This window comes from Mesorhizobium sp. ISC15 (genome assembly GCF_037162615.1).
In the GTDB taxonomy this organism is placed as follows: domain Bacteria; phylum Pseudomonadota; class Alphaproteobacteria; order Rhizobiales; family Rhizobiaceae; genus Mesorhizobium; species Mesorhizobium mediterraneum.
Window position 1 is genome coordinate 638767 of record NZ_JAVSPX010000001.1, and the last position, 55161, is coordinate 693927.

Annotated in this window: 58 protein-coding genes and 1 pseudogene (1 of these 59 only partly in view); 31 read left to right on the forward strand and 28 right to left on the reverse strand. The window is 62.8% G+C overall.

All coding sequences use genetic code 11. From position 1 onward, the window contains the following. Positions 1 to 556, reverse strand: partial view of a glutathione S-transferase family protein gene (locus RPG13_RS03195; RefSeq protein WP_292221444.1) — the 5' portion only. The gene continues 101 nt to the left of window position 1, outside the view; the window shows 556 of its 657 coding nt (coding positions 1-556); it begins with the start codon at positions 554 to 556; its stop codon lies off the left edge, out of view. 63 nt (positions 557 to 619) lie between these two features. Then, positions 620 to 1471 carry an alpha/beta fold hydrolase gene (locus RPG13_RS03200; protein ID WP_337124374.1) on the reverse strand — a complete coding sequence of 284 codons (852 nt, stop codon included), beginning with the start codon at positions 1469 to 1471 and terminating at the stop codon, positions 620 to 622. 100 nt (positions 1472 to 1571) lie between these two features. Here RPG13_RS03200 and RPG13_RS03205 point away from each other — a divergent pair, with 100 nt between their 5' ends. The 3 genes and pseudogenes from RPG13_RS03205 to RPG13_RS03215 all read left to right on the forward strand — a co-directional run. After that, positions 1572 to 2099, forward strand: a complete 528-nt coding sequence (locus tag RPG13_RS03205) for a winged helix-turn-helix transcriptional regulator (protein ID WP_337124375.1) — start codon at positions 1572 to 1574, stop codon at positions 2097 to 2099. 80 nt (positions 2100 to 2179) lie between these two features. Next, a complete protein-coding gene (locus RPG13_RS03210; RefSeq protein ID WP_029348749.1) occupies positions 2180 to 2413 on the forward strand; it encodes a hypothetical protein in 234 nt (77 codons plus the stop codon). A 23-nt stretch (positions 2414 to 2436) separates the two neighbouring features. Beyond that, a pseudogene (locus RPG13_RS03215) lies at positions 2437 to 2529 on the forward strand (heme-binding protein); the annotation flags it as partial. A gap of 18 nt (positions 2530 to 2547) precedes the next feature. On the opposite strand, the gene RPG13_RS03220 reads toward RPG13_RS03215, so the two are convergent. From RPG13_RS03220 to RPG13_RS03230, 3 genes are all read right to left on the reverse strand, one after another. Further along, positions 2548 to 2949 (reverse strand): hypothetical protein, encoded by a 402-nt coding sequence (locus tag RPG13_RS03220; RefSeq protein ID WP_095487289.1) that lies wholly within the window; start codon positions 2947 to 2949, stop codon positions 2548 to 2550. Between the two features lie 243 nt (positions 2950 to 3192). Then, entirely contained in the window at positions 3193 to 3375 is a 183-nt protein-coding gene (gene rpmF / locus RPG13_RS03225; RefSeq protein ID WP_006203806.1) for a 50S ribosomal protein L32, read from the reverse strand. Between the two features lie 138 nt (positions 3376 to 3513). Beyond that, positions 3514 to 4284: a biosynthetic peptidoglycan transglycosylase gene (locus RPG13_RS03230; protein ID WP_337124376.1), complete on the reverse strand. Its 771-nt coding sequence runs from the start codon at positions 4282 to 4284 to the stop codon at positions 3514 to 3516. A 78-nt stretch (positions 4285 to 4362) separates the two neighbouring features. On the opposite strand from RPG13_RS03230, the gene RPG13_RS03235 reads away from it, so the two are divergent. After that, complete coding sequence (locus RPG13_RS03235) at positions 4363 to 5280, forward strand: polyprenyl synthetase family protein (protein ID WP_337124377.1); 918 nt, start codon at positions 4363 to 4365, stop codon at positions 5278 to 5280. A gap of 7 nt (positions 5281 to 5287) precedes the next feature. Here the strand turns inward: RPG13_RS03235 and RPG13_RS03240 are convergent, their stop codons facing one another. The 5 genes from RPG13_RS03240 to RPG13_RS03260 form a co-directional block, all read right to left on the reverse strand. Next, positions 5288 to 6217, reverse strand: coding sequence for a LysR family transcriptional regulator (locus RPG13_RS03240; RefSeq protein ID WP_292622579.1), 930 nt, complete (start codon positions 6215 to 6217; stop codon positions 5288 to 5290). Positions 6218 to 6493: 276 nt separating this feature from the next. Next, positions 6494 to 7231, reverse strand: coding sequence for a class I SAM-dependent methyltransferase (locus RPG13_RS03245; RefSeq protein ID WP_095487297.1), 738 nt, complete (start codon positions 7229 to 7231; stop codon positions 6494 to 6496). A 91-nt stretch (positions 7232 to 7322) separates the two neighbouring features. Further along, positions 7323 to 8192: a lytic transglycosylase domain-containing protein gene (locus RPG13_RS03250; protein WP_095487299.1), complete on the reverse strand. Its 870-nt coding sequence runs from the start codon at positions 8190 to 8192 to the stop codon at positions 7323 to 7325. A 4-nt stretch (positions 8193 to 8196) separates the two neighbouring features. Then, entirely contained in the window at positions 8197 to 9450 is a 1254-nt protein-coding gene (gene ispG, locus RPG13_RS03255; RefSeq protein ID WP_337124378.1) for a flavodoxin-dependent (E)-4-hydroxy-3-methylbut-2-enyl-diphosphate synthase, read from the reverse strand. A gap of 344 nt (positions 9451 to 9794) precedes the next feature. Continuing rightward, entirely contained in the window at positions 9795 to 9974 is a 180-nt protein-coding gene (locus tag RPG13_RS03260) for a YdcH family protein (protein ID WP_095487303.1), read from the reverse strand. A gap of 240 nt (positions 9975 to 10214) precedes the next feature. On the opposite strand from RPG13_RS03260, the gene RPG13_RS03265 reads away from it, so the two are divergent. After that, on the forward strand, positions 10215 to 10418 hold the full coding sequence (locus tag RPG13_RS03265) for a YdcH family protein (RefSeq protein ID WP_023797035.1): 204 nt from the start codon (positions 10215 to 10217) through the stop codon (positions 10416 to 10418). 33 nt (positions 10419 to 10451) lie between these two features. Here the strand turns inward: RPG13_RS03265 and RPG13_RS03270 are convergent, their stop codons facing one another. Then, positions 10452 to 11255 carry an IclR family transcriptional regulator gene (locus tag RPG13_RS03270; protein WP_095487304.1) on the reverse strand — a complete coding sequence of 268 codons (804 nt, stop codon included), beginning with the start codon at positions 11253 to 11255 and terminating at the stop codon, positions 10452 to 10454. A 126-nt stretch (positions 11256 to 11381) separates the two neighbouring features. Here RPG13_RS03270 and RPG13_RS03275 point away from each other — a divergent pair, with 126 nt between their 5' ends. The 11 genes from RPG13_RS03275 to RPG13_RS03325 all read left to right on the forward strand — a co-directional run bounded on the left by RPG13_RS03275 (position 11382) and on the right by RPG13_RS03325 (position 19200). Next, a complete protein-coding gene (locus tag RPG13_RS03275; RefSeq protein WP_126104582.1) occupies positions 11382 to 12257 on the forward strand; it encodes a transporter substrate-binding domain-containing protein in 876 nt (291 codons plus the stop codon). A 77-nt stretch (positions 12258 to 12334) separates the two neighbouring features. Next, positions 12335 to 13000, forward strand: a complete 666-nt coding sequence (locus tag RPG13_RS03280) for an amino acid ABC transporter permease (RefSeq protein WP_095487308.1) — start codon at positions 12335 to 12337, stop codon at positions 12998 to 13000. 1 nt (position 13001) lies between these two features. After that, complete coding sequence (locus RPG13_RS03285; protein WP_095487310.1) at positions 13002 to 13652, forward strand: amino acid ABC transporter permease; 651 nt, start codon at positions 13002 to 13004, stop codon at positions 13650 to 13652. Positions 13653 to 13656: 4 nt separating this feature from the next. Then, positions 13657 to 14451, forward strand: coding sequence for an amino acid ABC transporter ATP-binding protein (locus RPG13_RS03290; protein WP_127288411.1), 795 nt, complete (start codon positions 13657 to 13659; stop codon positions 14449 to 14451). A 36-nt stretch (positions 14452 to 14487) separates the two neighbouring features. Next, complete coding sequence (locus tag RPG13_RS03295; protein WP_127288410.1) at positions 14488 to 14949, forward strand: RidA family protein; 462 nt, start codon at positions 14488 to 14490, stop codon at positions 14947 to 14949. 24 nt (positions 14950 to 14973) lie between these two features. Continuing rightward, on the forward strand, positions 14974 to 16179 hold the full coding sequence (locus RPG13_RS03300) for an aminotransferase class V-fold PLP-dependent enzyme (RefSeq protein ID WP_126104579.1): 1206 nt from the start codon (positions 14974 to 14976) through the stop codon (positions 16177 to 16179). A 102-nt stretch (positions 16180 to 16281) separates the two neighbouring features. Then, complete coding sequence (purE, locus tag RPG13_RS03305; protein ID WP_126104578.1) at positions 16282 to 16779, forward strand: 5-(carboxyamino)imidazole ribonucleotide mutase; 498 nt, start codon at positions 16282 to 16284, stop codon at positions 16777 to 16779. Continuing rightward, positions 16776 to 17852, forward strand: coding sequence for a 5-(carboxyamino)imidazole ribonucleotide synthase (locus RPG13_RS03310; protein WP_337124380.1), 1077 nt, complete (start codon positions 16776 to 16778; stop codon positions 17850 to 17852). The genes purE and RPG13_RS03310 overlap by 4 nt, the downstream gene beginning before the upstream one ends. A gap of 189 nt (positions 17853 to 18041) precedes the next feature. After that, a complete protein-coding gene (gene ykgO / locus RPG13_RS03315) occupies positions 18042 to 18167 on the forward strand; it encodes a type B 50S ribosomal protein L36 (protein ID WP_006327841.1) in 126 nt (41 codons plus the stop codon). Between the two features lie 114 nt (positions 18168 to 18281). Further along, a complete protein-coding gene (locus tag RPG13_RS03320) occupies positions 18282 to 18866 on the forward strand; it encodes a tetratricopeptide repeat protein (RefSeq protein WP_095487320.1) in 585 nt (194 codons plus the stop codon). A 130-nt stretch (positions 18867 to 18996) separates the two neighbouring features. After that, positions 18997 to 19200 (forward strand): hypothetical protein, encoded by a 204-nt coding sequence (locus RPG13_RS03325; protein ID WP_292221478.1) that lies wholly within the window; start codon positions 18997 to 18999, stop codon positions 19198 to 19200. Between the two features lie 161 nt (positions 19201 to 19361). Here RPG13_RS03325 and pyk read toward each other — a convergent pair whose 3' ends face one another. Together pyk and RPG13_RS03335 are read right to left on the reverse strand one after the other, a co-directional pair. After that, a complete protein-coding gene (gene pyk, locus RPG13_RS03330; RefSeq protein ID WP_337124381.1) occupies positions 19362 to 20798 on the reverse strand; it encodes a pyruvate kinase in 1437 nt (478 codons plus the stop codon). Continuing rightward, positions 20795 to 21241: a DUF1036 domain-containing protein gene (locus tag RPG13_RS03335; RefSeq protein ID WP_240546960.1), complete on the reverse strand. Its 447-nt coding sequence runs from the start codon at positions 21239 to 21241 to the stop codon at positions 20795 to 20797. The genes pyk and RPG13_RS03335 overlap by 4 nt, the downstream gene beginning before the upstream one ends. A 287-nt stretch (positions 21242 to 21528) precedes the next feature. Between RPG13_RS03335 and RPG13_RS03340 the strand changes: the two genes are divergently transcribed. The 4 genes from RPG13_RS03340 to RPG13_RS03355 all read left to right on the forward strand — a co-directional run bounded on the left by RPG13_RS03340 (position 21529) and on the right by RPG13_RS03355 (position 24714). Continuing rightward, entirely contained in the window at positions 21529 to 22326 is a 798-nt protein-coding gene (locus RPG13_RS03340) for an N-formylglutamate amidohydrolase (RefSeq protein WP_127288408.1), read from the forward strand. A gap of 26 nt (positions 22327 to 22352) precedes the next feature. Further along, entirely contained in the window at positions 22353 to 22661 is a 309-nt protein-coding gene (locus RPG13_RS03345; RefSeq protein WP_095487328.1) for a DUF1244 domain-containing protein, read from the forward strand. Positions 22662 to 22737: 76 nt separating this feature from the next. Further along, positions 22738 to 23409 (forward strand): DNA alkylation repair protein, encoded by a 672-nt coding sequence (locus tag RPG13_RS03350; RefSeq protein ID WP_337124382.1) that lies wholly within the window; start codon positions 22738 to 22740, stop codon positions 23407 to 23409. 108 nt (positions 23410 to 23517) lie between these two features. Then, on the forward strand, positions 23518 to 24714 hold the full coding sequence (locus RPG13_RS03355; RefSeq protein ID WP_127288406.1) for an MFS transporter: 1197 nt from the start codon (positions 23518 to 23520) through the stop codon (positions 24712 to 24714). On the opposite strand, the gene RPG13_RS03360 is transcribed toward RPG13_RS03355, so the two are convergent. Next, positions 24672 to 25583, reverse strand: coding sequence for a LysR family transcriptional regulator (locus RPG13_RS03360; RefSeq protein ID WP_292622603.1), 912 nt, complete (start codon positions 25581 to 25583; stop codon positions 24672 to 24674). The two genes, RPG13_RS03355 and RPG13_RS03360, sit on opposite strands and share 43 nt — an antisense overlap. 94 nt (positions 25584 to 25677) lie before the next feature. Here RPG13_RS03360 and RPG13_RS03365 point away from each other — a divergent pair, with 94 nt between their 5' ends. Then, positions 25678 to 26643 (forward strand): NmrA family NAD(P)-binding protein, encoded by a 966-nt coding sequence (locus tag RPG13_RS03365; protein ID WP_127288404.1) that lies wholly within the window; start codon positions 25678 to 25680, stop codon positions 26641 to 26643. A gap of 70 nt (positions 26644 to 26713) precedes the next feature. Here RPG13_RS03365 and RPG13_RS03370 read toward each other — a convergent pair whose 3' ends face one another. The 5 genes from RPG13_RS03370 to RPG13_RS03390 all read right to left on the reverse strand — a co-directional run bounded on the left by RPG13_RS03370 (position 26714) and on the right by RPG13_RS03390 (position 34492). Continuing rightward, entirely contained in the window at positions 26714 to 26872 is a 159-nt protein-coding gene (locus RPG13_RS03370; protein ID WP_077375416.1) for a DUF3309 family protein, read from the reverse strand. Between the two features lie 121 nt (positions 26873 to 26993). Next, the gene (locus tag RPG13_RS03375; protein WP_127205828.1) at positions 26994 to 30170 is read right to left on the reverse strand and encodes an efflux RND transporter permease subunit; all 3177 of its coding nucleotides are present in this window, start codon (positions 30168 to 30170) and stop codon (positions 26994 to 26996) included. Between the two features lie 2 nt (positions 30171 to 30172). After that, on the reverse strand, positions 30173 to 31354 hold the full coding sequence (locus RPG13_RS03380; RefSeq protein ID WP_095487673.1) for an efflux RND transporter periplasmic adaptor subunit: 1182 nt from the start codon (positions 31352 to 31354) through the stop codon (positions 30173 to 30175). A 400-nt stretch (positions 31355 to 31754) separates the two neighbouring features. Continuing rightward, positions 31755 to 34028 carry a xanthine dehydrogenase family protein molybdopterin-binding subunit gene (locus tag RPG13_RS03385; RefSeq protein WP_337124385.1) on the reverse strand — a complete coding sequence of 758 codons (2274 nt, stop codon included), beginning with the start codon at positions 34026 to 34028 and terminating at the stop codon, positions 31755 to 31757. Between the two features lie 2 nt (positions 34029 to 34030). Continuing rightward, entirely contained in the window at positions 34031 to 34492 is a 462-nt protein-coding gene (locus RPG13_RS03390) for a (2Fe-2S)-binding protein (protein WP_337124387.1), read from the reverse strand. A 117-nt stretch (positions 34493 to 34609) separates the two neighbouring features. Between RPG13_RS03390 and RPG13_RS03395 the strand changes: the two genes are divergently transcribed. Further along, complete coding sequence (locus RPG13_RS03395; protein ID WP_126104568.1) at positions 34610 to 35209, forward strand: TetR/AcrR family transcriptional regulator; 600 nt, start codon at positions 34610 to 34612, stop codon at positions 35207 to 35209. A gap of 14 nt (positions 35210 to 35223) precedes the next feature. On the opposite strand, the gene RPG13_RS03400 is transcribed toward RPG13_RS03395, so the two are convergent. The 3 genes from RPG13_RS03400 to RPG13_RS03410 form a co-directional block, all read right to left on the reverse strand. Then, positions 35224 to 36354, reverse strand: a complete 1131-nt coding sequence (locus tag RPG13_RS03400; protein WP_127288401.1) for a patatin-like phospholipase family protein — start codon at positions 36352 to 36354, stop codon at positions 35224 to 35226. Positions 36355 to 36400: 46 nt separating this feature from the next. After that, the gene (locus RPG13_RS03405) at positions 36401 to 37183 is read right to left on the reverse strand and encodes a 3-hydroxybutyrate dehydrogenase (RefSeq protein ID WP_337124388.1); all 783 of its coding nucleotides are present in this window, start codon (positions 37181 to 37183) and stop codon (positions 36401 to 36403) included. Positions 37184 to 37386: 203 nt separating this feature from the next. After that, positions 37387 to 37971, reverse strand: a complete 585-nt coding sequence (locus tag RPG13_RS03410; protein ID WP_337124389.1) for a TetR/AcrR family transcriptional regulator — start codon at positions 37969 to 37971, stop codon at positions 37387 to 37389. A gap of 172 nt (positions 37972 to 38143) precedes the next feature. Between RPG13_RS03410 and RPG13_RS03415 the strand changes: the two genes are divergently transcribed. After that, positions 38144 to 38587 (forward strand): hypothetical protein, encoded by a 444-nt coding sequence (locus RPG13_RS03415; RefSeq protein WP_337124391.1) that lies wholly within the window; start codon positions 38144 to 38146, stop codon positions 38585 to 38587. A gap of 95 nt (positions 38588 to 38682) precedes the next feature. Here RPG13_RS03415 and phaR read toward each other — a convergent pair whose 3' ends face one another. Then, complete coding sequence (phaR, locus tag RPG13_RS03420) at positions 38683 to 39294, reverse strand: polyhydroxyalkanoate synthesis repressor PhaR (RefSeq protein WP_126104564.1); 612 nt, start codon at positions 39292 to 39294, stop codon at positions 38683 to 38685. Between the two features lie 298 nt (positions 39295 to 39592). Here phaR and RPG13_RS03425 point away from each other — a divergent pair, with 298 nt between their 5' ends. Both RPG13_RS03425 and phbB read left to right on the forward strand, forming a co-directional pair. Beyond that, a complete protein-coding gene (locus RPG13_RS03425; protein WP_337124393.1) occupies positions 39593 to 40777 on the forward strand; it encodes an acetyl-CoA C-acetyltransferase in 1185 nt (394 codons plus the stop codon). Positions 40778 to 40981: 204 nt separating this feature from the next. Next, positions 40982 to 41707 carry an acetoacetyl-CoA reductase gene (gene phbB / locus RPG13_RS03430; protein WP_337124394.1) on the forward strand — a complete coding sequence of 242 codons (726 nt, stop codon included), beginning with the start codon at positions 40982 to 40984 and terminating at the stop codon, positions 41705 to 41707. 62 nt (positions 41708 to 41769) lie between these two features. Here phbB and RPG13_RS03435 read toward each other — a convergent pair whose 3' ends face one another. Beyond that, positions 41770 to 42969, reverse strand: a complete 1200-nt coding sequence (locus tag RPG13_RS03435; RefSeq protein ID WP_337124395.1) for an FAD-dependent oxidoreductase — start codon at positions 42967 to 42969, stop codon at positions 41770 to 41772. On the opposite strand from RPG13_RS03435, the gene RPG13_RS03440 reads away from it, so the two are divergent. The 5 genes from RPG13_RS03440 to RPG13_RS03460 all read left to right on the forward strand — a co-directional run bounded on the left by RPG13_RS03440 (position 42928) and on the right by RPG13_RS03460 (position 49630). Further along, a complete protein-coding gene (locus RPG13_RS03440; RefSeq protein WP_337124397.1) occupies positions 42928 to 43686 on the forward strand; it encodes a TetR/AcrR family transcriptional regulator in 759 nt (252 codons plus the stop codon). The genes RPG13_RS03435 and RPG13_RS03440 overlap by 42 nt on opposite strands. 692 nt (positions 43687 to 44378) lie before the next feature. Next, complete coding sequence (locus tag RPG13_RS03445; protein ID WP_095487358.1) at positions 44379 to 47792, forward strand: helicase-related protein; 3414 nt, start codon at positions 44379 to 44381, stop codon at positions 47790 to 47792. A gap of 15 nt (positions 47793 to 47807) precedes the next feature. Next, positions 47808 to 48194: an RNA-binding S4 domain-containing protein gene (locus tag RPG13_RS03450; RefSeq protein WP_095487360.1), complete on the forward strand. Its 387-nt coding sequence runs from the start codon at positions 47808 to 47810 to the stop codon at positions 48192 to 48194. A 149-nt stretch (positions 48195 to 48343) separates the two neighbouring features. Next, a complete protein-coding gene (fdxA, locus tag RPG13_RS03455) occupies positions 48344 to 48682 on the forward strand; it encodes a ferredoxin FdxA (RefSeq protein ID WP_095487362.1) in 339 nt (112 codons plus the stop codon). 366 nt (positions 48683 to 49048) lie between these two features. After that, on the forward strand, positions 49049 to 49630 hold the full coding sequence (locus RPG13_RS03460) for a CarD family transcriptional regulator (RefSeq protein WP_027152934.1): 582 nt from the start codon (positions 49049 to 49051) through the stop codon (positions 49628 to 49630). Between the two features lie 105 nt (positions 49631 to 49735). Here RPG13_RS03460 and RPG13_RS03465 read toward each other — a convergent pair whose 3' ends face one another. The 3 genes from RPG13_RS03465 to RPG13_RS03475 form a co-directional block, all read right to left on the reverse strand. Further along, positions 49736 to 50509: an amino acid ABC transporter ATP-binding protein gene (locus tag RPG13_RS03465; protein ID WP_337124403.1), complete on the reverse strand. Its 774-nt coding sequence runs from the start codon at positions 50507 to 50509 to the stop codon at positions 49736 to 49738. After that, the gene (locus RPG13_RS03470; RefSeq protein WP_029348816.1) at positions 50506 to 51186 is read right to left on the reverse strand and encodes an amino acid ABC transporter permease; all 681 of its coding nucleotides are present in this window, start codon (positions 51184 to 51186) and stop codon (positions 50506 to 50508) included. The genes RPG13_RS03465 and RPG13_RS03470 overlap by 4 nt, the downstream gene beginning before the upstream one ends. Positions 51187 to 51352: 166 nt before the next feature. Continuing rightward, on the reverse strand, positions 51353 to 52126 hold the full coding sequence (locus RPG13_RS03475; protein WP_095487677.1) for an amino acid ABC transporter substrate-binding protein: 774 nt from the start codon (positions 52124 to 52126) through the stop codon (positions 51353 to 51355). 324 nt (positions 52127 to 52450) lie between these two features. On the opposite strand from RPG13_RS03475, the gene RPG13_RS03480 reads away from it, so the two are divergent. Continuing rightward, the gene (locus RPG13_RS03480; RefSeq protein WP_095487366.1) at positions 52451 to 53314 is read left to right on the forward strand and encodes an RNA polymerase factor sigma-32; all 864 of its coding nucleotides are present in this window, start codon (positions 52451 to 52453) and stop codon (positions 53312 to 53314) included. 139 nt (positions 53315 to 53453) lie between these two features. Here RPG13_RS03480 and RPG13_RS03485 read toward each other — a convergent pair whose 3' ends face one another. Further along, positions 53454 to 54881, reverse strand: coding sequence for a M48 family metalloprotease (locus RPG13_RS03485; protein ID WP_164547277.1), 1428 nt, complete (start codon positions 54879 to 54881; stop codon positions 53454 to 53456). Positions 54882 to 55161: the final 280 nt, after the last annotated feature.

Consider the following 55161-nt stretch of genomic DNA (forward strand, 5'->3'; position numbering starts at 1 on the left):
CCGCGGGATATCTGTCGCCGAACGGCTCGACCTTGTTGGCATAGAACAATGCCGGGGCGGCGGCGCAGTCGGCCAGGGTGAAGGCTTCGCCCATGCCCCATGTCCGCGACTGCATGTCCTGCTCGATGATGGCGTAGGCGCTGCGCAGCTGGGCGCGCGCCTCCTCGACGCCGAACGGATCGGTCATGCCTTCCGGCCGCAGGCGGTCGCCGACGATCTTCTGCATCGGGTGCTGCACGTAGAAGTCATAAAATCGGTCGGCGAGGCGGGTCTGGCGGGCGAGATCGATATCGGCAGGGATCAGCTCGACCGGTCCGGGATAATGCGCGTTGAGATATTCGATGACGATCGTCGATTCCGGCACAGTCTGGTCCAGCGCTTCATCGCGCAGCACCGGCATCTTGCCGGCCGGCGACAATTTCAGGAACGCCGCGCGCGACTGTTCATTGCCGAGATCGACGACGACCGACGTGAACGGCGTGCCGTTCTCATAGAGCGCGATCAGCGGCTTCCAGCAGAAGGACGCCAGCGGATGAAGATGCATCGTCAGGGACATTGTTTGTTCGTTCCTTTGGTGGTTCGCCTCCCGGACGGGCGGTATCGAGGTTCGGCCTGCTACCTACCTGGCTTGGGTATGGGTGACGATGGCATCGACGATCACGGCCCAATCGTCGGGATGCAGTTCGTGGCCACCGCCTTCGATACGGACAAGCTTCGCGCCGGCAACTGCTTCGGCAAGAGCGGCGCCATGCTCGATCGGAAAGATCGGATCATCGGTGCCGTGGATCACGAGGAGCGGAACCTTCAATTCGTGCAGGCGGCCCTTCCCGTCCTCGCCGCCCCGATCCTCGCTGCTCTTGAGCATGAAATGATTGGTCGCGCTCAAGAAGCCGCCGGATCGGTCGTAATCCTGTTCGACAAACGCCCTCATCCGCTTCTCGTCGAAGGGATGCGCGGTGCCGGCGATCGCGTGCGCGTCCTTGACGATGAAGTCGACCACCTGGTCACGGTCCGACCAATCGACATCAGCGCCTTCGGCCGAATGTTTCCTATAGACCTCGGTCATCCCAGGCAGATACGACGTGTCGGTTCCCACGGGAGAAGTGCTGATCGCCGCAAGCGAGATGACCCGCGATGGATGCTTCAGCGCCACAAGCTGCGCGATCATGCCGCCCATCGACATGCCGACCACATGCGCTTTCGCGATGCAGTAACCGTCGAGCACGCGGATAGCGTCGTCCGCCATGTCGTCGAATGTGTAAGGCGGTTCGCCCGGCGCATATTTGGTCGAACGGCCGGTATCGCGATTGTCATAGCGGATCACGAACAGACCCTTGCCGGCCAGTTTCCGGCAAAACGCCTCCGGCCACCAGAGCATCGAAGCCATGGCGCCCATGATCAGCAGAATCGGTGGATGCGCGGGATCGCCAAACGTCTGGGATGCGATTTCGGGTTCCGCAGCCTTCATCATGATCGCCGTCTCCTTTTTGCAAAACCGATTGCATTTTGCAATCAGTTGCACAATAATAAAACCGACATGATAATGCAACCGGTTTCTTTCGGAGAATCGCATGAGCATCGATCGCCGGTCTGGCTGCCCGATCAACCTGTCGCTTGAAGTGTTTGGCGACCGGTGGAGCCTGATCATCCTTCGCGATATGATTTTCGGCGGCAAACGCCACTTTCGCGAACTGCTCAACGGATCGCTGGAACGCATCGCTTCCAACATCCTCGCCGATCGGCTGAAGCGGCTGATGGAGCTTGGCATGCTGACGAGGGCCGACGATCCCACCCACAAGCAGAAGGCGATCTACAGCCTGACCGAAATGGCGATAACGCTGGTGCCGATCTTGGCGCATCTCGGCGCCTGGGGTCGCGTCTGGCTGCCGGTCAGCGAGGAACTCTCGATCCGCGCCGAGCTGCTGGAAAAGGGCGGCCCGCCTATGTGGGAGAAGTTCATGGACGAGCTGCGCCACGAACATCTGGGCACACCCTCCGACACGCCGCCGGACGCCACCGTGCGTGCGACCTTGCAGGCTGGATACGAGGCGGTTGTCGCCCGAAAGGCGTCGGGCACCGGGTGCGATCCCCGCGCCTGACCAACTTATTTTTCCCCATCGCAGGCCGGCTCTGCTATTAAAGGCATTGAAAACTATAATTTACGGGATTGGAAAAGCCCTTGGTTGAGAACTCTAAGGATACTGCCCGCGCGCGGGCCGATTTGCGTTTCAAAAAGCAGGAAGAGGCAGCCACTGTTCGTCAGAAGGCGATGGCGGAATATGTCGCCGAGAGCGACGCCCGCCAGATTAAGACCAACAAACTGCGGGCGCTGCGCCTCGCCAAGGAAGCCGAAGACCTCGCCAATGCGCCGGCTGCTCCGGTGAAGAAGCCGGCGCGCGCCAAGAAAAAATAGGGTGGTTCGTTGCGCATGGCGCCGTCATCGGCGCTGTCGGCATTTCCGGCGATGCGTCGGACAATGATGAAGCGGCGGCCATCGCCGGCATCGAGGCGGCTGGCTTCACCGCCGACCAGGCTGAGGCCCGGCGTCTAGTTCATGTTTATGTCACGGGTGGCCGCTCGCATCGACACCGAGAAGCCGGCCAGAACGTCGACCAGCGCGATGACCATCAGCGTGAAGAAAACCGAGTGCGCCGCGCCCTTCACCAGCAGGAACTCGACCAGGAACGCCACGAAGACGAAGGTCGACAGCAGGTGGTCCATGATCGAGGCGCTCGTCGTGCGCGTCGATTTCACGATTTCGACGAAGAAGAGGATTAGCCCGATCAGCACGATCAGATCGCCGAGCGTCAGCGAGAACACCCCGCCCGACATCATGCGGATCGAGACCAGTTCGCTTGCCCAGGGGTCGTCGCCACCGCCGAATATTCCCAGAAGCCCGAGATTATAGAGGACGAAGGGCACGATCAGCAGCGGGATGGCACCGAACATCAGGCGGCTCCGGTTGGACTGCCCTCTGTAGTATGCGCCCGGCGTTCGCCGTCAAGAATTTTCGTATGCGACCGCGAACACGGACAAAGACGGTGCGAAATAACAATGTCAGCCGGCCCGGCTGACATCCTAAACGGTTGCTGGATGGCTGAAATTGGTTCGGTGAGCGATCCTCAGCGCCAAAATGCAAAAGACCGGCGCAATGGCCGGTCCTTCGGTAGTCACAACCCGTCGAAAACTGTCTCAGCTTTCCTTCGGCTCCAGAACCTGGCGACCGCGATACATGCCGGTCTTCAGGTCGATATGGTGCGGGCGGCGCATCTCGCCGGAATTCTTGTCCTCGACATAGGTCGGGGCCTTCAATGCGTCGGCCGAACGGCGCATGCCGCGCTTCGACGGAGAGGTTTTTCGTTTCGGTACGGCCATGGATATGCTCCACTACATGGTCAAAACGCCCCGGCTGCCCTCGTGAAAGGGCCGCGTCAGGGCCGGAATCTGAGAAAGTCGGGTGGCCTATACACGCCCTGCGCCGTTTTGGCCAGCGCCGTCGCGAATTTTTTTAAGCTATCGCAGGCAGCCGACATAGGCGCCGGACCGGCCTGCGCGCCGCTCGATCAGCGCAGCCAGCCGCCTCAGCCCCGGTCCGGGCTTCGCCGGGTTGCGCGCGATCGGGTTCGGCAAGGTGACGGCAAGCAGTGCCGCCTGGCGACGCGACAATCGTTTTGCCGAAACCCCGAAATGGTGCTGGGCGGCGGCCTCGATGCCATAGATGCCCGGCCCCCATTCGGCGATATTGAGATAGATTTCCATGATGCGCCGTTTCGACATCACCATGTCAAAATAGACAGACAGCGGCAGCTCGACGACTTTCCGGACCGAGCCCAGCGGCCGCGACCACAGATAGAGATTCTTCACGGTCTGCATGGTGATGGTCGATGCGCCGCGCGTCATCTCGCCGGCCAGCGCGTCGTCGACGACGCCCCTCAACTCGCCAAGGTCGATGCCGCGATGGAAACAGAACTGCCCGTCCTCCGACATGATGACCGAATTCGCCAGCGCCGGCGCCACATCGTCGATCGAGACCCAGCGCCGGTTATAGCCGGAAAACGTCGCCTGATCCTTCAGCATCAGGGTCGACACCGGATGCACGAACGGCGGCAGATACAGAAACGTCAACACCACCGGCATCAGCGCCAGCACGACGGCGACGGTGATGCCGCGCCGGACCCAGAGCCGGGGCCAGCGTTTGAGACCGATGCGGTTGCCGCGTTTCGGCCTCACCATGTCCAACCCTTCGGTTTCGTGATCGACGATCGGTTCCGCCAAGCCGCCCAATCCATGCTGCTCCCTGCCCCGGCATAATGGCGCTTGGCTTCTTGCGCAACGTCTGAGTGTCGGCTACCGGTCCCGGCGATGACGAAAGACGATCAAATTCCGTTCGAGGCAGCGCTTCTCGCGCGCGCAGGTCCGATCGAGGCGCTGCTCAGGCGTCTCCTCGACGGCCGCCCGCTTTCAGACGAGATCGCGCGGCCGCAACGTCTGATGGCGGCGATGCGTCATGGCGTGCTGAACGGCGGCAAGCGCCTGCGTCCCTTCCTGGTGATGGAAAGCGCCGCGCTGTTTTCCGCCGACAGCGAGGCGGCGCTGCGCGTGGCGGCGGCGCTCGAATGCGTGCATTGCTATTCGCTGATCCATGACGATCTGCCGGCCATGGACGATGACGATTTGCGCCGTGGCCAGCCGACCGTGCACAAGGCCTTCGATGAGGCGACCGCCATCCTCGCCGGCGACGCCTTGCTGGCGCTCGCCTTCGACATCATTGCCGACGAAGCGACCATGCTGCCAGCCGAGCGAAGGGCGGCGCTGGTGCTGGCGCTGGCCCGCGCCGCGGGAGCCGGCGGCATGGTCGGTGGCCAAATGCTCGACCTGGAGGCCGAGCGCATCGGGCCGGACGAAGCCGGCATCATCCGGCTTCAGGCGATGAAGACCGGCGCGCTGATCCGCTTCGCCTGCGAGGCGGGCGCACTCATTGCCGGCGCGCCACCGGTCGACCGCGAAAGGCTGGCCGAGTTCGGCTCGGCGATCGGGCTTGCCTTTCAACTTGCCGACGATTTGCTCGACCTGACGGCGGACGCGCACCAGATGGGCAAGGCGACCGGCAAGGATGCAGCAGCCGGCAAGGCGACGCTGGTGGCGCTGCACGGCGCGAACTGGGCGCAGGACCAGCTTCAAGGCCTCGTCGACCAGGCCCACGCGCTGCTCGATCCCTATGGCGAAGCCGCCGCGCTTCTGAAGCAAGCGGCGACATTCGTGGCGACCCGCAACAGCTGACGCTGCTCTAAACTGTATTCCCGACGTCTTGTGGCGCGCTGCGTAGCCAAGGAGGGTTGGTGAACTGTTCGGCCAGGAAATCCACGAACACGCGGACACGCGGCGACAGTATCCGGCCAGGCGGATAAACAGCGCAGATTGGCGGTCCGTCGTGATGATTGTATCCGGTAAGCAGTGCGGTCAGCCTGCCTATCCTGATATCCGGTCCGACCAATATCTCCGACATGCGGATGATGCCGACACCGGCGAGCGCCAGCCGGCGCAGGGCTTCCGTGCTGTTGGCCTCTATCGGGCTGCGGATACGCATGCTTTGCGGACCGTCCGGGCCATCGAATTCCCAGATGTTAAGGCCGCCGCGTGATGTGATGCCGAGGCATGTATGATGTTGAAGGTCGCCCGGCGTCATCGGTATGCCGTGTTTTTCGAGATACTGGGCTGACGCGCAAATGACACGGTGATTGGGCGCCAGCCGCCGCATCACCAGCCTGGAATCGCTCTGGGCGGCAACCCGCACGGCGACATCCGTTTCCTCAGTCAACAGGTCGATAATCGCATCTGTGAACATCAGCTCGAGCTCAATGGCTGGATAGCGATCGATAAAAGTCGGTAGCATCGGCACGATCAAACGATGGCCGAAGGCGCTCGGAAGACTGACGCGCAGCCGGCCGCGAGGTTCTGCGCCGGGTTGAATCGCGATTTCAGCCTCTTTGATGTCGTTCAGGATCCGGCGAGCGCTATCGGCATAGCTGCTGCCTTCCGCTGTCAAGCTGATGCGCCGCGTCGAGCGTTGCAACAAGCGCACGCCAAGGCGGGACTCAAGGCGACCGATGATTTTGCTGACGGCCGATGGGGTCATCCGCAGCCGGCGTGCCGCTGCCGAGAAGTCGCCTTCCTCGACAACTGACAGGAACACACCCATCGTTTCCTGTCGGTCCATGATATCTATTCCAATTCGTCACAGATGAACGGAAATTATCACCAATTATCAGTATTTGCGATACATAATATGATTCCCTCCTCAGCATCCGAAATGCTGGTGAGGAGAGTGCGATGCGTTCAGAACAGCCAAACCTGCGCGATGGTCACGAGCTGCATCGGTGGGCACGTCGTCAGCGCAGCGCCGCAATCGGGCGGTGGTGTCTCCGGATTATCCGCGTGCTCAACCGGTCACCGCAAAAGATGGGAAAACGCCCAGAGCGAAGCAACGTCCGGGCTAGCGCAACCGGCCAATCGGGATGATTTCCGGCGAGGCCGGGCCATACGGCTCGCCCTGCCAGTTGCCGAGCCATTCTTCGACGACCAGCCCGCTCTGGTCCATCATCCCCGCAAGGCTTTCCTTTGTCGGGAAGGCTATTTTCGATTCGGCGCTGAGCACCCGCCCGCTGTCGGGGATTTCATAATGGGTCGAGTAGGTGACGACACCGGTAGCGGGATCGCGCCGGAAATCGTTCCACGCTCTTACGGTGCTCAATCCGGGATGACTCAGGTCCCGTTCGGACCTTTCCGGCGTCCACTCGAGCCATTCCTCGGTGGCTGGATTTCGCGTGTCGAAGATGAAGCGCCCATCGGGAGCCAGATGAGCAGCGATCGTGGCAAGCACCGCCTCTCGATCTTTCGGCGTCAGAAACACCTGGAAGGCGTGCCCGGTCAAAAGAACCAGATCGAAGCGTCGTCCGAGCCGGACGGTTCGCGCATCGGCCTCGACCCAGTCGACCCTCTGCCCGCCGGCTCGGCGGCGCGCGATGTCGAGCATCGCCGGCGCCGGATCGACACCGGTCACATTACGCCGATCGGCGAGCGCGGCGGCCAATTGCCCGGTGCCGCAGCCGAGGTCGAGAACCGATCCGGCACCCTTGGCAAAGCCGACGCAATAGTCGAAGTCGACGCCGCCTTCGTTCTCGATATCGTAGAACTGGGCGAGGTCGGGATCGCTGTAGAGACGGTCGGTCATGGAAGGCCTGGAGTTGGAACCGTGGAGCAGCAGAATTCGTGGAGTCAAAGCGCAGCTTCGATGGTTTGTCGGGCAAATCGGTCGGTACCCATCACCGGTTCCGCACCACAATGCATGCACCGCCGACGCTTTGCAGTTTCTGGCAAATGTTGTCGGCCTTGGCTTTGGAGTCGGCGCCGATCCGGACCGCATAGATGCCGCGCCTGCCGATTGGCGAGCGCACCCGGCTGACCACCGGATTTTGGCCCTTAAGCAAGGCCGGAAACCGGCGCTTCACACCATTCCATTGACTGAGCGCCGCAGCGCGGCGGAAATTGCCGGCCACCTGCACGCCCCACGGCTTGATGTTGATCGACGCCATGGCCACGGTTTGGGACTTGATGACCGGCAGCTTGCGGCAGGCGACCGCGAAGCTCGCTTTCTTGTCGAGCGGCCGGATGGTGCCGGCATAGGCGGTGTCGGTGAACCTGTCGGCTGGCTCGCCCATGATGTCCAGAACGTAGCTTTCGGTCTCCATCGGCAGGAAACCGCCAGAACTCAGCCAGCGCGACACCCGGCTTTCACCGGCATTGTAGGCGGCGGCGGCCAAGCCGAGATTGCCGAAGCCGGTTTTCATTTCGGCGAGATATTTTGCCGAGGCCGGGATGGCCTGCTCGATATCGAAGGAATTGGCGAGGCCGCGTATCTTGGCTGTACCCGGCATGAACTGGGCAATGCCTTCGGCGCCGACCGGGCTGACCGCACTGGGATCGAAGCGGCTTTCCTTCCAGATCAACCGGGCAAAGAAGTCCTTGGGCAGGCCGTTTTGGTCCGCATGAGCCTCGATCAGGTTGCAAACCCGGTCGAGCAGTCGTTGTTTGGCGGGGCGCGGCGGATCGGCCTGGACGGCTGTCACCCAGCCCAGCCCACAAAGCAAGACAAACCCACCAAGCAAGACCGGCGTCGCCCAAGGGAGCCGCATAGATCTACTCCGCCGCGGGCTTGCCAAGTTGCCCAAACCGCTGCTCGATATAGTCGGCGACCATTTTCTCGAAGTCCGCAGCAATCGACGGGCCGCGCAGCGTCGCCGCCTTCCTGCCGTCGACGAATACCGGCGCCGTCGGCGTCTCGCCGGTACCGGGCAGAGAAATGCCGATATCGGCATGCTTGGATTCACCTGGACCGTTGACGATGCAGCCCATCACCGCGACCTTGAGGTTCTCGACGCCGGGATATTTTTCACGCCACACCGGCATGTTCTTGCGCAGATCCGCCTGGATGTTCTGGGCGAGTTCCTGGAACACGGTAGAGGTCGTGCGGCCGCAGCCGGGGCAGGCGGCGACGATCGGCACGAACTGCCGGAACCCCATGGTCTGCAGGAGTTCTTGCGATACCTGCACCTCCCGGGTGCGGTCGCCATTCGGCTCCGGTGTCAGCGAGATGCGGATCGTGTCGCCAATGCCTTGCTGGAGAAGGATGCCCATCGCTGCGGACGAGGCGACGATGCCTTTTGAACCCATGCCGGCCTCGGTGAGGCCAAGATGCAGCGCGTGGTTGGAGCGGGTGGCAAGCTCGGTATAAACGGCGATCAGGTCCTGCACACCGCTAACCTTGGCCGACAGAATGATTTTCTCGCGGCCAAGACCGATCTCCTCGGCCATTTCGGCCGAAAGGATCGCCGACTGCACGATCGCCTCGCGCGTCACTTCCTGCGCGGTCAGCGGAAAGCCTTGGCGCTGGTTGTCGTCCATCAGCCGGGTCAGAAGCTCCTGGTCGAGCGACCCCCAATTGACGCCGATGCGCACCGGCTTGTCGTGCCGGATCGCCATCTCGACGATATCAGTGAACTGCCGGTCCTTCTTGTCCTTGAAGCCGACATTGCCGGGATTGATGCGGTACTTGGCTAACGCCTCGGCGCAAGCCGGATGGTCGGCGAGCAGCTTGTGGCCGATATAGTGGAAATCGCCGACCAGCGGCACGTTGATGCCGAGCCGTTCGAGCCGCTCGCGGATGGCGGGCACGGCGGCAGCGCTCTCGTCGCGGTCGACGGTGATGCGCACGATCTCGGAGCCGGCACGATGCAGCGCCGCAACTTGAGCGACTGTCTGGTCGACATCGGCGGTGTCGGTGTTGGTCATCGACTGAACGACGACAGGGGCACCCCCGCCGACCATCACGCCGCCGACATCGACACCGACCGACGTGCGGCGCGGGAAGGGAGAGGAAAAATATCCGGTCATGGCCGGCTGCCCTTTGTTAGCGCATCACCCCGAATCCCGGAATCGGTTTCCGGAAAGGATCACGCGCAAAAATCAAAATACAGTGTCCTTTGCGCGCCCGAAAGGGCGCGCGGCGCTGTAGAAGGTCCGGGCATGAGGTGGAGGAGCAAAGATGGCTTGTCAATGGCGACAGGCAGGCAGACCTACCAAATCGATAACGGGAGAGGAGACAAACAGCCCATCTTATCCGTGGCGCTGGCGGCCGGAACCATCTCCGAGTCGTGTGAAGCAGCGCTCCGGCGGCATGGCCGCCACCGGAAAGATGCTCGTGCGCCGAAACCGGCGCAGCTATTCGAGGAAAAGCGTCAATGCGTGGTCGGTTTCGCTTTCAGTTTTTCAATCTCGTCCTTGAGTGCCAGCTTGCGCCGCTTGAGATTCACGATTTCGAGGTCATCCACTGATGGATGATTCATCGCGTCATCGATTTCGCGTTCGATGTCGCCGTGTTTCCGCTGCAACTCATCAAGATGGGATGCAAGAGACATGATTGGTTCTCCCTTTCATGGTTTCCTCGATTGCAGCCGTCAAGGCGTGTCCACCGCAGGCTCGCTTCTGTGACGGCATAATGACAGTGTGCCACCATCGGGCAGCGATGTCGAATGCTGCGTGGTAGCATTCCACGACAATGTGAAATGTGATATTGGCTGCGCGCCGGTGCAAGAGAGCCCCCGGCCCCGCCTAATCAGGCCCATTTTTGGGCGCCGCAGACGTGCAGACGGTAGATAATGTCCGAACAGGAACAGGCCGATATCCGCCTCGAATATTCTCGGCTGAAGCAAGAGCACGCCGATTTCGACGCGGCCATCAACGCGATGATCGCCATGGGCTGCGACCCGCTGCAGATCCAGCGCATGAAGAAGAAAAAACTATTCCTGAAAGACCGGCTGATGGCGCTGGAAGACCGGATCATCCCCGACATCATCGCGTGAGCGAATTCCCACTTGGCGACTCGGCAAACCTGCTCATCCTGTGATCGAAAGCCTCGCAGCGCGTTCGCGCAGCATGGCGATGAGATCGTCGGTCTTTTCTCCGGAAGTGTCGATGGGAACCACCAGGCATATCGTCGCCTCGACCTTGCCGGGCGCTGAAAAGACCGGCGCGGCAAGGCATTTTGTGTAGGCGTCGACAAGACCCGAGGTCACGCAGTAGCCGACACCGCCAGCCACGGCGATATCTTCTATGAAGTCGTCGAGCAGCAATCTGCGGCCGTCTGGCAGGACGAGATCGTCTTCGGACACCATGTCTTCGATCACGGCCCTTTCGAAACCGGCGAGAAGCAACCGCCCCGAAGCGGTCCAGGGAAGCGGGATCTGCAGACCTGTGGCCGAGCTGATCCGGAACGGCCTGGTGCCCGGACTTGAATGGACGATTGTGTAGCGGCCGCTTTGCAGCATGCACAATTCAGAGGTCTCGCCTGTCTCGCGCGACAGATTGTCGACCTCCTGCCGCCCTCTCCTGAGCAGGTCGTTGCCGCGCACATAGTCCATTCCGTAGAGGTAAAGCTTTTTTCCGAAATAGACGCGATTGCCGTCGCCGGCCATTTCCAGCAGGCCCGCATCGACCAGCGAGCGCACAAGCGTGTAGGTCGTCGAGCGAGGCGCATTCACTGCCTTGGCGAGATCGCCAATCCCGATCGCACGCTGGGTCGTGTGGAGAAACTCCAGGATCTGGAGCACCCGGTTGAGACCCTTCTCGCGAGAGCCCGATGCCCTGTCTTCGTCCAGGCCGGCGTCCGGTCGAACTGCCAAGGCATTGCCATCTTGCATTACCGGCTCCTGATGTTAGTATCTGTCTTGTATAGAGTACATGCGTCTCTTGTAAGGGACAATCACGTTCATTGCAACGACGCATGTTGCTCATCCAAAGGGGAACACAACACGAAGGAGGTCGCCGTGAACGACACATCCAAAAGACGTGAATTTCTGAAAATGGCCGGGCTTGCAACGGCCGGAGTGATGGGCGCAGCAGCAACGGTCGATGTTCAGAAGGCGGCGGCGCAAGCGGCGCCGGACAGCCTGCTGCGTACTGTTCTCGATCGCGGCAAGCTGATCGTCGGCACCGGCAGCACCAACGCACCCTGGCACTTCGAGAACGATGCCGGCGAACTCGTCGGCATGGACATCACCATGGGGCGCATTCTTGCCAAGGGGCTTTTCGACGATCCGACCATGGTCGATTTCGTCATGCAGGATCCGGCCCAGCGCATTCCGAATGTGACCACCAACAAGGTCGACATCTCGATCCAGTTCATGACCATGACCGCCCAGCGCTCGCAGCTGATCAACTTCTCGCGGCCCTATTACGTCGAAGGCATCGCTCTGCTGACCCTTCCGACCGCCGAGAACAAGACCTTCGACAAGCTGCTTGCCGGCGGTTCGGCAACGCGTATTTCCATCCTGCAGAATGTCGATGCCGAGGCAAATGTGCACATTGTCCTGCCGGAGTCGCAGGTGATGCAGATAGACACCCAGGCCAACGTGCTGCAGGCACTCGAGTCGAAGCGCGTCGACGCGGCCGCCGTCGATCTTTCCACGGTGCGCTGGCTCGCCTCACGCAACCCGGACCGCTACTTCGATGCCGGCAAAAGCTGGTTCAGCATGCTTTACGGCGCGGCGCTGAGGCAAGGCGATCTCGACTGGCTGACCTTCGTCAACGCATCCTTCGCGACGGCAATGTTCGGTCATGAAACGGCGCTCTACGACGCGGCGTTCAAGGACTATTTCGGGCTGGAGCCGCCGGCCCGGCATCCCGGTTTTCCGGTCATCTGATGCAGCTGGCGGAAGGGCAGCAATCGGCGCCCTTCCGCCTCCTTCTCCTCGACGGCCCTCGGCACTGAGGCAGACGCATGGGCTACGCCCTCAATTTCAACCTGATCTGGCGGCATTTCGACAAGCTGTGGGGCGGCCTGCTGCTCAGTCTCGAGCTCGCCGTGATCTCCATAGCCATCGGCATCGTCATCGGGCTCGTTCTGGCGGTCTGGTACGTCTCGGCCGGGCGCGTCGTCCGGTCCATAATCGCCGCCTATGTCGAATTCATCCGCAACGTGCCGCTGATCCTGCTTGTCTATCTCGTTTTCTACGGCCTGCCGACCGTGGTCGATCTCGCCTACAGCGCCCAGACCTCGTTTGTCGCGACACTGTCGCTCTATAGCGGCGCGTATCTGGTCGAGGTGTTTCGCTCGGGGCTCGAAGCCGTGCCGCGCGGACAGATCGACGCTGGCAAGGCGATCGGCCTGACGCCCTGGCAGCGGCTGCTCCATGTGCGCCTACCGACGATGCTGCGGATAACGCTGCCCGCGCTTTCCAACACGTTCATATCGCTCTTCAAGGACACGTCCGTCGCCTCGGTCATTTCGGTGCCCGAGCTCACCTACGGCGCCCAATGGATCAACTTCAACACCTTCCGGATCGTCGAGGTCTACCTTGTGGTGACGGCGATGTACCTCTTGACCGGCTACGCGCTTCTCTATGCGCTTCGGCTTGTCGAGCGCCGGTTCAGGGCGGCGCACTAACATGCTTGGCCAGATCGCCTATGCCTTGCCCTTCCTAGCCCAGGGTTTTGCCGTGACACTGTGGGTGTCGCTGCTTGTCGTGGTGTTGTCGCTCGTCGCCGGCGTGATGATGGGCGTCGGCCTTGTCTACGGCCCTACGCCGCTGCGCTGGGTGGTGCGCATTTTCAGCGACACCATACGCGGCATTCCGATCCTGGTGCTCATCTTCTTCGTCTATTACGGCCTGCCTGCCATCGGCATCCATCTGGAGTCCTTCTGGGCCGCCGTGCTGGCGCTCACCCTGTTCAAGACGGCCCAGGTCATCGAATATCTGCGCGGCGCGGTCGGTTCCATACCGAAGGGGCAGTCCGAGGCGGCGATGGCGATCGGGCTGACCTTTCGCCAGCGACTGGCCTACGTCATCTTTCCGCAAGCGTTCAGGCGCTTCCTGCCGCCATGGATCAATGGCGTCACCGATGCGGTAAAGGGCAGCGCGCTGGTCTCGCTGCTGGGCATCACCGACCTGATGCACGCCATCAACCAGGTCATCGGCCGCACCTACGAGGCGATGCCGCTCTACATCCTCGGCGCAGTCATCTACTTCGCCGTCAATTACGCCCTCTCCCTGGCCAGCCGACGGCTGGAGCGGCGTTTCTCCTTCATCCGGGAATAGCAAGATGTCCATCGCCCCGCCCGCCAATCCGGCGCTTCTCGATATCCGCGACGTTTCCAAATCCTTTGGATCCGTCGAGGTCCTGCGCTCCGTCAGCCTAAAGGTGACACGCGGCGAGGTGGTGACTGTCATCGGGCCTTCCGGCAGTGGTAAGACCACGCTGCTGCGCTGCGTCAACTTTCTCGAGAGCTACGATAGCGGCTCCATCCGCATCGACGGAAAGGAGGTTGGCTTCCGCGAGACGGGAACACGCCAGCGCCGCAGTGAGCGCGACCTGGCGAAGATGCGGGCCGAGACCGGAATGGTGTTCCAGAGTTTCAATCTGTTCCCGCATCTGACGGCGGCCGGCAACATCATGCTTGGCCTGCGCAAGGTGCGCGGCAAAAGCAGCGCCGAAGCCCGCCAGATTGCGGAGCACTGGCTGGGCCGGGTCGGCCTCGCCCACAAGGCAGACAGCCTGCCCGCCGAGCTTTCCGGCGGCCAGCAGCAGCGCGTCGGCATCGCCCGCGCGGTGGCGATGGAGCCAAAAATCCTGCTTCTCGACGAGATAACCTCGGCGCTCGATCCGGAACTCGTCGGCGAAGTGCTTGAGGTCGTGCGCAGTCTGGCCGAAGACGGCATGACCATGGTGATGGTCACGCACGAGATGGCCTTTGCACGCGACGCCTCGAGCCGCATCATCTTCATGGCGGATGGCGGCGTCAGTGCCGCAGGCCCGCCTGCCGAGATTCTGGGCGAGGAGATCGACAACGAACGTCTTCGCAGCTTTTTGGCGCGGTTCCGCGCCTCGCATTTCTGACATCGGACGGCGAAAGCTGTCGCAAGGAGCCTTTTCATGTCGCCTTACATCCGGCTCGCCGAACTGGGCCTGACGCTGCCCGAGCCGCCGACGCCGATCGCCAATTTCGTCACCCACGCCGAAAGCGGACGGCTGATCTTCCTCTCCGGCCAGGGGCCATTGCGCGCCGATGGCACGCTTTGCACCGGCAAGGTGGGCGAGGACGTCACGGTGGAGGAGGCCTATGGGCATGCCCGTCTCACCGGCTTGAACCTGCTTGCCGTTATGCATGCCGCAGCGGGTGACCTCGGCCGCATCGTGCGCGTCGTCAAGCTGCTGGGTTTCGTCAACGCGATCCCGACCTTCAGCGACCATCCGAAGGTGGTCAACGGCTGCTCCGATCTTTTCGCCGAAGTCTTCGATAGTATCGGCGGGCACGCCCGCTCGGCGATCGGTGTTGGCTCTTTGCCGGGAAACATCACGGTCGAAATCGAGGCGGTCGTCGAGACCGCCGCCTGACGTCTACCAACGGGACCTCTAGAGATGAAAACCTATTCCGAAAACGGCTCCAACACGACAATTCGTCAACGACTCGGCCTTCGCCCGATCATCAACGTTTCCGGCACGATGACGGCGCTCGGTGCCTCGATCATCGTCCCGGAAGCGATCGCCGCGATGTCGGAAATCGCTTCGCAGTGGGTGGAGATGGACGATCTGCAACGCGCCGCAAGCACGGTCGTCGCGCGCCTCACAGGGGGCGAGGCCGGCTTCGTCACCGCTTGCTGCGCCAGCGGCATCACCATGGCGATTGCCGGCACGATGACCGGCACCAACCTTCTGGCGATCGAGCGGCTGCCGGACGACACCGAGGGCCTCAAGTCGGAGGTCATCGTCCAGCTCGGCCACATCGTCAATTACGGCGCGCCGATCGACCAGTCGATCCGGCTTGCCGGGGCCAAGGCCGTCCCGGCCGGCACGGTCAGCGTGACGCAGGATTATCATGTGCGCGACGCGATCCGCGACCGCACCGCGGCCGGCCTCTACGTCGTTGCGCATCACACAGTGCAATACGGCATGCTCTCGCTCGAGGAATTCTGCGAGATCTGCCACGCCAAGGGCGTCCCGGTGATCGTCGACGCCGCCTCGGAATACGACCTGCGCGGCTTTCTCGCACGCGGCGCCGACATCGTCGTCTATAGCGGGCACAAATTCCTCTCGGGGCCCACTAGCGGCATCGTGACGGGGCGCAAGGATCTGGTGCGAGCCGCCTATCTCCAGAATCGTGGCGTTGCGCGGGCGATGAAGGTCGGCAAGGAAAGCGTCGCCGGCACCATGGCGGCGCTGGAGGCCTGGGAGCGTCGCGATCACGCCGGCATCCGCAAGCGGGAGGATGCGGCCTTGCATCTGTGGGAGGACGCATTGCAGAGCCTGCCCGGCATCGCCGCGCATGTCATTCCCGATCCGACCGGCAATCCGCTCGACCGCCTGCAGGTTTTTGTTACGCCTGAGAGCAGGTTCAGCGCCGCCGGCCTTGCCTCGGCGCTGGCGGCAGGCTCGCCTCCTATTATCGTGCGCAACCACGAGGTCGAGCGCGGTCACTTCTTCCTCGACCCGTGCAATCTCCATCCCGGCGAGGCGGAGATCGTCGCCGAACGCCTGCAGGCTGTGTTGAACGCAACCGACCGCCCGGCGGATGCGATGAAGCCGGCTCGCAAGGACACCGCCGGCGCGTTGCGCTGGCCGGATTAGGTGACGATGGCGCCATGCGCCCGAATGGACGCAGAGGCATCGCATCCTTGCCGTCGATCCCGAATTCCGCTAATGCGCGCCTTTGCCGCCGGGAGCAGAAGCTTGGACGATCAACGCGCCGACGTCGCCATCATCATGGGCAGCCAGTCCGACTGGGCGACGATGCGCCACGCCGCCGAAACGCTGGAGGCGCTGGGCATCCCGCACAAGCGGCTGATCGTCTCGGCCCATCGCACCCCCGACCGGCTCTATGACTTCGCCAAGGGCGCCAAGGCGGCCGGTTTTCGGGTGATCATCGCCGGCGCCGGCGGTGCGGCGCACTTGCCGGGCATGACAGCGGCAATGACGCCGCTCCCCGTTTTTGGCGTGCCGGTGGAATCGAAGGCGCTTTCCGGACAGGACTCGCTGCTCTCCATCGTGCAGATGCCGGCAGGCATTCCGGTCGGCACGCTGGCCATCGGCAAGGCGGGCGCCATCAATGCCGCGCTTCTGGCTGCGGCCGTGCTGGCGCTAACCGACGAAAAGCTCGCTGCCCGGCTCGATGCCTGGCGCGCCGCCCAGACCGCCAAGGTCGCCGCCGAGCCCACGGACACGCCATGAGCCTGCCTGCGGGATCGACCATCGGCATCATCGGCGGCGGCCAGCTCGGCCGCATGCTGGCCATGGCTGCCGCCCGCCTCGGCTACCGCACGGTCGTGCTGGAACCGCAGCCGGATTGGCCGGCGGCACAGGTCGCCAACCGGCAGATCACCGCCGCCTATGACAATACGGCCGCGCTCGCCGAACTGGCTGCAGTCAGCGCGGTCGTCACCTACGAGTTCGAGAACGTGCCGGTCGTGGCCGCCAGCGCGCTTGCCGTCACGGTCCCGGTCTATCCGCCGGCACGCGCACTGGAAGTGGCGCAGGACCGGGTGGCGGAGAAGAAGTTCCTCAACGGCATCGGCATTCCCACGGCGGATTTCTGTCCCGTCGACAATGACGACGAATTGACGGCGGCGCTGAAAAAGTTCGACGGCAGCGGCATATTGAAGACGCGGCGCATGGGCTATGACGGCAAGGGCCAGCGTGTCTTCCGCAACATGGAAACGGGCGGCTTTGCCGGCACCTGCGAGGCGATGGGCAACGTGCCGTTGATCCTCGAATCCTTCGTCGCCTTCGAACGCGAGATTTCGGTGATCGCGGCGCGCGGCGTAGACGGTTCGCTCGCCGCCTACGATCCGGCAGAAAACGTCCACCGCGACGGCATCCTGCACAGCTCGACCTTGCCAGCCAGGATAGGGTCCGAAACCGCCGCTGCGGCGCAGGCAGCCGCGGCAAAAATACTTGCGGCGCTCGATTATGTCGGCGTCATCGGCATCGAGTTCTTTGTCCTTGCCGACGGCTCGCTGCTGGCCAATGAGATCGCGCCGCGTGTTCACAATTCCGGCCACTGGACGGAAGCCGCCTGCATCGTCTCGCAGTTCGAGCAGCATATTCGTGCTGTCGCCGGCCTGCCCTTGGGAAATCCCGGTCGCCATTTCGACTGCGTCATGGAAAACCTGATCGGCGACGACGTCTTGCGCGTCCCAGCCCTGCTCGCCGAGCCCGATCTGATGCTGCATCTCTACGGCAAGGCGGAGGCGCGTCCTGGCCGCAAGATGGGCCATTTTACGCGAATGAGCCGTCGCCGTTGAGGCTATTGGACGGCGCCGCTCTAACGCCGTCGATAGAGCAGAAACTCAAAATCCGCCGCACCATGAAGCATGCTGCGGTTGACACGGGCAAGGCTCCTCGTTTATGAGCCACGCACAAGTTGAGAGGCGCGCTTTCCGAGCGCGCCTTAATAATTCGGCCCAAGCGGGCCCAGACCGACGGGCAAGACCATGAAGATCAAGAATTCGCTCAAGGCGCTCAAGGCGCGTCACCGCGACAACCAGCTGGTTCGCCGCAAGGGCCGCGTGTACATCATCAACAAGACCGCTCCGCGCTACAAGGCGCGCCAGGGCTGAGTCTTTTCGCGTGGAGGCCTGCCTCCACGCTTGCATGATGTAATTGCTGGCCTCCCGGCCCTCTCACGCTAAATTCAGTTTGACGATCTGCCGTCCGGGGTTAGATTCTCGGCCATGCGGATTCGTTTTGCATTCTTCGCGGCGCTTTTTCTTTTCGGCTCCGCCGTACCTCCGGCTCAAGCGGAGGACACGGTCGCCCCTCCGATTGCCACGACCAGGGAGGCAAGGCTCGACCAGCTGTTTGTCGACCTGAAGCGCGAGCGCAACGAAAAAGCCGCAGAGCGCATCGCCGCGCGCATCTCGAACGAGTGGGTGCAATCCGGCAGCGCCTCGATCGACCTGATGATGCAATGGTCGCAAAAGGCGGTCGAAGAGAAAAAGTTCGACGTGGCGCTCGACTTCCTCGACCAGGTGGTGACCTTGCAACCGGCCTATGCGGAAGGCTGGAACCGGCGCGCCACCGTACATTTCATGATGAATAATTTTGGGAAATCGATGGCGGACATCGACCGCACGCTGCAGCTCGAGCCGCGCCATTTCGGCGCGCTGTCCGGCCTGGCACAGATCATGGCCGTAACCGGCCACAAGGAATCGGCGCTGGAAGCCTGGCAGCGCGTGCTCAGCATCTATCCGATGCTGCGCAGCGCCCAGGATCAGGTCGGCACGCTTTCGGAAGAACTTGCCGGCGAAGGGATTTGATGCCGGTGGACCAGTGCGCCTGGCTGCGACGCTCCACGGCAATTTCAACATTGCTGCCGTTCTTGCAGTGCTGCTTGTCGGTGAGCGCGAGGTGTGGTTTCCTGTCTAGGGTTGGAGCGGTTCGGCAATCATGATCGCAGCTTACATCGACGAATTCATAATGTTTTGCGCCGGTCTAGGGATGTCGGGCGTCGGCTACGGGTTCTTTCAGCTGCCGAACCAACCCCAAACCGGACAACAGACTTGGCTGGCACGCCTTCCCAGCCATTTCAAATGGATGGGACCGCTCTTGCTGATAATCGCGATCGTGCTCGCCGTCGCCTCACCTTCTTGATCGGCAATAAGTCGCTACGCTCCCAGTCCCATCGAGGCGAGGCTTCAGCTTGGTGAATTCGGCGTGAGCGGCCTAAAGCCGTCGCGTTTGAATGGATTCTTGCGACGCGCTTTAAGTCTTTGTTTTTACCCAAATCGCTGCGCATCTTTGGGTGATTTGCTCTAGCGCCTGATCTGGGCGTCCGAACCGACATAGGCGATGCGCAGCATGTTGGTGGAGCCCGGCGTCCTCAGCGGCACGCCGGCCGTGATGATGACCCGGTCGCCCGGCTTGCCGAACCCTTCGTCCAAAGCGATGCGGCAAGCGCGGTCGACCATGTCGTCGAGGTCGATGGCATCGGGCGAGACGACACAATGCGTGCCCCACAAAAGCGACAGCCGCCGCGCCGTGTTGACGATCGGCGACAGCGCGACGATCGGCACCTGCGGCCGCTCGCGCGCGGCGCGCAGGCCGGTCGTGCCGGACGCCGTATAGCTGATGATCGCCGACAGTTTCAGCGTCTCGGCGATTTCGCGGGCGGCGAGCGAGATGGCGTCCGCGCCGGTCGCTTCCGGCTCTGAGCGCTGCGCATTGATGATGCCGGCATAGGTCGGGTCGGTTTCGACCTTGCTGGCGATGCGGTTCATCATCGCCACCGCCTCGACCGGGTAGGCGCCGGCCGCGGACTCCGCCGAGAGCATGATGGCGTCGGCGCCTTCGAACACGGCGATCGAAACGTCCGACACCTCGGCGCGGGTCGGCACCGGCGCGGTGATCATCGATTCCAGCATCTGCGTGGCGATCACCACCGGCTTGCCGGCGCGGCGCGCGGCGCGGGTGATCTGCTTCTGGATGCCGGGCACGGCTTCGAGCGGCATTTCAACGCCGAGATCGCCGCGAGCAACCATCAGTGCGTCCGAAAGTTCGATGATCTCGGCCAGCCGGGCGACGGCTTGCGGCTTTTCGATCTTGGCCATGATGAGTGCCCGGCCGCGCGCGATCTTGCGCGCTTCCGCCAGGTCCTCCGGCCGCTGCACGAACGACAGCGCGACCCAGTCGACGCCAGTGGCCAGCACCGCATCGAGGTCCCTGCGGTCCTTTTCGGTCAGCGCGCCGACCGGTAGGTCGGTGTCGGGCAGGCTGACGCCCTTCTTGTCGGAGATGGTGGTGCCGGCGACGACGGTGCAGACGATCGCCTTGCCGTCGCTTCTCACCGCCTTCAGCTCGAGCTTGCCGTCATCGATCAAAAGGCGGTGACCGGCCTCGACCGATCTCAGGATTTCGGGGTGGGGCAGATAGACCCTGGTCGAATTGCCGGGCTCGGGATTGTCGTCGAGCGTGAACGTCTGGCCGAGTGTCAGCGCCTCCTTGCCGTTGGCGAATTTGCCGACCCGCAGCTTGGGCCCCTGCAGGTCGGCGAGAATGCCGATCGGCCGGCCGACCGCTTTCTCGACGTTGCGGATGCGACCGACAAGTGTGCGCATCAATTCATGATCGGTGTGGCTCATATTGATGCGAAACACGTCGGCGCCGGCTTCGAAGAGCTTCTTCAGCATGTCCTCGGAGGAGGAGGCCGGACCGATGGTGGCGAGTATCTTGACCTTGCGGCTGCGTCTCATTGACTGTTTGTTCCCGGGGCGGCTGGAGCGCCCCCCGTTGCGGGGTCATCGGTCAGCTGGACCATCCAGCTTGCCTGCTCGCCCGTGTCATATTCCTGGAATCCGGCGCGCTGGAAGCCCCGTGCGACGCAATCGGCAACGCCGGCGATCTTGAACTCTTTTTCGGCCACGCACATGTTGATCGGGCCATCCCAGCGCCCGCCACGCTCGGCGTCTTCTGCATAAAGATAGTAAAACCTTGATGACAGCGGCCCTTCGATCAACGTCTTGCAGCTCGATCCCTCGATATGCCACCAGCCCTCGGTGATCCAGCCGGCCTTGGCGCGATAGCCGATGCCGACGCCGACCAGATTCTGCGTGGCGTTGCAGACACGGAAATCGGCGCGCGCGGGCGAGGCAGCAACCATCGCGGCGAAGCCCACGGCAAGGGTCAGGAGCGGCATGGCGAAGCCGTAGCGCACGCGCGACCTGCCGGCGGAACCCATCCTGAAACCCTTCAAGAACCACATTTGCATCTCTCAACGCCCCTTTTCGGAAAAGTCCGGGCGCATGTCAACGCGCCCTTTTGCTCAATTCCAATCGATTTAGAAAGGCTCCGGCGCATGGTCTGTCACCTTCCGCCAGATTTCCGCAGAAACCGTGGCCAAACGACGGCATTGCGCACGCGTCCTCTTCGTGGAATGACGATACCACCCTCCCCGGAAGCCAGCGAACAGACCATCTCCCGCCAATGACCCGATCCACAGTTTTCGCGCCATTCGACATCGTCGAAGGCGACCGCAAGCGAGGCATCGTGCTCCTGGCCGATCACGCTCGTCGCGACCTGCCGGAAGAGTACGGCAGCCTCGGCCTGCCGGCGGCGGAATTCGACCGCCATATCGCCTACGACATCGGTGTCGATACAGTGACGCGCGAGTTGGCGGCTTTGCTCGGCGTGCCGGCGGTGCTCACCAACTTTTCGCGGCTTCTGATCGACCCCAATCGCGGCGAGGACGATCCGACGCTGATCCGCCAACTCTATGACGGCACCGTCATTTCGGGAAATTATCCGCTTGCCCCGGGAGAACGTGAAAGGCGGCTCGATCGCTTCTACCGGCCCTATCACGATGCGGTCGGCGCCATGATCGCCTCGGTGGCCCAGGCTTCCGCGAGTGCGCCCTTCATCTTTTCGGTACATTCCTTCACCCCGTTCATGCAGGGCTTCGTGCGCCCCTGGCATGTCGGTATCTTGTGGGATCGCGACGACCGAGTGGCGCGACCGCTGATCGATATGCTGGCCGCCGACAAGGACCTCGTCGTCGGTGATAACGAGCCTTATGACGGCGCGCTACGTGGCGACACCATGTTCAGGCATGCCATCGTCAACGGCTTTGCTCATGCGCTGATCGAAATCCGCCAGGATCTGATCGCCGATCGGAAGAATGCAGGCGCCTGGGCCGAACGGCTGGCGCCGATCGTTGACGCGATCAACAGCCGTCCCGATATACATCAGGTCAAACGATTCGGCTCGCGCACCGGGCCGCTGTAAGGAGGGCCCAAGGAGGCCAAGAACACATGACCGAACTCAGCGACGAGCAAAAACGCGATTTCGAAGCCGCCGCCTTCCGCCGGCTGGTCGCGCATCTGCGCGAACGCACGGACGTGCAGAACATCGACCTGATGAACCTTGCCGGCTTCTGCCGCAACTGCCTGTCCAACTGGTATCGCGACGCCGCGGAAGCCGAGGGCGTCGATCTCAGCAAGGACCAGTCGCGCGAGATCATCTACGGCATGCCCTATGCCGAATGGCAGACGCTCAACCAGCTTGACGCCTCCGATGCCAAGAAGGCGGAGTTCGAGGCAAGACGCCCCAGGGATCATTAGGATCGCCGAACGACCGAGTTCGGCCCGAGCCGGTCAGCGCAAAGCGAGAGGAACGCTGCGAAGGGAGGAGAGCATCATGTCAACAGTCAAGGACGTCTTGCGCGAACTCGTCGCGCTCGAAGATCCGAAGATGCGCGAGGCCAATGAATGCCGTGGCGACGATCACGGTGTGAACCTCACCCATCTTCGCGCTCTCGCCAAGCGATTGAAGACCCAGCATGAGCTCGCACTTCAGCTCTGGGCTACAGGCGACACCGCCGCGCGCCTTGTCGCGACCCTGGTGTGCAGGCCGAAGGCCTTCTCTGCGGCCGAGCTCGACACGATGATAAGCGACATCCGCTCTCCCAAGCTGCTCGATTGGTTCATCGTGAACGTGGTGAAGCCCGGTCGCCACGCCGAAGAACTTCGTCTGGGCTGGAAGGACGGCGACGACCTTGTCGGTCGCGCAGGCTGGAGCCTGACGACCGAAAGGGTCGTCAGGAACGCCGAGGGCCTCGATCTCGATGCCCTGCTCGACCAGATTGAGAAGGAGCTGAGGAAGGCGCCTGCTCAGAAACAATGGGCAATGAACCACTGCCTCGCCGAGATCGGCATTCACCACCCGAAACTTCGAACGCGAGCAATCGGGATTGGCGAACGGCTCGCTGTCTTCATCGACTATCCTGCATCACCCGGCTGCACGCCACCTTACGCACCGATGTGGATCGCCGAGATGGTTCGCCGACGCGAGGGAACGAGAGGTCCATGAAGGAAGCTTTTGGCTTGGCCCAAGCACTTTCAGCCCTGAGCGCTTGACTGGAAATTGAATCGATCTAATTTGCCTCGCGAGGCCATTTTTCAGACCGGATTCTACGCGATGCACGCGCAAAAAATCATGCAGACCGCCATTCGTGGACGATGGGCCGTGGCGGCCATGTTCCTGGCCAACGGCTTTCTGACCGGCGCCTGGGCGCCGCAGATCCCGGTGTTCCTGACCCGGCTCGACATCTCGAAGTTCACGCTCGGCCTGTTGATCCTGCTGTTCGGCGCCGGCGCGGTCACGGCGATGACCTGGTGCGGCCACCTGATCTCCAGGCATGGGTCGCGCACCGTGCTGCGCTGGTTCGGTCTCATCGGAAGCTTCGGCCTGCTGGTTGTGGCGCTCGCGCCCAATGTGCCGCTTGCGGCCATCGCCATGTTCATCTTCGGCGGTTCGATCGGCGGCATGGATGTCGCCATGAATGCCAATGCGGTGGTGGTGGAACGGCGGTTGTCCCGCGCCATCATGTCGTCCTCCCACGGCTTCTGGAGCCTTGGCGGTTTCGCCGGCGGCGCTCTCGGCGGGTTCGCCATCCAGAACTATGGTCATCTCACCCATGCGATCGTAGTGACGGCGTTCGCTTTCGCCCTGATTGCAGTGGCAGTCCGCTATCTGATCGCCGAGGACAAGCCGCTCCGAGGACCATCAAGGGGCACCGGGCAGCGCAAATTTGCCCTGCCTGGAAATCCGCTGGTCTATCTGGTCGGGCTGATGGCGCTGATGACGATGATCTCCGAGGGCGCGGTGCTCGACTGGGCGGCGCTGTATCTGCAGCAGGAACTCGGCGCCGATCTTGCCATCGCTGGCCTTGCCTACGCGGCCTTTTCCGGCATCATGGCCGTGATGCGTTTCTTTGGCGACGGCGTGCGCAACCGTTTCGGCGCGGTGACGACGCTGCGCGTCTCGGCTCTTGTCGCCGCCGCCGGCATGCTGGTGGCCGGGCTGGCACCCTCGCCCTGGCTCGCCATCGCGGCTTTTGCCTTTTGCGGCTTCGGCATCGCCAATATGGTGCCGATCCTGTTTTCGGCCGGCGGCAACCAGGAAGGCATGTCGTCCGGCACCGGCATGAGCGTCGTCACCACAATGGGCTATTCCGGCATTCTGGTGGCGCCGTCGGCAATCGGCTTCATTGCCGAGCACTCAAGCTTCGGTCCGATCTTCGTCGCCCTGTCGGGGCTGCTGGTCGTCGTATTTTTGATGGCCAGTCTGGCTCATCGCGCCGAATTCGCTCCCGACGCAGCACCAGCCGAATAGCGCTTCAACTCCTCGTAGAGGAAATCCGCAACACGGCGGATGCGCACGCTGGTGCGCACGTCGCGGTGCATGGCCAGCCATACCGGCAGCGTCGGCAGCGCGAGGCCCGGCAGCACTGTCTCCACCAGCGGATCGCGGTCGGCCAGCGGCTCCTGGCCAAAACCGATGCCGTTTCCCGCCCGCACCGCCTCCCACAGCACGATCTGGTTGTCGGTCCTGAAGCGGAAGGCATTGCGGGTGAGCGGGACACCGAACTGCGCAAAGCCACGAATGATCTCGTCGCTGCGGTCGAAGCCGATCAGATCATGGCCGACGAGATCGCCAGGCTTGAGCGGACGACCGCGTCGGCCGAGATAGGATTTTGCCGCGCAGGCACGGAGCGGAATGTCGGTCACCTTGCGCGCCACCAGTTCGTTCTGCGCCGGCTTGACCATACGGATGGCGATATCGGCATCGCGGCGCAAAAGGTTCTCAACCTGGTTCGACGCGACAATCTCGACCTCGATGCCGGGCTCCTCGGCACCCAGCCGCGCCGTCATCTCGGGCAGGACATAGGCCGCCACCACCTCGCTGGCGGCAATCCGCACCGTGCCCTCGATCGCCTCGACCGATCCCAGTGCCAAAAGCGAAAAGGCGCTCGCCTGCTCGCTTACCGCTCGGCCGCGTTCATAGAGCGTGCTACCGGCTTCGGTCAGCGCATAGCCGCGCCGCCCGCGCCGGAACAGGGTGACGCCGAGCGCCTGCTCCAGCTCGGCGATATGGCGGCCGAGCGTCGGCTGGCTTGCGGCCAGCTTACGCGCGGCAGCGGACAGGCTGCCGGTTTCCGCCACGGTGACGAAGCTCTTGATCAGGTTCCAGTCGATTTCCATTCAAAACTGAATATCATATCGCCAAATTCAGTCAATTTCCATTCGTTTTCAAGCGGGTCATATTGCGAGCGTAACGCAAACACGGAGACGAAAAATGACCAAGATCGCAATTCTCGGTGCCAATGGCCGGCTCGGCCGCGTGGTGGCCAAGGCCTTTATCGACGCCGGCTATGATGTCCGCGCCGTCACCCGCAGCGGCAAGATACCGGCAGAGCTCACCGGCGCCACGGCCGCCGCCGGCGATGGCCTCGATCGCGAGGCGCTTATCCGCGCCACCGAAGGCGTCGACATCATCTTCAACGGCCTCAACCCGATCTACACCGACTGGGGGAAGTGCCTGCCGATGGCCGAGAACGTCATGGCCGCGTGCCGGGCGAACGACGCATTGCACCTCGCTCCAGGCAACGTTTACAATTACGGCTCGCCGATGCCGGCGGTGATCACCGAAGACACGCCATTTCTCCCGACGACCGAAAAGGGCCGCATCCGCGTCGCCATGGAAGGCCTCTTTCGCCGCGAGGCTGAAGCGGGCCGCGTGCGGACCATTCTGCTGCGCGCCGGCGACTTTTTTGGTGGCACCGGCACCGGCTCGTGGTTCGATTTGATTGTGGCCGCCAAGATGGACAAGGGTGTCTATACGGCCCCCGGACCGGCCGATCTCGTGCATGAATGGGCCTATCTGCCAGACCTGGCCAAGGCTTTCGTCGGATTGACCGAAAACCTCAACAAGCTCGGCTCCTACGAGGCGCTGAACTTTCCGGGCCACGCCGTCACCGATCTGGAGATCAAAGCGGCCGCGGAACAGGCCCTGGGGCGCACGCTGAAACTAACGTCGATGCCGTGGTGGGTGCTGCGCGCCGGCAGCCCGTTCGTGGCGATGTGGCGCGAGCTCGTCTCGATGTCCTATCTCCGCTTCGAGCCACACCAGCTAACCTCGGCAAGGCTGGAAGGCATCATTGGCACGATCCCGCATACGGAGCTGGATAAAGCCATCGCGGATGCCCTGAACGACATCGGCATTCCAACCGCCGGTGCAGGAGGCAACCGGATCGCCGCCTGACAGAAGATGCCTGATCAGGAGAAGCAGCGGCGGCCGATAGGCCTCCGCGGCTTGCCGTACGCACAAGGCTTCAGATCCTGCCCATCAACAGCAGCACCAGCAGCACGATCAGAATGACGCCGACGATACCGGAAGGGCCATAGCCCCAGGATCGCGAATGCGGCCACGTCGGCACTGCGCCGATCAGGATGAGGATCAAAATAATGATGAGAATGGTGCTGAGCGTCATGAGAGATTCCTCGCCATGAGGTGCTACTATACCGCTACAATGCTAAAGGCCGCCCGGTTGTTCCCGAGCGGCCTCTTCTTTGAGCGTCCAATGGACGCGCGGCACTCCAAGCAAAATCGGCCTATTCGGCGGCCTTCGGGAAGGCGATCGCCGGTTCGGCGTCCAGCTCTGGTGTCGACTCCTCCGGCGAGATCGCACCCTTGCCGCGCCCGAACAAGCGGCTGAGCCAGCCGCGCCGTGCGCCGGGCTTGACCTTGGCCCGGGTGAACACCATCAGCATCGACGGCGTCACCACCAGCGTCAGCACGGTGGCGAAGGACAGGCCGAAGACGATCGCCGAGGACAGTGAAATCCACCATTGCGTCGACGGCGCGTTGATCGTCGTCTCGTGATGGAAGATTTCGAGGCCGAGGCCGAAGGCGATCGGCAGCACGCCGAGGATCGCCGACACGGCGGTCAGCACGACGGGGCGCGCGCGTTCGCGGCACGTCTGCAGAACCGCTTCGACCTTATCCCAGCCCTCTTCCCGCAGCCGGTCATAGGTGTCGATCAGCACGATGTTGTTGTTCACCACCACGCCGGCCAGCGCGATGACGCCGATGCCCGACATGACGATGCCGAAGGTCTCCCCTGTTATCAGAAGTCCCAGGAACACGCCGATTGTCGCCATGACCACGCAGGACAGCACCAGCCAGACGCTGGTGAACTTGTTGAACTGCGCCAGAAGCACGATGAAGATCAGGAAGATCGCGGCGCCGAAAGCTTTGCTGAGGAAGGCGCTGGCCTCCGCGCTGTCCTCGTTCGAGCCTGCGAGCTTCCAGCGTATGCCGCTGCCGAGGTCCATGTCGGCGACGGCCTGGGTGACCTGCTGCTGGACAGCAGCGACCTGTTCGCCGGCGGCGACATTGGCCTGGATGACCACCGTGCGCGCGCCGTCGATGCGGTTGAGGATGCCGACGGTCGGCTCCGGCTTGCGCACGACGAAATTCGAGATCGGCACCGAGCCTTGCGAGGTCTGCACCCTGAGATCGTCGAGCGCCGACAGTGTGCGCCGGTCTTCCGGCAGGCGCAGCCTGATGTCGACGGCGTCATCCGCCCCGGCTGGCCGGTATTCACTGAGCTTCAGCCCATTCGTCACCAATTGCACCACCGTTCCGACCGAGGTCGGGCTGATGCCGTATTGTGCCGCCTTGGCGCGATCGACCTCAAGCGCCCAGTCGACGCCGGGCGGCGGCAGGCCGTCGGAAATGTCAATCACACCGGACACCTTGGCAATGCGGGCGGCGACCGCGCGCGCCTTGTCGTCGAGACCTTTCGGATCGACGGCCGAAAGCCTGATCTGGATCGGCTTGCCGGTGGGCGGGCCGGCCTCGGGCACGCGAACCTCGACGTCGACGCCGGGAATGCCGGCCATGACGCCGCGCAGTTCATCCAGGATCGCATTCGCCGATTTGCGCTCGCGCCAGTCGACGAATTCGTATTGGATCACGCCGACCACGTCTTCAGGTATGTCCTGGCCACCGCCTTGCGTCTTGCCGACACGGGTATAGACCGACTTCACGCCTGGCCAGCCGAGAAGCCGGTCCTCGGCGATCTTTGTGGAGGCATCCATTTCGGCGAGCGAAAGGTTGCCGCGGGCGTGCACATAGAGCAGGCCGTAGTCAGGCTCGACATTCGGGAAGAACTCGACGCCTGCGCCGTATTTCGAATAGGCAAAGCCGACACCGAACAAAAGCGCGACGGTGAGCAGAAGCACGGTGACGGGAAAGCGCACCGCCTGCTTGACCACGGCCATGTACCAGCCATCACGGTTGTCGTCCTCGTCATGGGGCGGCGCCTTGGCGAACAAGGCGCCCAGCGTCGGCGCAAAGACCAGCGCATAGAGCATCGAGGCCGAAAGCGTGACAATCAGCGTGATCGGCATGTATTTCATGAAGTCGCCGATGATGCCTGGCCAGAACAGCAGAGGCGAAAAGGCGGCGATGCGCGTCATCGTCGCGGCGATGACCGGACCGGCCATGCGCTTGGCGGCAAGCTCGAAGGCCTCTGCCTTCGGCATGCCTTCGCTCATGCGCCGCTCGGCGAATTCGGTGACGATAATGGCATCGTCGACCAGCATGCCGACCGCCAGGATGAGGCTGAACAGCACGATCATGTTGATCGTGTAGCCCATCATGGCCAACAGCAGGATGCCGATCAGGAAAGACGATGGAATGGCGAGGCCAATCAGCACCGAGGCCCGGCCCGACAGCGCGTAGAGAATGACGATGAACACCAGGATCACGGCGATCACGACGTGGTTCTGCAGATCGCCGAGCAACTGGTTGACGAAGACCGACTTGTCCTGCGTGTAGGTGACATGCATGCCTGCCGGCATGGTCTTTATGAAGGCGTCGGACACCTCCCTGACCTTGGCAATCGTGTCGATCAGGTTGGAGCCGATGCGCTTCTTCACCTCGATGGCGATCGCCGGCTTACCGTCGAGACGGGTCACCGTCTCGGCGTCCTTGAAGGTGGAGCGGACGGTGGCGATATCCTTGGCCTGCACCACGGCATTGGGGCCGGCGACGATCGGAAGCGCCGCCACGTCCTCCGGCGTCTCGATCAGCGAAGGCACCTTGATCGCGTATTTGCCTTCGGACCCTTCGATGTTGCCGGCAGCGACAAGACTGTTGGAATCGCCGACCGCACCGATCAGCTGCTCGAGCTGAAGCCCGTAGGAAGATAGTTTCATCGGATCGATGACGACTTCGACGAGGTCGTCGCGGGCACCTTGCAGCGTGCCTTCCAGCACGCCGGGCACCTCCTCGATGCGGTCGCGCAACTCGCGCGCCGCCGTCGTGAGCACGCGCTCGGGCACCTCGCCCGACAGCGTCACGACCATGACGGGGAACTCGGAGATGTTGACTTCGGTAACCACAGGCTCCTCGGCTGCCTGCGGCAGGTCGGCCTTACCGTCCTGGACCTTGCTGCGTGTGTCCTGCAACGCCGTCGCCAGATCCGTCTGCGGATGGAATTCGACCAGCACATAGCCGCCGCCCTGGAAGGCGGCCGAGCGCATCTCCTTGAGACCCTTGAGGCTCTTCAGCTTGGCTTCCATCGGCCGCAGCAGAAGGCGTTCCGAATCCTCAGGCGAGATGCCCTGATAGATCAGGCTGACATACATCATCGGAATCGGAACGTCGGGTTCCGCTTCCTTCGGCGTCGACTGATATGCGACCGCACCCGCAAGGATGAGGAAGATCAGGACCGAAATGGTCAGCCGGGCATTGTTGATTGCGAGCTTGACGATATCCATGATTATTGCGTCCCGGCCGTCGCTTCGCCCAACAGCTTCTGAATGGTCGCCTGATCGGCCTCGACCGGCTTGATAACTTCGCCTTCCTTCACCAGTTCCTGGCCGGCGACGATGACGCGCGCATCGGCAGGGATGCCACCGAGCACCAGGCCGGTTGGCGTGTCGTCGACGAGGTCGATCGGGAAGAACACGACTTTGTCGTCCTTATCGACGGCGCGAATGCCGAGATCGCCCTTGTCGCCGAGCGTGACCACCGATCGCGGCAGCATGACGGCGTCGGTCGGTTGCGCGCTCAGCGCGATCTCGGCCGTCATCCCGGCTGGGATGGTGCCTTCGGGATTAGGGATTGCGATCTCGACGCGGAAGGTGCGGGTGGCGGAGGAGGCGTCGCGGCTGATGTAGCGCACGGTCCCTTCGACATTCTGGCCGCTGACCAACCGTACATTTGCCTTGTCGCCATTCTTCAGAAAGCCGAGATCGCGTTCGCTGACTTCGCCGCGGGCAATTACCGGATCGAGCTTCAGAATGGTCGCCACCTCACCGCCCTGCATCACGGAACTGCCAAGCTCCACCGGCACCCGGTCGATGACGCCGTCGAACGGCGCCTTCACCTCGTTGCGGTCGAGCTCGGCCTGCGCGGCTTCCAGGTGCGACTGGGCCAGCGTGAGGTTGGAGCGGGCCGTGTCGAGCTGCAGCTTGGGCAGATTGCCGGTTTTCATCAGCCGCAACGCTGCATCGAGTTCGGCCTGACGCTGAACCAAAAGCTGCTTGGCGTTGCTGACCGCCGAAAGCTTTTCCTCGGCTGCCAACATCAGCACGAGGTCGCCGGTCTTGACGCGCTGTCCCTGCTTGACCGGCAGCTTGTCGATGACGCCGGCGACACGCGTCGCCAGGACCGCGCGCTTATCGGCTTCGGTCAGTCCGGAAATCCGGATGGCGCGCGCATAGGTGCGCCGCGGCGGGGTAATGACCGCGACGGTGCGTAAGGCTGCCTTTGGCTGTTCTGCCTCAGTGGGCTTGGGCTTACCCGCGTCAGCCGTGTTTGGCTGCTCGACTTCGCCTGCCTTGGGCTTGTTGTCGGCAGACGCGCTCCCGACGGACGAGAACTCGCCCGTCACCATCCAGGCAGCGAACCCGACAAGCACAACAATGGCTGCAAGCTTGTGAAACCTGTATTTCGGCATCATCGTTTTTCCAGTGCGCGGGAATCGGCCAGGCCGCGTCTTCTAACTCGGCGCGTCGCCGATATGGGTGCGCGCAAGGCCGTGTTCAACTTGCCGTGATCGGCGAACGAGCTTCTACATCAAAGTTGCACCGCAATATAGTCAGAAAAGTTGATGGGTTATTACTTCGCTGGGCAGGACGCGCTCGCCGCCATGAGGCGCGCCGGACCAGCGCGGCCGTTCGTCTGCGACATCGCACTCGGCGCAACGCGGATGCAAGAGTACCGTGTAGACCGCATTCCTTGGGCAAACCCTTGGTTGCGTCGACCATCATCGGTTCTGTGTTCGGCTTTCCGGCGCCGTTGGGAAAGGCGCCATCGAAACAGCGTGGCAGCAGCTGTCAGCATGGTGGAAACCAGTTTCATGCGAAGGTCACCTCCCTCGACATGGGCAGTGTCCGGATGCGCTTGCCGGTCAGTGCGAAGATGGCGTTGGCGAGTGCCGGTGCCGCCGGCGGCGTGCCGACCTCGCCGACGCCGCCCATCTTGTGAAAATTCTCCAGTATTGCGACTTCGAACGCCGGACACTGGGAGATGCGCATGGCATCGTAGTCGTGAAAATTCGACTGTTCGACCATGCCGTCGGCAAAGCTGATTTCCTGAGCCATCGCCGCCGACAGGCCATAGATGGCGGCGGAGATGAGCTGCGCCTCGATGATGCCAGGATCGAGTGCGGTGCCGACATCGGCGGCGATCCACACCTTCTCAATGCGGATTCCGGCCGGCGTGTCGGCGACCTGGACGATCTCGCCCACCCAACTGCCGAAGGACAGCGTGAACGCCATGCCCTTGGCCTTGCCGGCGGGCAGCGCCTCGCCCCATTTTGCCATTTCGGCGACCTTCTCGACCACCTTCACCGCTGTCGGATAGGCAGCCATCAGCTTCTTGCGCAGTTCGACCGGATCGGTTTTCCCGGCGACCGCGATCTCGTCCAGAAATCCTTCATGGAAGAAGCCGTTGATTGAACTGCCGACCGATCGCCAGGAGCCGACAGGGATGGAGACGGGTGCGGCGACGCCAGTCACCCGGTAGTTCGGGATCGTATAGGGCTGGTTATGGGCTCCGTCGACGATCGACTTGTCGGGGCCGAGCGGCGATATCGAGGGAAACAGCCGGCGCAAGGTGCTGGCTATCAGCGATGGCGAGGCGATTGTCATGTCGACGGCGACCGGCATGCCGTCGCCGCCAAGCCGCGCCTGGAATTTGCCGATCGCGGCTGGCCGGTACGCATCGTGGCGCATGTCCTCCTCGCGCGTCCAGATCACCTTGATCGGCCGGCCGGCCGTCTCCTTCGCCATTAGCGCGGCACAGAGCGCATAATCCACCTCGACACGCCGACCGAAGCCGCCGCCCATGAACGTGGTGTGGACGTTGACCTTGTCCTGCTCGATGCCGACAACACTGGCGCAAAGCTGGCGCACCAAGGTCGGCGCCTGGTTGCCGCACCAGATGTCGAGGACGCCGTCCTTCAACCGCGCCGTGGCGTTCATCGGCTCCATCGTCGCATGTGCCAGATAGGGCACCGCGTAGTCGGCCTCGACTATTCTTTCGCGCGGCGCGTCGGCGAAGGCGGTATCGACATCGCCATCGTCGCGCATCACCGAGCCTTTGGTCCCAAGCGCCTGCTTCAGCACGTCGGAAATCGCGGCGCTGTCCAACGGATATTCGGGATCCGCCCATTCAGCGTCGATCGCCTCCGCCGCCTTGAATGCCGCCCAGGTGTTTTCGGCGATAATGCCGAAGCCGTGGCCGTAATTCGTTTCGATCGGCACGATCTTGATCACGCCCGGCATTTTGCCGGCCTTGGAGAGGTCCGCCTTGACCGGCTTGGCCCAGAAGCGCGGGCTCATCTTGACCGTGCCGTACAGCATGTCCGGCAGCGTCACATCGATGCCGAAGATCGGCGCCCCAGTGACCTTAGCCAGCATGTCGATGCGCTTCTGCGGTTTGCCGAGCAGCTTCCAGTCGGCTTTGTCCTTGAGCCGCACTTCCGCGGGCGGCGCCATCGTCGCAGCGGTCGCGGCGACAGAGCCATAGGTCAGCGACTTGCCCGATGCCTTGTGCAGGACCCCGCCATTGGCCGTTTCCAGATCGGCGGCGGCTATGCCGAGCTTTTGCGCGGCCGCTGCAATCAGCATCTGCCGCGCGGCGGCACCTGCCTGCCGCATCTTCAGGAAACCGTCGCGCGTCGAGGCCGAGCCGCCGGTGCCTTGGAGGGCGAGGAATTTTCCGACCACGCCCATGCCGGCGCGCACTACTTCCGCGGTCATGCTTTCGTCGAAGAAGGCGAACGGACCGCCCTCTTCCAGGATCGTCGCATTGTAATAGGCGTAGGAGGCCGGGCCGTGCTCGACCTTGACCTGGTCGAGCCCGACATCAAGCTCTTCGGCAACCATGGCGGCGAGCGTCGTCGAGATGCCTTGTCCCATCTCGGCACGCGGCGCGACGATGGTGATGGTGTTGTCGGCGCCGATCTTCACATAGGGATTGAAGGTCGCTTCATTAGCGGCGAGATCGCCTTCCAGCGGATTCGGATAAGGTTTGCGGTAGTAATAATAACCGACGGCGACGCCGCCTGCGATGGCAGCCGCGCCGATGAGAAACGTGCGGCGGGCGATCTTTCCGACACTGGCCATGGTCAGATCCCCGCCGTCTTGAGGACGACCGCTCGTCTGATCGCCGCGCGGATCTTCGGGTAGGTGCCGCAGCGGCAGAGATTGCCGCCCATAGCATTGTCGATGTCGGCATCGGTCGGGTCGGCAACCTCGTCGAGCAGCGCCACCGCGCTCATGATCTGGCCGGCCTGGCAGTAGCCGCACTGAGCGACCTGCTCTTCCAGCCATGCCTGCTGTACCGGATGCAGTCTGCCTTCGGTGCCGATGCCTTCGATCGTGATGACCGCGCCGATGACCTCACCGACCGGCAAAGAACAGGAGCGCACGGGCTGGCCGTCGACATGCACCGTGCAGGCGCCGCAGGCGGCAATGCCGCAGCCGAACTTCGGCCCGGTCTTGCCCATGAGATCCCGCAGCGCCCACAGCAGCGGCATTTCGGGATCGGCATTGATATCGAATGCCTGCCCGTCGACGGTGAGGCGCATGGGGATACCCTTCGTTGTCGTCCACAGCCCAAGGGAGAAGCGCTCGCTTCGTCCTTCAAACATCTTGACAAATTTCGTTATTTTGTCAACAGAGCTTTTGCAGGATAAAGTTGCACCATGATCGAGATCGAAGACATCGCCGACATAGACCCCAAACGCGCCCGTATCCTCGACGGCGCGATGAAGGTGTTTTTGGCCTATGGTTTCGCCCGCACCACCATGGACGACATTGCGCGTGCCGCCGATATGTCGCGGCCGGCGCTCTATCTCCAGTTCAAGAACAAGACCGACATCTACCGCGCCATCGCCATGATGCTGCTTGGCCGTTCGATCGAGCAGGCGAAAGCGGCGCTTGCCGGCGACAGCGCCTTCGCCGAGCGCATGACGCGGGCCATCGACGAAGCGCTGATCTCGATGATGCGCACCGTCCACGCCTCGCCGCACGGCGCTGAACTCCTCGACATGAAATCGAGCGTGGCCGATCTGGTCGGATGCTGGCGCGGCGGCCTTGTCGAGCATGTCGCAACCGCAATCGAGGACGAGGCCATCGAAAATGGCGTCGATCTCACCGCCAAGGGCCTGTCGGCAAAATTGCTGGCCGACATGCTGCTCGACGGGCTGGAAGGCATGAAGACGCGCATCAGCGATCCTGACGAACAGCGGCAAGCGGCGGCCGCACTGATCAGGGTGATCGATCTAGCCTTGAAAAAAGGCTGACGTCTCCAAATGCCTCAGGCTTGGCGGCGCGCCGCCTCCGGCTTCTTGCGTGCCGCGAGGAACTCCTTGACCCGCCGGCCCGGTGCCGGACCACGCACCGGCTTGAAGCCGTCGTCGAGCTCGCCTGAGAGATCAAGCGTCGGCCGCTTGCCGACGGCGTCGTAATTCTCCTCCAGCCAGTCGCTGGCGGCGGTGCGGCCAAGGTCGCGCAGATAGGTCAGGAACGCCCATTCGGCATTGACCTTGGACGACGCCGACAGGTCCTTGAACGCCTCGTCGGCATCGATCCGGTGCATGCGGATGTCGCGGTATTCGCCATGCGGCAGCCGGCCGGCGGCGATCAGTTCCTTGACGAAGGCGATCGAACGGAATTCACGCAGCAGCCCGGCATTGAAGGTGATCTCGTCGATGCGGTTCTGAATTTCGTTGGCGCTCTTCGGCGTTCCCTCGCGGACCACCGGATTGATCTGCACCAAAAGCACGTCCTCGGTGGCAGCCGTCTTGAAGAACGGAAACAGCGCCGGATTGCCGCCATAGCCGCCGTCCCAGTAGGGCACGCCCTTGATCTCGACGGCGCGGAATAGTTGCGGCAGGCAAGCCGACGCCATCACCGTGTCAAGGTCGATCTCGCCATCGGAGAAGACGCGCAACTGCCCGGTCTCGACATTGGTCGCGGAGATAAACAGCTCCATCGACTTGCAGGCGCGCACATTGCCGAAATCGATCTCCTGCTCGATCACATCGCGCAGCGGGTTGAGGCCGAGCGGATTTGCGACATAGGGCGAGAACACACGCGACATGGTGTCGAAAAAGAGATAGCCGGGCGTATTCTCGATCGACCAATTGCCCCAGGCCACGTCCCACGGCATGCGCTGCACCGGGCTGAACCGCCCCTTCAGCGCCACTGCGCGCCAGAAATCGTCGAGTTTCCGCCGCGCCCCCTCGACCCCGCCGCGGACGAAGCCGTCGGCCAGCGCCACGGCGTTCATGGCGCCGGCGCTGGTGCCCGAAACCGCCGCTATGTCGAGCCGTCCGTCCTCCAGCAGCCGGTCGAGCACGCCCCAGGAAAAGGCGCCGTGCGAGCCGCCGCCCTGCAGCGCGACGTTGATCTTCTTCGGCTCCTCCGCCTTGCCGTTTGTCGTCATGGCGTTGCCCTTGATTTGTCGGTCAGACTTGTTTTGCGCTCCCAATTCACTGGGCGGTCCAGCCGCCGTCGACCGAGATATGCGTGCCGTTGATCTGCGCTGCCGCATCCGAGCACAGGAACACCGCGGCAGCGGCAACCTGCTCGACCGTGACGAATTCCTTGGTCGGCTGCTTTTCGAGCATGACCTCGCGGACCACCGTGTCGCGGTCCATCTTGTTCGCCTTCATCTGGTCGGGGATCTGCGCCTCGACCAGCGGCGTCAGCACATAGCCGGGGCAGATGGCGTTGCAGGTGATCTTGTCGCGCGCCAGTTCCAAAGCGACGGTCTTGGTCAGCCCCATGATCCCGTGCTTGGCCGAGACATAGGCCGACTTGAACGGCGAGGCGACCAGCCCGTGGGCCGAGGCGATGTTGACGATCCTGCCGCCGCCGGCTTCTCTCATCGGCGGGATCGCGGCGGCGATGGTGTGGAAGGCCGACGACAAATTGATGGCGATGATGGCGTCCCACTTCTCGATCGGAAATTCTTCCACCGGCGCGACATGCTGGATGCCGGCATTGTTGACCAATATGTCGACGGAACCGAATGTCTCGGCTGCCTTCGCAACCAGCGCCCGGCATTCGGCCGGCTTCGACATGTCTGCCTTGATGTAGACGGCCTTCACTCCGTGATGTTTGGCGATCGCGTCGGTGATGGCCTGGTCGTCGGCCGTGTCGGAAAAGGAATTGACGACGACATTGCAGCCTTCCGCCGCGAGCGCATGGGCGATGGCCAAGCCGATGCCCGACGTAGACCCGGTGACGATGGCGGTTTTTCTGCTGGGCAAGGCGAAATCCTTCAGTACGGTGCTAACGAAAGCATATTGCAGTGCAGCATATATGTCTCGTGTGGCGCAAGAACAGCGGCACCGATCGGCGACGACATGAAATTTTTGTCATGAAGAGGCCGGCCTCAGTCGAAGTTGTGCGCCTGACAGGCCCTGTGAAAACAGTTTCGTCAGCGATCCCGGGGAGCCTCTTTGGGGTGTTCCTAAGACCGCGTTTTGGAAATGGTCATCTGGCTCATGAAAAGACGCAGGGCCCTCCGCACGGCGAGGGACGGCTGCTCCGACGGATGCCACTCCGGAAAATGGCCATCAATCGCCATGCGCGCCAACCCATACACAAAGGCACGTGCGGCAAGCACCAGATGATCGAAGTCGGTGTCCGGGGAAAGCCGACCCTGTTTTTGCGCCTGGGTCAGCAGGTCGATCATCTTCCGGCGAATGGCTTCATTCTGATCACGAAGATTGTCCGACGCGTCGAAATCAATCAGCGTTCGAGAACTGATGATCTGGAAATGCGTGGGATTGCTGATCGCCCATTCCAGATAGCCTTGTCCGATTGCTTCGAAGGCCGCAATGGGATCTGCACTGTCGGCTTTTGACTGCGCATCGGCAACGGCCTCGGTCAGCCGGCTCATGGCCTGTTCGGCGACTGCGGTCAGCAGTGCTGTTTTCGACCGAAAATGCCGGAATGGAGCGCCGGGCGAAACGCCGGCACGCTTTGCGGCCTCGCGCACAGACACATGCTCTGCGCCGCGCTCTTCGATGATCTCCACGGTTGCAGCGATCAAAGCCTCGACCAGATTGCCATGATGATAGCGCTTGGGGTTGGCGGCTTCGCCGGAATCCGTGGTGCTGGCCATGCCTTTCCAATAGCACAAGGCCAAAATGTAATCACTGATTATTTTCTTGCGCCGGAGCGATTCATATGTAATCGGTGATTACACAACAACGGAGGTTACCATGCATCGCATCATCGCAACGACTGCCCTCGCTTTCTCCTTATTGCTCGGGTCTGCCCAGGCCGAAGATCGGCCTACCCTGGAAATTGTTTGGCCGGCCGCCGGTTCGGTCATCGAGCTCGGCAATGATGCGGAAAAGGCGATAGGCGTCATCGTCAGGAGCAACTTCACGCTGCTCCCTGCGGGTGAATGCGGCGACAACAGCCACTGCGGCCACGTGCATATGAAGATCGATCCCGACGGAGACACCTGCAACATCCCCGGCAGGCCGTACAACAGCATGAACAGCGACTTTGGCGGCGATCTTATCAAGGCTCGTTTCGGCCATTGCCCGGATGCCGACGGCAAGCACGTGATCGGCATCCTGCTTGCCGATGATCATCACAAGCCCATCCTTGTGGACGGCAAACCCGTTACCGCCATGGTGACCGTGACGACGAAATAGCGTGGGCCGGCTGGCATCTCTGCCTCATTCGAGGCGGAGATGTTCTGACAAGGGCTACAGAGGATGGTTTCGGCCGGACCTTGTCCGGCCGGCGTTCACGACATGGTGTCGAGCTTGCGCTGCATGGCGGCGATCTGTTCCTTCAACTCCTGAAGGTCATCGGGTTTTTCCGATGCTTCTTTCCTGGCCGGCTCTGCCGGCGCCGCGGAAGAGCCATTCGAGCCTGCGGGTGGGAAGGGCGTGAACAGGCGCATGGCATTCTGGAACATCTCCATGTTGCGGCGCGTCTGCTCTTCCAGCGCCTTGATCGGCGTGGCGATCTTCATCATGTCCAGCGGCGACTTGCCCAAGGCACCCTTCATCTGCTCGCGGAAGCGTTCTTGCTCCTTTGAGAAGGCGATCATCGATTGCTCGAGGAAGCTCGGCACGATCATCTGCATCTGGTCGCCGTAGAAGGCGATCAACTGGCGCAGAAACGGGATCGGCAGCATATTCTGCCCATCCTTGTTCTCCAGCTCGAAGATGATCTGGGTCAGCACAGGATGGGTGATGTCGTCGCCGGTCTTGGCGTCCTGGACGGTGAACTCCTCGCCCTTCTTGACCATGTCGGCAAGATCCTCGAGCGTCACATAAGTGCTGGTGCCGGTGTTGTAGAGGCGGCGATTGGCATACTTCTTGATGATAATCGGTTCGTCTTTCGCGGCCATCAGTATCCTCCCGGGACACCGGCGCACTTGAGTAAGCAGCCGGTAACGATTGCGCTTTTCAAGGATATGCGCAAAAGCGTCACAATTCCAAGTGGTTTGTGCAGTGCGGGATCGATTAATGCTGCAGGGCGGGCTAAATATGCTGCGCAGCAACGGGCCGGCTGTTTCCATGACGATGCGCAACCTGCTTGCCCCGCATGGCCGGCATCCCCATTTCCGGTTTGACTTGGGTCACGGAAAGGGCAAGAAAAGTCCTTAACCGCACCCCAAATTCGACCCCTGAAGTCTGGAGAAGAACATGTCCGCTTCCAATGCCATTGTCGTCGCCAGTGCGGCGCGCACGCCCGTCGGTTCTTTCAACGGCGCCTTTGCCAACACACCGGCCCATGAACTGGGCGCCGTCGCCGTCAAGGAAGCGCTCGCCCGTGCCGGCGTCGACGGCAAGGAGGTCGATGAGGTCATCCTCGGCCAGATCCTGACTGCGGCTCAGGGCCAGAACCCGGCACGGCAGGCGGCGATGGCGGCCGGCGTGCCGCAGGAAGCGACCGCCTGGGGCCTCAATCAGCTCTGCGGCTCGGGCCTGCGCGCCATCGCGCTTGGCATGCAGCAGATCGCCCAGGGCGATGCAAAAATCATAGTCGCCGGCGGTCAGGAATCGATGTCGATGGCGCCGCATGCGCAGCACCTGCGCAGCGGCGTCAAGATGGGCGACTTCAAGCTGATCGACACCATGATCAAGGACGGCCTGACCGACGCCTTCTACGGCTACCACATGGGCAATACGGCGGAGAACGTTGCCCGGCAGTTCCAGATTACCCGCGACGACCAGGACACCTTCGCCGTCGGCTCGCAGAACAAGGCCGAGGCTGCCCAGAAGGCCGGAAAATTCAAAGACGAGATCGTTGCCTTCACCGTCAAGGGCAAGAAAGGCGACACCATTGTCGACCAGGACGAGTACATCCGCCACGGCGCCACGATCGAGGCCATGACCAAGCTCAAGCCCGCCTTCGACAAGGAAGGCACCGTGACCGCCGCCAATGCTTCCGGCATCAACGATGGCGCCGCTGCCGTGGTGCTGATGACCGAAGCCGAAGCCGCAAAACGCGGCATCACGCCGCTTGTGCGCATCGTTTCCTGGGCGACCGCGGGCGTCGACCCGCAGATCATGGGCACCGGGCCTATCCCCGCCTCGCGCAAGGCGCTGGCCAAGGCCGGCTGGTCGGTCGGCGACCTCGACCTGGTCGAGGCCAACGAGGCCTTCGCCGCGCAGGCCTGCGCCGTCAACAAGGACATGGGCTGGGACCCGTCCATCGTCAACGTCAATGGCGGCGCCATCGCCATCGGCCATCCGGTCGGCGCCTCGGGGGCCCGCATCTTCAACACGCTGGTCTACGAGATGCGCCGCAGAAATGCCAGGAAAGGCCTCGCCACGCTGTGCATCGGCGGCGGCATGGGCGTTGCCATGTGCGTGGAAGCGCTGTGAAGACAGGCTACAGCGCCGCGCGTCCCTTGGGACGCGCACGCTGTAGCACTTTGAGCTTGCGCATAATCCTTTCCGAAAAATCGATTTCGATTTTCGGGGTTCATGCACCAGGCAAGCCGTGAAATAGTCGGTGGCGAACGGGGCTCAATCGCCGTTAGAGCGTTCCCCGCCTGCCACGCACGAATTAAGAAAGGGGAGGACAGCATGACAAAGGTAGCACTCGTCACCGGCGGGTCGCGCGGTATTGGCGCCGCGATTTCAATCGGACTGAAAAACGCCGGCTACAGGGTTGCCGCGAATTACGCCGGCAATGACGAAGCGGCGCAAAAATTCAACGCGATGACCGGCATCCCGGTCTACAAATGGTCGGTCGCCGACTACGATGCCTGCGCCGCCGGCATCAAGCAGATCGAGGCCGATCTCGGCCCGGTTTCCGTTCTGGTCAACAATGCCGGCATCACCCGCGACGCCATGTTCCACAAGATGACGCGCGAGCAGTGGAAAGAGGTCATCGATACCAACCTGTCGGGCGTCTTCAACATGACGCACCCGCTGTGGGGCGGCATGCGCGACCGCAAGTTCGGCCGCGTCATCACCATCTCCTCGATCAACGGCCAGAAGGGCCAGGCCGGCCAGGTCAACTATTCGGCGTCGAAGGCCGGCGACATCGGCTTCACCAAGGCGCTCGCACAGGAAGGGGCGCGGGCCGGCATCACTGTCAATGTCATCTGCCCCGGCTACATCGCCACCGAGATGGTCAGGGCGATGGATGAAAAGGTGCTCAACGAGCGTGTCATTCCGCAGATCCCGGTCGGCCGCCTCGGCGAACCGGAAGAGATCGCACGCTGCGTCGTCTTCCTCGCTTCCGACGATGCCGGCTTCATCACCGGCTCAACCCTAACCGCCAATGGCGGTCAGTACATCGCCTGAGGCGTCAGCCCCTCGCCGATAACTGAGCCGGCCCGGTACGGGCATACACGCCCGTAACGCTGTCAGGCGACAAACTTCAGCCCTGGTTCGGCTGCAGGCTTGGTCTGGGCGATCGGACCTGGCTCGCGCGAAGGTGCGGGCAGGCGGGCAAGCGGCGCCCGGCTGAGGCCTGACAGTTTCAAGGCGATGCGACGCTTCAGGAATGGGTTGAGGTTCAGCACGGAAAGCACGAGATTGCGGACGAACCGCTTCACCGGACTGCGGGTAAGCGCCATCTCGGTCATCGTGCCCGCCAATTCAAGCACCTCTTGGGCCGCAGGACGCCGCAGCGCTTCGTAGAGGTCGAGCTCCGCTTCCGGGCGCACGCCGTTCACCACGTCGCCAAGCAACTGACCAAGCACGACCGCGTCGATGATGCCGGTGTTCATGCCTTGCCCTCCCGCCGGGCTGTGCACGTGCGCGGCATCACCCATGAGGAACAACCGGTCCTTGCGGTACGAGCGGACTAGGCGGTGATGCACGCGAAAACGCGAACTCCACGACAGCTCGAGCACCCGGGTTCTGTTTTTGGTCGGTCCACGGCTGTCGAGCAGCGCCTGGATGTCGGCGACCTCGGGCTTTTCCGGCGCATCATCCATGGTTGCGACGACCCGGTATGATCCGTCCGGAAGCGGTGCCACCACCACCAGCCCGGCTGGTGCAAAGAACAGCGACACTTCGGTCGGCCCAACCGGCCAGTCGAGACGAACATCGGCGAGTACGAACGAAGCGTCATAGGCCGCGCCGTCGAACTCGATGCCGGTCGACTTACGCACCAGGCTGTGCATGCCGTCGGCACCAACGACATAGCGCGCCGATATCAGTTTCTCGCGGCCGTTCTCGACCACCGTCACGCGCGCGCCGTCAACGCCCTGAACGACCGCCTTGGCCTCGACCATGCGGTGAACCACGCCGCCAAGGGCGGCAATCCGTTCGGCGAACACCTGCTCGGTCAGGTTCTGAGGCAGCATCATCAAATAGGGATGCCTCGACGGAAGCTTGCCGAAATCGAGCTTGAGCAGCGCCCGATTGCGGTCGCGAATAGCGAAATTCTGCAGCTTCAGCGCAAGTTCGCTCAGCCGCTGCGTGACGCCGAGAGGCTCCAGCGATTCCAGCGTCTGGACGTGGATGACGCCAGCCCGCGAGGTCTGAAGGCCCTGCGCCAGTCTGTCGATCAGAACATGATCGACACCGGCCTGGTGCAGCACGATGGACAGCGCCATGCCGGTCGGGCCGGCGCCAATGATCAGGACTTCCGTTGTATCGGGCAACATTTCTCTCTCCATTTGTCAACGATCGTTGACTTTCTAGTCGGACCTATTGCATTTGTCAACAGTCGTTGGCATATGAATTTCATGACGGAGAATCAGCCGAAGAAACCCAGCAAGTCAGACCGCACGCGCGCCCAAATCCTTGAGGCCGCAAGGCTTCTATTCGCCGAGCACGGCTATGACGGCGCCTCCATCCGCGACGTCGCCGCACATGCCTCGATCGATCCGGCCATGGTGATCCGCTATTTCCGCAGCAAGGACGAGCTGTTCGCCAGGGCGGCGGTCGTCGATTTGCAATTGCCGTCACTGCGGGTGATCGACCGAACCACCATCGGCGAAACACTGATCAGGCGTTTCCTCGAAATCTGGGAAGGCCCTGCCAGCGGTCCTGGCATGGCAATTCTGCTGCGTTCGGCGACGTCGAACGAATTCGCTGCCGAAAAGTTGCGCGACGTATTTGGCAACCAGGTGAGGCCGGTGGTCGCGGCGGTCGCCGACCCCGCCGACGCCGGCCGACGGGCGGGGCTCGTTTCGAGCCAGTTGCTGGGTTTGGCGATGTGCCGATACCTGCTGCGGCTTCCGCCCGTCGTCGCCCTGTCCCACGACGAAATCATCCAGAACGTCGGCCCCACTTTGCAGCGCTATGCCGTGGGAGAGGACGTGTTTTGAACCTGCCGTTCAGCGTTGGTGGCCGAGTCTGGTCCACGTGCAGCGACTGCTTGTCAACCGATGGACGTGACACCGATTTGTGCCGAAGCGGCACGCAAAGGTTAACGGCGGCCGCGCAGCCTGTGCAAAACCTGTTCACCGCCTGTGGATTCTCGGTGGAAAAGCTGTTCACAACACAACATGTTGGGGTGAACAAAACGAGAAACCTCCGCCAGCGCTGATTCGTCGCCGTTTCGTTCCGGCTTTGACCGGAAGGTTAACGACAAAGGCTGAAAACACTCCTCGAACCGTTAAGGCGCGTTAAGAAAGACCAATAATTTCATAATGTTGGGTGACGCCCGCCGGCCTGCGCCGATCGTCCACCGGCAAATGTTAACGACGACGTCCGCCCTGCATGAATCGGGCCAGTTCGGCGATTCAGCATGTGGTGAGACTCGTTGGCAAAAAAACCAGATGTAGCCGTGAACAAAACCTGAATCAGCAAGAGTCAGCGATTCGTAGCTGATTCGTTCCAGACTCGTTCCAACTGTTAAATCAGGACCGGTTGACAACACCAGACGAGAGCCTTCGAGCTGCCGTTAGAACATTCCGCTTTCGCTTCGCGCCCGAAATCCCTATGTGTCGCTTGTCACACGCGCCACCATGGGGCGCGCTCCCGACAACGCGAGGCAGAGAGCCTTATTTCCAGGTCGATGAACATCCAGTCGAAACACACTGAGCCGCTGATCCTGTCGGGCCGCGACGTGACTGCCGTGCTCGGGCCGACCAATACCGGTAAGACCCATCTCGCCATCGAGCGCATGGTGGCGCATGAAAGCGGCATTATCGGCCTGCCGCTCAGGCTGCTCGCTCGCGAGGTTTATACACGCGTCTGCGAGAAGGTCGGCGCTCACAAGGTGGCGCTCATCACCGGCGAGGAGAAGATCCAGCCCGACGGCGCCAGATATTCGGTCTGCACGGTGGAAGCTATGCCGCGCCAGACCGACGCCGCCTTCGTCGCCATCGACGAGGTCCAACTGGCCGGCGATCTCGAGCGCGGCCACATCTTCACCGACCGCATCCTGCATCTGCGCGGCCGCCAGGAGACGCTGCTGCTGGGTGCGGCCACCATGCACGGCATCCTCCAGCGTCTGCTGAAGGGCGTGTCGGTGGTAACTCGGCCACGGCTGTCGCATCTCGCCTATGCCGGCTCGAAGAAGCTGACCCGTCTGCCGCGGCGCACGGCGATCGTCGCCTTTTCCGCCGACGAGGTCTATGCCATCGCCGAACTGATCCGCCGCCAGCAGGGCGGTGCGGCCGTCGTGCTCGGCGCGCTATCGCCGCGCACTCGCAACGCGCAGGTGGCGCTGTTCCAGTCAGGTGATGTCGATTACCTGATCGCCACCGATGCGATCGGCATGGGCCTAAACCTCGATCTCGATCATGTCGCCTTCGCCCAGAACCGTAAATTCGATGGCTACCAGTATCGCAACCTGACGGCGGCCGAGCTTGGCCAGATCGCCGGCCGCGCTGGCCGGCACTTGCGCGACGGCACCTTCGGCGTCACCGGCCAGGTCGATCCGCTCGACGAAGATCTGGTCAAGAAGATCGAAGGGCATGAGTTCGACCCGGTGAAGGTGCTGCAATGGCGCACCGCGCATTTCGATTTCGCCAGCCTCGATGCGCTGAAGCGCTCCATCGAGACCAACGCACCGGTCGAAGGCCTGACCCGTGCGCTGCCGGCAGTGGATGCACAGGCGCTCGAGCATTTGTCCCGCGACGAGGACATCCGGGCGCTTGCCACCGACGCCAGGCGCGTGGCGCTGCTGTGGGAGGCCTGTGCCCTCCCCGACTACAGGAAGATCGCGCCGGCCCAGCATGCCGACCTGATCGCCTCGATCTACACGGACCTTGCCAGGCATGGCCATGTCGACGAGAATTACATGGCAGAGCAGGTCCGCCGTGCCGACACCACCGAGGGCGACATCGACACGCTGTCGCACCGGATTGCCCAGATCCGCACCTGGACTTTCGTCTCCAACCGGCCCGGCTGGCTGGCCGATCAGGCACACTGGCAGGAAAAGACGCGCGAAATCGAAGACAGATTGTCGGATGCGCTGCATGAGCGGTTGACGAAACGCTTCGTAGACCGCAGGACTTCCGTCCTCATGCGGCGCCTTAGAGAAAATACCATGCCTGAAGCCGAAATTAGCCCAACCGGAACCGTCCTCGTCGAAGGCCACCATGTCGGCGAGCTGCAGGGGTTCCGCTTCACCGCCGACCAGAGCGCCGGCGGCGAAGACGCCAAGGCGGTGCGCACGGCAGCCCAGAAAGCGCTTGCAGCCGAGTTCGAGGCCCGGGCCGAGCGCTTCGGCGCCTCGGCCAACGGCGACATCGCGCTCGGCTCCGACGGCACGCTGCGCTGGATCGGCGCGCCGATCGGCACGCTGGTCGCAGGCGACGAGCCGTTGAAGCCGCGCCTTGTGCTGCTTGCCGACGAGCAGCTCACCGGTCCAGCCCGCGACAAGGTCGCGGCGCGCGCCGAGCGCTTCGTCAATTTTCAGATCGAGTCCTTGCTGAAGCCGCTGGTCGACCTCAAAAACGCCGAGCAGATCACCGGCATCGGCCGCGGCATCGCTTTCCAGCTCGTTGAGCATTTCGGCCTCATCAACCGCCGCGACATCGCCGAGGAGATGAAGTCGCTCGACCAGGAAGGCCGCGCCGCCCTTCGCCGGCTCGGCGTGCGCTTCGGCGCCTACCACGTCTTCGTGCCTGCGCTGATCAAGCCGGCCCCGGCCGGACTGGTGACGCTGTTATGGGCCCTGAGGAACGACGGCAAGGACAAGCCCGGCTTTGGCGACGTGGTTCACGCGCTGGCCTCCGGCCGCACCTCGGTGGTCATCGATCCCACCTTCGACAAGACCTTCTACAAGCTGGCCGGCTACCGCAATCTCGGCCGTCGCGCGGTGCGCGTCGACATCCTTGAACGGCTGGCCGATCTGATTCGGCCGGCAACCAACTGGAAGCCGGGCCTCGGTCAGCGGCCCGAGGGCGCCTATGACGGTCAGTCCTTCATGGTGACGCCGCCGATGATGTCGATCCTCGGCGCCACTGCCGACGACATGGAAGAGATTTTGAAAGGTCTCGGCTATCGCGCCGAGCCGAAGCCGGTGGCCGAGGTGAAGGCGCGGCTCGAGGCACAGGACAATGCCGCGCGTGAAGCCGCCGCGGCTAAGCAGGCGGCGCAAGAACAAGCCGAGCAGGCCAAGGCAGTGGAAGCCGCGATTGCGGACACAGCCGCCGAGGCGCCGGCCGAGAGTTCGGAATCGGAAGCGGCTACCGCGGCAGAGGCCACAGCCGAAGTTCCCGCGGAACCCGCAACCGAAGCGGAGCCTGTCGCGGAACCTCAGCTGGAAACTCCGGCTGAGGTCACGGAAGAGGAGCTGCCTGCAGCGGAAACCGCAGCTGAAGTGCCTGCGGTATCAGCGGCTCAGCCAGAGGCAGAACCCGAAGCCGCCGAGGTTGAGGTCGCACCGGCAGAGCCGGCTTCCGAAACCTCGCCTGCAACGGAAGCAGTTTCGGCCGAGCCTGCCGCGGCGGCGGAAGCCGCCACTGGCGAGGCTGTTCCAGAGGCCGAGGAACCAAAACCCATTCTGTTGTGGCGGCAGGGCCGCTTCGACCAGCGCCCGCGCCACCGCCACCATGACAACCGGCCCCGTGACAATTCACGGGACAATCGCCCGCGCAACGGGCAAGCCGCGCGCGACGGCCGCGGCGACGCGCCCGCAGATGCCACCGGCGGACAACCGGCCGGCGCTCCAGGCAGCCGGCCCACCCATGAAGGACGCCGCGACGGCGCCGGCAAGCCGCGCTTCGACCGCAGCAAATTCAAGCCCAAGCCCCAGGGCGAGGCGGGAGAGCGGCGCGACGGCAAGCCGCAGGGCGAGCGTTCCGATCGTCGCGAAAGCCGGCCTGACTGGAAGGGCGGCAGGCAGGACGGCAAGGGTGGCGCGCCAGGTGGAAAGCCCGCGTTCCAGCCTAAGCCTCGCGAGGAGCGTCCTGTGCGCTTCGACCCGGATTCTCCATTCGCCAAGCTCGCCGCGTTGCGCGACCAGCTGAAGAAGTAAGCCCCGCTCGCTCCGATGGTCACTGATGCCCGCCAGCGCATCGACAAATGGCTGTTCTTTTCGCGTGCGGTGAAATCGCGATCGCTTGCCGCGAAGCTGGTGGTGGCCGGACGCGTCCGCATCAATCGCGACAAAGCAGCGCAGGCCTCCGATATGGTTCGGGTCGGCGACGTCCTGACCATCACTCTTGAGCGACGCATCTTCATCTGGAAGGTGCTCGGCACGGGGAGCCGGCGCGGCCCGGCCGAGGAAGCGCGCCTGCTTTACGAGGATATGTCGCCACCGCCGGTGCCAAAAGGCGAGGCCGTTCCGGATGCGATTCCCGCGCTGCGCGATGCCGGCAGCGGCCGCCCGACCAAGAAGGAACGCCGGGATACCGACCGGTTGTTCGACGACGACTGACGCATAACCGGGCTTAGCCGCATCGCCCCTCTGGAATTCCATTCCGGAACATCGGTGTCGCGCGGCAATGGCTGCCCTTGCAAGCAGCGGGTAAAGGCGTTACCTGACCAAAAAAGCCCAACAAAAACGGGACGTCCCGGAGCCGACCGATGACCTATGTCGTGACCGACAATTGCATAAAATGCAAATACATGGACTGCATCGAGGTCTGTCCGGTCGACTGTTTCTACGAAGGCGAGAACATGCTCGTCATCCATCCCGACGAGTGCATCGACTGTGGCGTCTGCGAACCCGAATGCCCGGCCGACGCGATCAAGCCGGATACCGAGCCGGGTCTCGACAAATGGCTGCAGATCAACACCGAATATGCTGATAAATGGCCCAACATCACCGCCAAGAAGGAGCCGCCGGCCGACGCCAAATCCTTCGATGGCGAGGCCGGCAAGTTCGAGAAATATTTCTCCGCCGAGCCCGGCGAAGGCGACTGACAAGACCGCTGAGTCAGCCAGCATAACGCCGCGTAATAGGCACGGCACATTAACCGCCTCGACAGGCGGCGATGGCGCATGGCCTTCGCGCGTGCAGCAAAACCTTGATTCTTCCGACTTTTTGTGCTACATTAACCAAACATGCCGGTGACACAACGTCGATTTATGGCGCAAACGCCCCAAATCACTGAAAGGTGAATTTCTCAATCCGGACCAGAGTGATCTGGGGCAGGCGATCGCAATTATGCGGTTTGCCGGCCTCGGCTTTTCCGGTGGGTTCATCGTTGCGCGGCTAACGATCGGTTACCCGATCGCGCGAGTTCGGCCGGCAGAATGCCGGTACCACACCAAGGAGTTCATGGCGTAATGGCAACTATCACCCCGCAGAAGAAGTCCAGCGCAGCGCGTCACGGTTTTAAGACCGGCGAGTACATCGTCTATCCGGCGCATGGCGTCGGCCAGATCGTCTCGATCGACGAGCAGGAAGTTGCGGGCCACAAGCTGGAACTGTTCGTCATCGACTTCCAGAAGGACAAGATGCGCCTGAAGGTGCCGGTTGCGAAGGCGACCTCCATCGGCATGCGCAAGCTGTCGGAAGAAGATTATGTCGATCGCGCGCTGAAAGTTGTGCAGGGCCGCGCCCGCGTCAAGCGCACCATGTGGTCGCGCCGCGCCCAGGAATATGACGCGAAGATCAATTCCGGCGACCTGATCTCGATCTCGGAGGTGGTGCGCGACCTCTACCGCGCCGACAACCAGCCGGAGCAGTCCTATTCCGAGCGCCAGCTTTATGAGGCGGCACTCGACCGCATGGCGCGAGAGATCGCGGCCGTCAACCGCATGTCGGAAACCGAAGCGGTGCGCCTCATCGAGGTGAACCTCAACAAGGGTCCGAAGCGCGGCGCCAAGGCCGACAACGAAGAAGCCGAGCAGGAAGAAGCTGCCTGAGCGCTTCTCACCTTAGAATTCAGAAAAACCCGGCCTCGCGCCGGGTTTTTTGTTTTTTGCATGTCGTTATGCCAAAACCGCTACGCCCTTTTGGGGCAGCATGCATTAATCTTCGCCGCCGCCTTCCTTCTCCGCCTCCTGCTTCAGCGTCGCGATGAATCGCTTGGTTCGCTGGCGCTCCGGATTGCTGAACAGAACAGCGGCGGGGCCTTTCTCGACGATGGCGCCGGCGTCGAGGAACACCACTTCCTGCGCGATCTTGGAGGCGAGGCGCAGATCATGCGTCGCCATCACCATGGTGGTGCCCTCGCGGGCGAGCTGGCTGAGCACGTCGACCACTTCCTGCGCCAATTCCGGGTCGAGCGCCGAGGTCGGCTCGTCGCACAGCAGCACCTTCGGCGACGGCGCCAGCGCCCGGGCGATCGCCACGCGTTGCTGCTGGCCGCCTGACAGCGTCGCCGGCCAGGCATCGGCCTTGTGCGCCATGCCGACCTTTTCGAGCAGGGCGAGCGCCCGCTCGCGCGCCCTCGCCGTCGGCCATTTCAGCACCGTCACCAGCCCCTCCATGACATTTTCGATCGCCGTGCGGTGCGGAAACAGCTGGAAATTCTGGAACACCATGCCCGTCTGCAACCGCAGGCGCTGGATGGCCCTGCCGGGAACTTTGCCGCCCGGGTGGAATTCGAGCGCGTCGTCGCCGATGCGCACCGTGCCCGAAGTCGGGATCTCGAGCAGGTTGATGCAGCGCAGCAGCGTGCTTTTCCCGCCGCCCGAGGGACCGACAAGGGCGGTGACGCTGCCTTCCTCGATGGTGACGGTCACGCCCTTCAGCACGAGGTTGTCGCCAAAGCGCTTCTCGATGTCGGTGAGGCCGATCATGAGCGCGCCTCCAGGAAGCCGCCATAGCGGTTGAGCCGCTTTTCCAAGCGCGTCTGCAATGCCGACAGCACGGAACTCAGCGCCAGATAGAGAGCCGCCGCCTCGATATAGAGGATCAGCGGCTCATAGGTGGTGGCGACGATGCGCTGCGCCGCCTGGAACATCTCCGGCACGGTGATGGCGGCGGCCAGCGATGTATCCTTGACCAGCGAGATGAAGGTGTTGGATAGCGGCGGCACCGCGACGCGGCCGGCCTGCGGCAGTATGGTGCGCCGCATCGCCTGGCTCCAGGTCATGCCGATCGAATAGGCCGCCTCCCACTGCCCCTTCGGCACCGAGCCTATGACGGCGCGGATGATTTCCGACGTATAGGCGCCGATGTTGAGCGTGAAGCCGATCAACGCGGCTGAAAAAGCGTCGAGCAGGATGCCGACCGAAGGCAGGCCGTAGAAGATCAGGAAGAGTTGCACCAGAAGTGGCGTGCCACGGAAGATCCAGACGTAGAAGCGAACCACGGCGACCAGCGGCTTCGGGCCGAACAGCCGGACCAGCGCCGCGACCAGCCCAACGAACAGCCCGAAGGCGAACGACAGCAGCGTCAGCGGCACGGTAAAGATAAGCGCCGCCCACAACAGCGTCGGCAACGAGTCCAGCATCAATTGCAGCCAATGCGGCACGAAAACCCTCCTTGCGAGATTGCCGCCCAAAAACCGGCCCGGCAGCATCAAGGCGCGACCATACGGTCGTCATATCACGCGAAAAGCGGCGGCCGTCAAAGACGGCTCGCCGCGAGACTTGCTTGCCATGCGGGCCGGCAAACCCGGCCCGCTCCATGAAATGCGCTTACTTCGAAACGTCCTGGCCGAAATAGGTGTCGGCGATTTTCTGGTAGGTCCCGTCGGCCTTGATGTCGGCCAACGCCTGATTGATGGCGGCGACCAGTTCCGGATCGCCCTTGCGCACGATGACGCCGGAATAGTCGGCGTTTTCTTCCTGCGCGGCGATCTTCACATCGGCGTCGGGCTTGTGCTTCTTGAAATCGAGGAAGGACAGGCTGTCGTTGATGGTGGCGTCGGCGCGGCCGGTAAGAAGCAGCTGGATCGACTGGTCGAAACCGTCGGTGCCGACGAGCTCGGCGCCGTTCGTTTCGGCGAGTTTGCCGAAATTCGAGGTCAGCGACTGCGCTGCCTTCTTACCCCTAAGGTCGGCAAAGCTCTTGATGTCGGTATTGTCGCCGCGCACGATCAGCACCGCCTTGGAAGCGATGTAGGGATCGGAGAAATCATACTTGGCCTTGCGCGCCTCGGTGATGCCGACCTGGTTGATGACTGCGTCATAACGCTTGGCGTCTAGGCCGGCGATCAGCCCGTCCCATTTGCCTTCGAGGAATTCGGCCTTGACGCCGAGGCGCTTGGCGATCGCCTGGGCGATCTCGACGTCGAAGCCGACCAACGCACCCGAGGCATCATGATAGGTGAAGGGGGCATAGGTGCCTTCCGTGCCGACCTTGAAGACACCGGCCTGCTTGATCTGATCGAGATTGGCGCCGGCATGGCCTGATGTGACGGCCAGAACCTGCAATGTTGCGGCGACGATAAGCGATTTGAGCCATTTCATTTTTCTGTGATCCCGTCCTTGGCCGGTGTCCGGCGCATTTGTGAGCGCCGGAAACTGACAGATGCAGGCTTGCAAAATAAGGAATAAGATTTCAAAAATGATATGATTTCGAAATCCAATTCTAAAGCCCACATCGAGTCACGCCCAACCGACCGCGTAGCGACCGCCGCAACGAGCTTTCGGACAGTGCAATCCACGCGACCTCAGCGGCGGAACCATTCACCCGCGTGGCACGTTCTTGGCTGTTGTAGGGCGCGGCGTCGCCAATTCAACCACGATGCCAGCTCAGGGTCGCACCACAACGCCCGGAACAGGGAGCGTGGCATGATGGAAGATACGGCAGGGCGAACCATGGTCCGCGCGGCGATGAAAGCCCCCTATCTCGAGCGCGACGAGGAGCATCTTCTCGCGCTGCGCTGGAAGGAAGACAACGACCAGCAGGCGCTGCACCAAATCGCCATGGCACATATGCGGCTGGTCATTTCCATGGCCTCGAAGTTCCGCCACTATGGCCTGCCGCTCGGCGACCTGGTCCAGGAAGGCCATGTTGGCCTGCTGGAGGCAGCGGCCCGCTTCGAACCGGAGCGCGAGGTACGGTTTTCGACCTATGCGACATGGTGGATCCGCGCCTCGATGCAGGACTACATCCTGCGCAACTGGTCGATCGTGCGTGGCGGCACCAGTTCGGCGCAAAAGGCGTTGTTCTTTAATCTGCGGCGCCTGCGCGCCCGCTTGGCAAACGGCGCCGAGCCGATCTCGAATACCTCGCTCTATCGCGAGGTGTCAGTGGCGCTCGGCGTCTCCGAGGCCGACGTGGCGATGATGGATTCCCGCCTTTCGGCACCGGACAGCTCACTCAACCAGCCGCTCGCCGACGATGCGGGCGCCACCGAGCGGATGGATTTCCTGGTTTCGGACGATCCTCTGCCGGACGAGGTCGTGGGTGACACGATCGATGTCGAACGCCGCTCTGTCTGGCTGAAAACGGCGCTCGGCGCGCTCAACGCCCGCGAGCTCAGGATCATTGAGGAGCGCCGGCTGAGCGACGAGGGCGCGACGCTCGAAGCGCTCGGCGAGGCGCTCGGCATCTCCAAGGAGCGCGTCCGCCAGATCGAGGCACGCGCCATGGAAAAGCTCAAGATAGCGCTGGTGAAGCAAAACCCCGAGTTTCTGGCGACAGCCGCCTAGGGTGTGTCGGGATTCAGGTTAGGCCGAGCCGAAAACGGTGGTTTCCGAGAACCGGAGCGGAGCGTACTTAAAGTACGTGAGCACCGGAAGCGCAGGAACTGCCGTTTGCAGGCCGGCATCACCTGAATATCGACACACCCTACCTGTCGGTGATGATCTTGACTTTATCACCGGCCGAAACGGCAGCACCGGGCGACATCGCATTGAGCACCCTGAACAGGTCGAGCTTGCGGTCGACGCCGACCATCTGCGCGGCGAGCGAGCCCATGGTCTGTCCGGGCTGCACCGTGACGACGCGGATATGCAGCGGCTTCAGCGCCGCTTTCTCGGCCGCGCTCAAGATACGGAACGAGCCGCTGACCGAGCGCGCCACGGCGTCCAGCGAGGTGCTGGCGGAGGGGGCTGCCGTCAACAGTCGGTAGACCTGACCGCCGGCGCGGATCACCGCGATGTCGAACTGCCAGCCCTCGGCGCTGGCATGCGCCGTCGCCGCCTCGTTGCCGTTGATCGTTTCCTGGCGCACGCTGCTTTCGTCGAGACCAGCCACCCAACCGCTGCGGATGTAGTCGGTCAGCGGGCGGCTCTTGTCGATCGAAACGCCGTCGAAGCGGATCGCTATGTCGCCGGGTCCGGTTGCCGTCACCGCCGCGGCCGAGTTGTCGATGATGAAGCCGCCGGGCACCGAGAATGACACGCCGAGCCCCGGATGCAGGAAGGTTTCGCCACGCACATAGCCTTCCTCCGGCGTGTCGCCATAGAGCAGGCCGTCTATACCGGCGAGGAAGGGGTCACGGTCGCGCGTCCCGACGCCAGGCGCGCCGAACTGGCGGGCATGGCGCTGCGCCAGATCGATGCGCTGCGGCGTGTTGGGGTGCGTCGCCAGGAAGTCGAGGCTGGCGTCGGTGGCGCCGCTGATCGAGCGGAAATCGGTGTAGGCCGACATGGACTGCAGGAAGCGGCCGGCGGCAAAGGGATCGAAGCCCGCCTCGCCGATCGACTTGATGCCGATGCCGTCGGCCTCCAGCTCCTGATTGCGCGAGAACTGGGCAAGCCGCAGCTTGCCGCGGATCAGTGCCGCCTTGGCGGTCGGGCTGTCGCCGAGCACATCCGAGACGACCTTCGTAGCAAACCCCTCCTCGGCCTCGAGCTGCTGGCGCTGCAAGCCATGGTTGGCAGTGACGTGGCCCATCTCATGCGCGATCACCGCGGCGAGCTCGGCCGAATCGTTGGCCAGCGCCAACAGGCCGCGCGTGATGTAGAGATAGCCGCCCGGCAATGCGAAAGCGTTGACGTTGGGCGAATTGAGGATGGTGATGCGGTAGGTCTGGGTCGGGTTGGCCGACACCACGGTCAGGCGGCCGACGACCTTGGCGACCATGCGCTCGAGCTTGGGATCGGAATATTCACCGCCATAGGTGGCGAGGATACGCGGATGCTGCGCCTTCGCCATTTCGGCGAGCTTGCTGTTAGCGGCGACATTGTCGACCGTGATCGGTTTGCTGGAAGGCTGGAAGCCGGATTCCTGAACGTCCGGAGGCGTGAACATCTGGCAGCTTGCCAGCGCCATGGCAAAGCCGGCCAGCGCGAGGAAGCGCGCCAGCGGTTTCCTTCTCACTCTGTCGGTGCCGGTCGGCAGAACAGCTTCCTTTCGGGTCTCGGCACATGACCCCGAAAATCGGGCATCGATTTTCAGAAAAGGATCATGCGCAAAATCAAACTGCCACAGCATCCTTCGCGCGCACGAGCACACGCGGCACTGTAGTGGCAAATCACAGTCTATGCCGGACCAGTATCGGAGGACCTAGCCACACTACTTTGACCAAGGCAAGCAAACGCCACATCGCCTG

Excerpts from the sequence above, each read along its gene's own strand:
- phbB (WP_337124394.1), top strand. The coding sequence starts at position 40,982 with ATGACAAAGGTAGCACTCGTCACCGGCGGGTCGCGCGGTATTGGCGCC.
- RPG13_RS03200 (WP_337124374.1), bottom strand. The coding sequence starts at position 1,471 with ATGATGAAGGCTGCGGAACCCGAAATCGCATCCCAGACGTTTGGCGAT.
- RPG13_RS03360 (WP_292622603.1), bottom strand. The coding sequence starts at position 25,583 with ATGGAAATCGACTGGAACCTGATCAAGAGCTTCGTCACCGTGGCGGAA.
- RPG13_RS03205 (WP_337124375.1), top strand. The coding sequence starts at position 1,572 with ATGAGCATCGATCGCCGGTCTGGCTGCCCGATCAACCTGTCGCTTGAA.
- RPG13_RS03220 (WP_095487289.1), bottom strand. The coding sequence starts at position 2,949 with ATGTTCGGTGCCATCCCGCTGCTGATCGTGCCCTTCGTCCTCTATAAT.
- ispG (WP_337124378.1), bottom strand. The coding sequence starts at position 9,450 with ATGACCGGATATTTTTCCTCTCCCTTCCCGCGCCGCACGTCGGTCGGT.
- RPG13_RS03390 (WP_337124387.1), bottom strand. The coding sequence starts at position 34,492 with ATGCGCCTCACCGTCGACGGGCAGGCATTCGATATCAATGCCGATCCC.
- RPG13_RS03485 (WP_164547277.1), bottom strand. The coding sequence starts at position 54,881 with ATGGCGCTGGCAAGCTGCCAGATGTTCACGCCTCCGGACGTTCAGGAA.
- RPG13_RS03475 (WP_095487677.1), bottom strand. The coding sequence starts at position 52,126 with ATGAAATGGCTCAAATCGCTTATCGTCGCCGCAACATTGCAGGTTCTG.
- RPG13_RS03400 (WP_127288401.1), bottom strand. The coding sequence starts at position 36,354 with ATGACGACAAACGGCAAGGCGGAGGAGCCGAAGAAGATCAACGTCGCG.
- RPG13_RS03250 (WP_095487299.1), bottom strand. The coding sequence starts at position 8,192 with ATGCGGCTCCCTTGGGCGACGCCGGTCTTGCTTGGTGGGTTTGTCTTG.
- fdxA (WP_095487362.1), top strand. The coding sequence starts at position 48,344 with ATGACCTATGTCGTGACCGACAATTGCATAAAATGCAAATACATGGAC.
- RPG13_RS03440 (WP_337124397.1), top strand. The coding sequence starts at position 42,928 with ATGATCGACACCGGCCTGGTGCAGCACGATGGACAGCGCCATGCCGGT.
- RPG13_RS03300 (WP_126104579.1), top strand. The coding sequence starts at position 14,974 with ATGAAAACCTATTCCGAAAACGGCTCCAACACGACAATTCGTCAACGA.
- RPG13_RS03240 (WP_292622579.1), bottom strand. The coding sequence starts at position 6,217 with ATGGACCGACAGGAAACGATGGGTGTGTTCCTGTCAGTTGTCGAGGAA.
- RPG13_RS03425 (WP_337124393.1), top strand. The coding sequence starts at position 39,593 with ATGTCCGCTTCCAATGCCATTGTCGTCGCCAGTGCGGCGCGCACGCCC.
- RPG13_RS03395 (WP_126104568.1), top strand. The coding sequence starts at position 34,610 with ATGATCGAGATCGAAGACATCGCCGACATAGACCCCAAACGCGCCCGT.
- phaR (WP_126104564.1), bottom strand. The coding sequence starts at position 39,294 with ATGGCCGCGAAAGACGAACCGATTATCATCAAGAAGTATGCCAATCGC.
- rpmF (WP_006203806.1), bottom strand. The coding sequence starts at position 3,375 with ATGGCCGTACCGAAACGAAAAACCTCTCCGTCGAAGCGCGGCATGCGC.
- RPG13_RS03285 (WP_095487310.1), top strand. The coding sequence starts at position 13,002 with ATGCTTGGCCAGATCGCCTATGCCTTGCCCTTCCTAGCCCAGGGTTTT.
- RPG13_RS03380 (WP_095487673.1), bottom strand. The coding sequence starts at position 31,354 with ATGCCGAAATACAGGTTTCACAAGCTTGCAGCCATTGTTGTGCTTGTC.
- RPG13_RS03365 (WP_127288404.1), top strand. The coding sequence starts at position 25,678 with ATGACCAAGATCGCAATTCTCGGTGCCAATGGCCGGCTCGGCCGCGTG.
- RPG13_RS03415 (WP_337124391.1), top strand. The coding sequence starts at position 38,144 with ATGCATCGCATCATCGCAACGACTGCCCTCGCTTTCTCCTTATTGCTC.
- RPG13_RS03345 (WP_095487328.1), top strand. The coding sequence starts at position 22,353 with ATGACCGAACTCAGCGACGAGCAAAAACGCGATTTCGAAGCCGCCGCC.
- RPG13_RS03450 (WP_095487360.1), top strand. The coding sequence starts at position 47,808 with ATGGTCACTGATGCCCGCCAGCGCATCGACAAATGGCTGTTCTTTTCG.
- RPG13_RS03445 (WP_095487358.1), top strand. The coding sequence starts at position 44,379 with ATGAACATCCAGTCGAAACACACTGAGCCGCTGATCCTGTCGGGCCGC.
- RPG13_RS03340 (WP_127288408.1), top strand. The coding sequence starts at position 21,529 with ATGACCCGATCCACAGTTTTCGCGCCATTCGACATCGTCGAAGGCGAC.
- RPG13_RS03385 (WP_337124385.1), bottom strand. The coding sequence starts at position 34,028 with ATGGCCAGTGTCGGAAAGATCGCCCGCCGCACGTTTCTCATCGGCGCG.
- RPG13_RS03335 (WP_240546960.1), bottom strand. The coding sequence starts at position 21,241 with ATGCCGCTCCTGACCCTTGCCGTGGGCTTCGCCGCGATGGTTGCTGCC.
- RPG13_RS03375 (WP_127205828.1), bottom strand. The coding sequence starts at position 30,170 with ATGGATATCGTCAAGCTCGCAATCAACAATGCCCGGCTGACCATTTCG.
- RPG13_RS03290 (WP_127288411.1), top strand. The coding sequence starts at position 13,657 with ATGTCCATCGCCCCGCCCGCCAATCCGGCGCTTCTCGATATCCGCGAC.
- RPG13_RS03325 (WP_292221478.1), top strand. The coding sequence starts at position 18,997 with ATGATCGCAGCTTACATCGACGAATTCATAATGTTTTGCGCCGGTCTA.
- RPG13_RS03280 (WP_095487308.1), top strand. The coding sequence starts at position 12,335 with ATGGGCTACGCCCTCAATTTCAACCTGATCTGGCGGCATTTCGACAAG.
- RPG13_RS03310 (WP_337124380.1), top strand. The coding sequence starts at position 16,776 with ATGAGCCTGCCTGCGGGATCGACCATCGGCATCATCGGCGGCGGCCAG.
- RPG13_RS03320 (WP_095487320.1), top strand. The coding sequence starts at position 18,282 with ATGCGGATTCGTTTTGCATTCTTCGCGGCGCTTTTTCTTTTCGGCTCC.
- RPG13_RS03355 (WP_127288406.1), top strand. The coding sequence starts at position 23,518 with ATGCACGCGCAAAAAATCATGCAGACCGCCATTCGTGGACGATGGGCC.
- RPG13_RS03245 (WP_095487297.1), bottom strand. The coding sequence starts at position 7,231 with ATGACCGACCGTCTCTACAGCGATCCCGACCTCGCCCAGTTCTACGAT.
- RPG13_RS03265 (WP_023797035.1), top strand. The coding sequence starts at position 10,215 with ATGTCCGAACAGGAACAGGCCGATATCCGCCTCGAATATTCTCGGCTG.
- RPG13_RS03480 (WP_095487366.1), top strand. The coding sequence starts at position 52,451 with ATGATGGAAGATACGGCAGGGCGAACCATGGTCCGCGCGGCGATGAAA.
- RPG13_RS03260 (WP_095487303.1), bottom strand. The coding sequence starts at position 9,974 with ATGTCTCTTGCATCCCATCTTGATGAGTTGCAGCGGAAACACGGCGAC.
- RPG13_RS03295 (WP_127288410.1), top strand. The coding sequence starts at position 14,488 with ATGTCGCCTTACATCCGGCTCGCCGAACTGGGCCTGACGCTGCCCGAG.
- RPG13_RS03460 (WP_027152934.1), top strand. The coding sequence starts at position 49,049 with ATGGCAACTATCACCCCGCAGAAGAAGTCCAGCGCAGCGCGTCACGGT.
- RPG13_RS03465 (WP_337124403.1), bottom strand. The coding sequence starts at position 50,509 with ATGATCGGCCTCACCGACATCGAGAAGCGCTTTGGCGACAACCTCGTG.
- RPG13_RS03435 (WP_337124395.1), bottom strand. The coding sequence starts at position 42,969 with ATGGCGCTGTCCATCGTGCTGCACCAGGCCGGTGTCGATCATGTTCTG.
- pyk (WP_337124381.1), bottom strand. The coding sequence starts at position 20,798 with ATGAGACGCAGCCGCAAGGTCAAGATACTCGCCACCATCGGTCCGGCC.
- RPG13_RS03350 (WP_337124382.1), top strand. The coding sequence starts at position 22,738 with ATGTCAACAGTCAAGGACGTCTTGCGCGAACTCGTCGCGCTCGAAGAT.
- RPG13_RS03370 (WP_077375416.1), bottom strand. The coding sequence starts at position 26,872 with ATGACGCTCAGCACCATTCTCATCATTATTTTGATCCTCATCCTGATC.
- ykgO (WP_006327841.1), top strand. The coding sequence starts at position 18,042 with ATGAAGATCAAGAATTCGCTCAAGGCGCTCAAGGCGCGTCACCGCGAC.
- RPG13_RS03270 (WP_095487304.1), bottom strand. The coding sequence starts at position 11,255 with ATGCAAGATGGCAATGCCTTGGCAGTTCGACCGGACGCCGGCCTGGAC.
- RPG13_RS03235 (WP_337124377.1), top strand. The coding sequence starts at position 4,363 with ATGACGAAAGACGATCAAATTCCGTTCGAGGCAGCGCTTCTCGCGCGC.